This window comes from Gardnerella sp. DNF01204, assembly GCF_049244145.1.
In the GTDB taxonomy this organism is placed as follows: Bacteria; Actinomycetota; Actinomycetes; order Actinomycetales; family Bifidobacteriaceae; genus Bifidobacterium; species Bifidobacterium vaginale.
Window position 1 is genome coordinate 1,441,789 of sequence record NZ_CP058379.1, and the last position, 57,671, is coordinate 1,499,459.

The 57,671-nt window shown below is 43.8% G+C and carries 59 protein-coding genes and 6 tRNA genes (1 of these 65 running past the window's edge); 5 read left to right on the forward strand and 60 right to left on the reverse strand.

The features are described 5' to 3' along the window. The 34 genes from infA to HXT46_RS05820 all read right to left on the reverse strand — a co-directional run. On the reverse strand, positions 1-187 hold the 5' portion of the coding sequence (infA, locus tag HXT46_RS05655) for a translation initiation factor IF-1 (RefSeq protein WP_004105485.1). It extends 32 nt beyond the left edge of the window; the window shows 187 of its 219 coding nt (coding positions 1-187); its start codon is at positions 185-187; the stop codon falls past the left edge of the window. A 148-nt stretch (positions 188-335) separates the two neighbouring features. Then, entirely contained in the window at positions 336-896 is a 561-nt protein-coding gene (locus tag HXT46_RS05660; protein WP_004114385.1) for an adenylate kinase, read from the reverse strand. Positions 897-959: 63 nt separating this feature from the next. After that, positions 960-2,300: a preprotein translocase subunit SecY gene (gene secY, locus HXT46_RS05665; RefSeq protein ID WP_004116039.1), complete on the reverse strand. Its 1,341-nt coding sequence runs from the start codon at positions 2,298-2,300 to the stop codon at positions 960-962. A gap of 202 nt (positions 2,301-2,502) precedes the next feature. Next, positions 2,503-2,958, reverse strand: coding sequence for a 50S ribosomal protein L15 (gene rplO / locus HXT46_RS05670; protein WP_004114381.1), 456 nt, complete (start codon positions 2,956-2,958; stop codon positions 2,503-2,505). 2 nt (positions 2,959-2,960) lie between these two features. Next, complete coding sequence (gene rpmD, locus HXT46_RS05675) at positions 2,961-3,143, reverse strand: 50S ribosomal protein L30 (RefSeq protein ID WP_004114379.1); 183 nt, start codon at positions 3,141-3,143, stop codon at positions 2,961-2,963. Next, positions 3,143-3,871, reverse strand: coding sequence for a 30S ribosomal protein S5 (gene rpsE / locus HXT46_RS05680; RefSeq protein WP_004114377.1), 729 nt, complete (start codon positions 3,869-3,871; stop codon positions 3,143-3,145). The genes rpmD and rpsE overlap by 1 nt, the downstream gene beginning before the upstream one ends. Beyond that, positions 3,868-4,239 (reverse strand): 50S ribosomal protein L18, encoded by a 372-nt coding sequence (rplR, locus tag HXT46_RS05685; RefSeq protein ID WP_004114376.1) that lies wholly within the window; start codon positions 4,237-4,239, stop codon positions 3,868-3,870. Before rplR ends, rpsE begins: the two co-directional genes overlap by 4 nt. 1 nt (position 4,240) lies before the next feature. Next, positions 4,241-4,780, reverse strand: coding sequence for a 50S ribosomal protein L6 (gene rplF, locus HXT46_RS05690; protein WP_004114374.1), 540 nt, complete (start codon positions 4,778-4,780; stop codon positions 4,241-4,243). A 16-nt stretch (positions 4,781-4,796) separates the two neighbouring features. Further along, positions 4,797-5,195 carry a 30S ribosomal protein S8 gene (gene rpsH / locus HXT46_RS05695; RefSeq protein ID WP_004114372.1) on the reverse strand — a complete coding sequence of 133 codons (399 nt, stop codon included), beginning with the start codon at positions 5,193-5,195 and terminating at the stop codon, positions 4,797-4,799. An 82-nt stretch (positions 5,196-5,277) separates the two neighbouring features. After that, complete coding sequence (locus HXT46_RS05700) at positions 5,278-5,463, reverse strand: type Z 30S ribosomal protein S14 (protein WP_004114370.1); 186 nt, start codon at positions 5,461-5,463, stop codon at positions 5,278-5,280. 1 nt (position 5,464) lies between these two features. Continuing rightward, entirely contained in the window at positions 5,465-6,037 is a 573-nt protein-coding gene (rplE, locus tag HXT46_RS05705; protein ID WP_004114368.1) for a 50S ribosomal protein L5, read from the reverse strand. Next, positions 6,034-6,369 carry a 50S ribosomal protein L24 gene (rplX, locus tag HXT46_RS05710; protein WP_004114367.1) on the reverse strand — a complete coding sequence of 112 codons (336 nt, stop codon included), beginning with the start codon at positions 6,367-6,369 and terminating at the stop codon, positions 6,034-6,036. Before rplX ends, rplE begins: the two co-directional genes overlap by 4 nt. 1 nt (position 6,370) lies before the next feature. After that, positions 6,371-6,739, reverse strand: coding sequence for a 50S ribosomal protein L14 (gene rplN / locus HXT46_RS05715; RefSeq protein ID WP_004114366.1), 369 nt, complete (start codon positions 6,737-6,739; stop codon positions 6,371-6,373). 90 nt (positions 6,740-6,829) lie between these two features. Next, positions 6,830-7,096, reverse strand: a complete 267-nt coding sequence (rpsQ, locus tag HXT46_RS05720) for a 30S ribosomal protein S17 (protein WP_004114365.1) — start codon at positions 7,094-7,096, stop codon at positions 6,830-6,832. Between the two features lie 2 nt (positions 7,097-7,098). Further along, positions 7,099-7,350 (reverse strand): 50S ribosomal protein L29, encoded by a 252-nt coding sequence (gene rpmC, locus HXT46_RS05725; protein WP_004105502.1) that lies wholly within the window; start codon positions 7,348-7,350, stop codon positions 7,099-7,101. Then, a complete protein-coding gene (gene rplP, locus HXT46_RS05730; RefSeq protein WP_004114362.1) occupies positions 7,350-7,769 on the reverse strand; it encodes a 50S ribosomal protein L16 in 420 nt (139 codons plus the stop codon). The genes rpmC and rplP overlap by 1 nt, the downstream gene beginning before the upstream one ends. Before the next feature lie 4 nt (positions 7,770-7,773). Continuing rightward, complete coding sequence (gene rpsC / locus HXT46_RS05735) at positions 7,774-8,589, reverse strand: 30S ribosomal protein S3 (protein ID WP_004114360.1); 816 nt, start codon at positions 8,587-8,589, stop codon at positions 7,774-7,776. A gap of 2 nt (positions 8,590-8,591) precedes the next feature. Continuing rightward, positions 8,592-8,951 carry a 50S ribosomal protein L22 gene (gene rplV / locus HXT46_RS05740; RefSeq protein ID WP_004114358.1) on the reverse strand — a complete coding sequence of 120 codons (360 nt, stop codon included), beginning with the start codon at positions 8,949-8,951 and terminating at the stop codon, positions 8,592-8,594. Between the two features lie 16 nt (positions 8,952-8,967). Then, positions 8,968-9,246, reverse strand: a complete 279-nt coding sequence (gene rpsS, locus HXT46_RS05745) for a 30S ribosomal protein S19 (RefSeq protein ID WP_004114357.1) — start codon at positions 9,244-9,246, stop codon at positions 8,968-8,970. 15 nt (positions 9,247-9,261) lie between these two features. Then, positions 9,262-10,092 carry a 50S ribosomal protein L2 gene (gene rplB / locus HXT46_RS05750; RefSeq protein WP_004114355.1) on the reverse strand — a complete coding sequence of 277 codons (831 nt, stop codon included), beginning with the start codon at positions 10,090-10,092 and terminating at the stop codon, positions 9,262-9,264. Positions 10,093-10,126: 34 nt separating this feature from the next. Then, entirely contained in the window at positions 10,127-10,423 is a 297-nt protein-coding gene (gene rplW / locus HXT46_RS05755) for a 50S ribosomal protein L23 (RefSeq protein ID WP_004114354.1), read from the reverse strand. A gap of 5 nt (positions 10,424-10,428) precedes the next feature. Further along, positions 10,429-11,094 (reverse strand): 50S ribosomal protein L4, encoded by a 666-nt coding sequence (gene rplD, locus HXT46_RS05760; protein ID WP_004114353.1) that lies wholly within the window; start codon positions 11,092-11,094, stop codon positions 10,429-10,431. Positions 11,095-11,099: 5 nt separating this feature from the next. After that, complete coding sequence (gene rplC, locus HXT46_RS05765) at positions 11,100-11,750, reverse strand: 50S ribosomal protein L3 (RefSeq protein ID WP_004116043.1); 651 nt, start codon at positions 11,748-11,750, stop codon at positions 11,100-11,102. Positions 11,751-11,765: 15 nt separating this feature from the next. Further along, positions 11,766-12,074, reverse strand: coding sequence for a 30S ribosomal protein S10 (gene rpsJ / locus HXT46_RS05770; protein WP_003808013.1), 309 nt, complete (start codon positions 12,072-12,074; stop codon positions 11,766-11,768). 364 nt (positions 12,075-12,438) lie between these two features. Further along, the gene (gene adhE, locus HXT46_RS05775) at positions 12,439-15,144 is read right to left on the reverse strand and encodes a bifunctional acetaldehyde-CoA/alcohol dehydrogenase (protein WP_004573722.1); all 2,706 of its coding nucleotides are present in this window, start codon (positions 15,142-15,144) and stop codon (positions 12,439-12,441) included. Between the two features lie 372 nt (positions 15,145-15,516). Next, complete coding sequence (gene rpsI, locus HXT46_RS05780) at positions 15,517-16,005, reverse strand: 30S ribosomal protein S9 (RefSeq protein ID WP_004114350.1); 489 nt, start codon at positions 16,003-16,005, stop codon at positions 15,517-15,519. Between the two features lie 20 nt (positions 16,006-16,025). Then, positions 16,026-16,475, reverse strand: a complete 450-nt coding sequence (rplM, locus tag HXT46_RS05785; RefSeq protein ID WP_004114349.1) for a 50S ribosomal protein L13 — start codon at positions 16,473-16,475, stop codon at positions 16,026-16,028. Between the two features lie 266 nt (positions 16,476-16,741). Further along, a complete protein-coding gene (malQ, locus tag HXT46_RS05790) occupies positions 16,742-18,910 on the reverse strand; it encodes a 4-alpha-glucanotransferase (RefSeq protein WP_004116056.1) in 2,169 nt (722 codons plus the stop codon). Positions 18,911-19,019: 109 nt separating this feature from the next. Beyond that, on the reverse strand, positions 19,020-19,688 hold the full coding sequence (locus tag HXT46_RS05795) for a hypothetical protein (RefSeq protein ID WP_004138770.1): 669 nt from the start codon (positions 19,686-19,688) through the stop codon (positions 19,020-19,022). Between the two features lie 94 nt (positions 19,689-19,782). After that, positions 19,783-20,424: an IMPACT family protein gene (locus tag HXT46_RS05800; protein WP_020759949.1), complete on the reverse strand. Its 642-nt coding sequence runs from the start codon at positions 20,422-20,424 to the stop codon at positions 19,783-19,785. Positions 20,425-20,502: 78 nt separating this feature from the next. Next, a complete protein-coding gene (locus HXT46_RS05805; RefSeq protein WP_004114342.1) occupies positions 20,503-20,796 on the reverse strand; it encodes a metal-sensitive transcriptional regulator in 294 nt (97 codons plus the stop codon). Positions 20,797-20,976: 180 nt separating this feature from the next. Then, positions 20,977-24,342 (reverse strand): hypothetical protein, encoded by a 3,366-nt coding sequence (locus tag HXT46_RS05810; RefSeq protein WP_421785897.1) that lies wholly within the window; start codon positions 24,340-24,342, stop codon positions 20,977-20,979. A 320-nt stretch (positions 24,343-24,662) separates the two neighbouring features. Next, positions 24,663-24,749, reverse strand: a tRNA-Ser gene (locus tag HXT46_RS05815). Positions 24,750-24,868: 119 nt separating this feature from the next. Continuing rightward, positions 24,869-25,807 (reverse strand): EamA family transporter, encoded by a 939-nt coding sequence (locus HXT46_RS05820; protein WP_004114330.1) that lies wholly within the window; start codon positions 25,805-25,807, stop codon positions 24,869-24,871. Between the two features lie 112 nt (positions 25,808-25,919). Between HXT46_RS05820 and dinB the strand changes: the two genes are divergently transcribed. Then, positions 25,920-27,254: a DNA polymerase IV gene (dinB, locus tag HXT46_RS05825; protein ID WP_004573715.1), complete on the forward strand. Its 1,335-nt coding sequence runs from the start codon at positions 25,920-25,922 to the stop codon at positions 27,252-27,254. Here dinB and fdxA read toward each other — a convergent pair. The 10 genes from fdxA to HXT46_RS05875 all read right to left on the reverse strand — a co-directional run bounded on the left by fdxA (position 27,251) and on the right by HXT46_RS05875 (position 34,302). Beyond that, positions 27,251-27,571 carry a ferredoxin gene (fdxA, locus tag HXT46_RS05830; protein ID WP_004114327.1) on the reverse strand — a complete coding sequence of 107 codons (321 nt, stop codon included), beginning with the start codon at positions 27,569-27,571 and terminating at the stop codon, positions 27,251-27,253. The two genes, dinB and fdxA, sit on opposite strands and share 4 nt — an antisense overlap. Before the next feature lie 180 nt (positions 27,572-27,751). Next, positions 27,752-29,362, reverse strand: a complete 1,611-nt coding sequence (locus HXT46_RS05835; RefSeq protein ID WP_004116076.1) for an APC family permease — start codon at positions 29,360-29,362, stop codon at positions 27,752-27,754. 213 nt (positions 29,363-29,575) lie between these two features. Beyond that, positions 29,576-30,859 carry an FAD-binding protein gene (locus tag HXT46_RS05840; RefSeq protein ID WP_101886617.1) on the reverse strand — a complete coding sequence of 428 codons (1,284 nt, stop codon included), beginning with the start codon at positions 30,857-30,859 and terminating at the stop codon, positions 29,576-29,578. Positions 30,860-30,947: 88 nt separating this feature from the next. Next, complete coding sequence (gene rpmG / locus HXT46_RS05845) at positions 30,948-31,118, reverse strand: 50S ribosomal protein L33 (RefSeq protein ID WP_004114322.1); 171 nt, start codon at positions 31,116-31,118, stop codon at positions 30,948-30,950. A 50-nt stretch (positions 31,119-31,168) separates the two neighbouring features. After that, a tRNA-Met gene (locus HXT46_RS05850) sits at positions 31,169-31,242 on the reverse strand. Between the two features lie 4 nt (positions 31,243-31,246). After that, positions 31,247-31,318, reverse strand: a tRNA-Thr gene (locus HXT46_RS05855). Between the two features lies 1 nt (position 31,319). Beyond that, positions 31,320-31,401, reverse strand: a tRNA-Tyr gene (locus HXT46_RS05860). A gap of 128 nt (positions 31,402-31,529) precedes the next feature. Next, a complete protein-coding gene (gene hisC, locus HXT46_RS05865; RefSeq protein ID WP_004114321.1) occupies positions 31,530-32,624 on the reverse strand; it encodes a histidinol-phosphate transaminase in 1,095 nt (364 codons plus the stop codon). Between the two features lie 148 nt (positions 32,625-32,772). Next, positions 32,773-33,066 (reverse strand): co-chaperone GroES, encoded by a 294-nt coding sequence (gene groES, locus HXT46_RS05870; protein ID WP_004114319.1) that lies wholly within the window; start codon positions 33,064-33,066, stop codon positions 32,773-32,775. Between the two features lie 192 nt (positions 33,067-33,258). Then, positions 33,259-34,302 (reverse strand): hypothetical protein, encoded by a 1,044-nt coding sequence (locus HXT46_RS05875; protein WP_004114317.1) that lies wholly within the window; start codon positions 34,300-34,302, stop codon positions 33,259-33,261. A gap of 240 nt (positions 34,303-34,542) precedes the next feature. Here HXT46_RS05875 and HXT46_RS05880 point away from each other — a divergent pair, with 240 nt between their 5' ends. Further along, positions 34,543-34,719 carry an FmdB family zinc ribbon protein gene (locus HXT46_RS05880; protein WP_004114314.1) on the forward strand — a complete coding sequence of 59 codons (177 nt, stop codon included), beginning with the start codon at positions 34,543-34,545 and terminating at the stop codon, positions 34,717-34,719. A gap of 171 nt (positions 34,720-34,890) precedes the next feature. Then, positions 34,891-35,562 (forward strand): hypothetical protein, encoded by a 672-nt coding sequence (locus HXT46_RS05885; RefSeq protein WP_009994632.1) that lies wholly within the window; start codon positions 34,891-34,893, stop codon positions 35,560-35,562. 7 nt (positions 35,563-35,569) lie between these two features. Here the strand turns inward: HXT46_RS05885 and HXT46_RS05890 are convergent, their stop codons facing one another. The 9 genes from HXT46_RS05890 to HXT46_RS05930 all read right to left on the reverse strand — a co-directional run bounded on the left by HXT46_RS05890 (position 35,570) and on the right by HXT46_RS05930 (position 45,610). Then, on the reverse strand, positions 35,570-35,773 hold the full coding sequence (locus HXT46_RS05890; RefSeq protein ID WP_004114310.1) for a hypothetical protein: 204 nt from the start codon (positions 35,771-35,773) through the stop codon (positions 35,570-35,572). A gap of 24 nt (positions 35,774-35,797) precedes the next feature. After that, positions 35,798-39,619, reverse strand: a complete 3,822-nt coding sequence (locus HXT46_RS05895; RefSeq protein WP_421785902.1) for a helicase — start codon at positions 39,617-39,619, stop codon at positions 35,798-35,800. Positions 39,620-39,637: 18 nt separating this feature from the next. Then, a complete protein-coding gene (locus tag HXT46_RS05900; protein ID WP_004138728.1) occupies positions 39,638-41,080 on the reverse strand; it encodes an FHA domain-containing protein in 1,443 nt (480 codons plus the stop codon). Positions 41,081-41,445: 365 nt separating this feature from the next. Next, positions 41,446-41,517 (reverse strand) — tRNA-Gln (locus tag HXT46_RS05905). 40 nt (positions 41,518-41,557) lie between these two features. Further along, a tRNA-Glu gene (locus HXT46_RS05910) sits at positions 41,558-41,630 on the reverse strand. Positions 41,631-41,816: 186 nt separating this feature from the next. Continuing rightward, positions 41,817-43,379: a glutamate--tRNA ligase gene (gltX, locus tag HXT46_RS05915; RefSeq protein ID WP_421785904.1), complete on the reverse strand. Its 1,563-nt coding sequence runs from the start codon at positions 43,377-43,379 to the stop codon at positions 41,817-41,819. 27 nt (positions 43,380-43,406) lie between these two features. Then, positions 43,407-44,354 (reverse strand): hypothetical protein, encoded by a 948-nt coding sequence (locus tag HXT46_RS05920; RefSeq protein WP_048730720.1) that lies wholly within the window; start codon positions 44,352-44,354, stop codon positions 43,407-43,409. A gap of 90 nt (positions 44,355-44,444) precedes the next feature. Further along, entirely contained in the window at positions 44,445-45,077 is a 633-nt protein-coding gene (locus HXT46_RS05925; protein WP_009994640.1) for a histidine phosphatase family protein, read from the reverse strand. Between the two features lie 23 nt (positions 45,078-45,100). Beyond that, complete coding sequence (locus tag HXT46_RS05930; RefSeq protein WP_004114300.1) at positions 45,101-45,610, reverse strand: GtrA family protein; 510 nt, start codon at positions 45,608-45,610, stop codon at positions 45,101-45,103. A 136-nt stretch (positions 45,611-45,746) separates the two neighbouring features. On the opposite strand from HXT46_RS05930, the gene HXT46_RS05935 reads away from it, so the two are divergent. Beyond that, positions 45,747-46,094 (forward strand): phenylpyruvate tautomerase MIF-related protein, encoded by a 348-nt coding sequence (locus HXT46_RS05935; RefSeq protein WP_004114298.1) that lies wholly within the window; start codon positions 45,747-45,749, stop codon positions 46,092-46,094. Between the two features lie 121 nt (positions 46,095-46,215). Here the strand turns inward: HXT46_RS05935 and brnQ are convergent, their stop codons facing one another. The 6 genes from brnQ to HXT46_RS05965 all read right to left on the reverse strand — a co-directional run bounded on the left by brnQ (position 46,216) and on the right by HXT46_RS05965 (position 56,112). Next, positions 46,216-47,772, reverse strand: a complete 1,557-nt coding sequence (brnQ, locus tag HXT46_RS05940) for a branched-chain amino acid transport system II carrier protein (protein WP_020760228.1) — start codon at positions 47,770-47,772, stop codon at positions 46,216-46,218. 215 nt (positions 47,773-47,987) lie between these two features. Further along, complete coding sequence (argS, locus tag HXT46_RS05945; RefSeq protein WP_421785908.1) at positions 47,988-49,784, reverse strand: arginine--tRNA ligase; 1,797 nt, start codon at positions 49,782-49,784, stop codon at positions 47,988-47,990. Between the two features lie 167 nt (positions 49,785-49,951). Continuing rightward, entirely contained in the window at positions 49,952-52,720 is a 2,769-nt protein-coding gene (gene valS / locus HXT46_RS05950; RefSeq protein WP_421785910.1) for a valine--tRNA ligase, read from the reverse strand. Between the two features lie 132 nt (positions 52,721-52,852). Next, positions 52,853-54,400 carry an ABC transporter substrate-binding protein gene (locus tag HXT46_RS05955; protein WP_421785912.1) on the reverse strand — a complete coding sequence of 516 codons (1,548 nt, stop codon included), beginning with the start codon at positions 54,398-54,400 and terminating at the stop codon, positions 52,853-52,855. 205 nt (positions 54,401-54,605) lie between these two features. After that, entirely contained in the window at positions 54,606-55,307 is a 702-nt protein-coding gene (gene nth / locus HXT46_RS05960; RefSeq protein ID WP_004116115.1) for an endonuclease III, read from the reverse strand. Between the two features lie 31 nt (positions 55,308-55,338). Continuing rightward, positions 55,339-56,112 carry a response regulator transcription factor gene (locus tag HXT46_RS05965; protein WP_004114288.1) on the reverse strand — a complete coding sequence of 258 codons (774 nt, stop codon included), beginning with the start codon at positions 56,110-56,112 and terminating at the stop codon, positions 55,339-55,341. A 189-nt stretch (positions 56,113-56,301) separates the two neighbouring features. On the opposite strand from HXT46_RS05965, the gene HXT46_RS05970 reads away from it, so the two are divergent. Continuing rightward, a complete protein-coding gene (locus HXT46_RS05970; protein ID WP_004116120.1) occupies positions 56,302-57,027 on the forward strand; it encodes a beta-carotene 15,15'-monooxygenase in 726 nt (241 codons plus the stop codon). A gap of 99 nt (positions 57,028-57,126) precedes the next feature. Here the strand turns inward: HXT46_RS05970 and HXT46_RS05975 are convergent, their stop codons facing one another. After that, positions 57,127-57,621 (reverse strand): inorganic diphosphatase, encoded by a 495-nt coding sequence (locus HXT46_RS05975; protein ID WP_004105658.1) that lies wholly within the window; start codon positions 57,619-57,621, stop codon positions 57,127-57,129. Between the last annotated feature and the right edge of the window lie 50 nt (positions 57,622-57,671).

Genomic DNA, 57,671 nt, shown 5'->3' on the forward strand with positions numbered 1-57,671 from the left:
TCAAATCATAAGGGCTCATCTCCAGCACAACACGATCTTGAGGAAGAATACGAATATAATTCTTACGCATCTTTCCAGAAATCGTAGCCAGTACAATGTGCTCGTTCTCAAGCTGAACGCGAAACATCGCGTTTGGCAGTGCTTCAACTACCGTGCCTTCGACTTCAATCACACCGTCTTTTGCCATGAGCCTCGTTCCGTTCCTTGGACGTACTACTTTACGTATCCGAAGACACGCCAATCTTCTATGATACAGTAAATGCGCCCAATACAACACTCGGCGTGTCGCAAAAGGCGCATTATAAATACGAGAAAATCTAAATTTTAAATAAATCTCATACCAAAGACTCAACTATGCGATTGTTGATTTCAGCAATATCGCCAACACCATCAACCTCAACAAGCTGACCACGGCTTTCATAAATATCAAGAAGAGGAGCAGTTTCCTTCTCGTAAGTTTCCAAACGAGTAGCAATTACCTCAGGAGTATCATCTGAACGACCCTGCTCAATTGCGCGCTTCTTCATACGCTCAAGCAAAACCTCACGCTCCGCTTCAAGAGCAACAACGTGATCCAAAGGAGTACCAAGCTCCTCAAGCATAAGATCCAAAGCCTTAACCTGAGACGCATTACGTGGATATCCATCAAGAATCCAGCCATTCTTAGCATCATCCTGAGCAAGACGATCCTTAACAATGCTATTTGTCAATTCATCTGGAACAAGCTCACCCTTATCAAGATAACCCTGAACCTTCTTACCAAGCTCCGTTTGATTCTTCAAGTTGTAACGGAAAATATCGCCAGTAGAAATAGCAGGAATCCCATAATGCTCTGCAAGCAAAGCAGCCTGAGTGCCCTTACCAACGCCCTGTGGTCCCATAATTAGCAATCGCATATTAATCTCCTTGTTTCTTTATGCTCCATCGCAAATCTTAACAACAAAACCTATCTAGTAATACTATTTAGCAACTTGCTTACTATCGTTATGATCAAACAAGAATCCAGCATATTGGAACTGCTCGGTCTGAGCCTTGGCTTGACGCAAAGTATCCAAACCAACACCTGCGATAATAAGAATCGTAGTACCACCAAATGGAAGCTTCATATTAAGGTGCAAAGACATAATCAAAACTGTTGGAATCAACGCTACGAATAGCAAATAGACAGCACCAACAGTGTTTAATCTATTCATGACATAGCTAAGATAGCGACTTGTAGCACTACCAGCACGAATACCTGGAATAAAACCGCCGTATTCCTTCATGTTATCTGCAGTTTCATCTGGATTAAAAGTAATCTCAGTGTAGAAGAAGCAGAAGAACACAATCATAACTGTGTACAAGGCTATGTACCACACAGAAGTAGAGTTTGCTAAATTGGCATTAATCCAACGCACCCAATCCTTACGACTATCACCGAACTGAGCAAGAAGAGTTGGAATAGCAAGAATCGAGGATGCAAAAATTGGTGGGATAACACCACTCATATTGACCTTAAGAGGTAAGTATGTGGAAGAACCGCCATACATCTTACGACCAATCATTCGGCGCGTATACTGTACAGGAATTCTACGCTGAGCAAGCTCCACGAAATCAACAAAAATAAGAATTACAAGCAGAACGCCACCGACAATAGAGAACTTGGTCCAATCGCCATTAGTACCATTGGTTCCCCAACCAATTTCCCACAGCTTTGGAAGGAAGCCAGAGCAGATAGACATGAAGATTAACACTGACATGCCCTGACCAATACCCTTATCCGTAATAAGTTCTGCCATCCACATGATCAAACCAGTGCCACCAGTCATAATCAAAACCATAACCAGTAAGCTCCACATAGAGCCATCTGGAATAACCTGACCACACTGATAATTAAATAGTGCACCAGAACGTGCAGTAACCAAAATGGTTGTGGACTGTAAAATTGCCAAGCCAATAGTCAAATAACGAGTGTACTGAGTAAGCTTTGTTTCTCCAGACTGACCTTCCTTGTGAAGAGCCTCAAAACGAGGAATCACAACCCTAAGCAGCTGAATAACAATAGACGCCGTAATATAAGGCATAACGCCCAATGCAAAAATAGACAGCTGCAAAAGCGAACCACCAGAGAACAGGTTCACCAAACCAATAAAGTTTTCACTAGAAGAGGCAAGCTTAGCTGTGCAAGCACGTATAACTTTGTAATCAACGCCAGGAATTGGAATAAAGGAACCAATTCTGTAGATGATAATCATTGCGAAGACGAAGAGGATCTTATTCCTCAACTCCTTCGTCCTGAAGGCCTGGATTAACGTTTTCACCTGGGTCTTCCTCCCTTTTTTGCGCTACGATCTAGGCGCAACAGTAAAAAAACAAACTCTGAGGCAATAGTTTATATCACGGTGCATACCGATACAGTCATTCCGTGAGTTTAGGCAATAAAAAATAATCCCTCCAGCCAAAACTAGAGGGATTATTAAACAGTCAAATCACTGCGTTAATTAGCATTATCAGCTGAGTACATTACTCTTCGCTAACAGAGCCACCAGCAGCTTCAATCTTGGCCTTAGCAGATGCAGAAGCTTTAACTCCCTTAAGAGTCAAAGCAACCTTAAGATCGCCATCACCCAAAACCTTAACTGGGTAACCATCACGCACAGCGCCCTTAACTACCAAATCAGCAACAGTAACTTCGCCACCATTTGGGAAGAGCTCTTCGAGGGCTGCAACATTAACAACCTGGAACTCTTTCTTGAATGGGCTCTTAAAGCCACGAAGCTTAGGCAAACGCATGTAAAGTGGAAGCTGGCCGCCTTCAAAGCCTGGACGAACTTGGTAACGCTTCTTCGTACCCTTATCGCCACGACCCGAAGTCTTACCCTTAGAGCCTTCACCACGACCCACGCGAATGCGATCCTTCTTAGCTCCTGGAGCTGGACGCAACGTGTGCATGTGCAACATTGGTTCTTCATTAGCCATAATCAGTCAACCTCCTCAACGCTCAGCAAGTGGCGAACGGCCATAACCAAGCCACGATTGACTGGATTGTCCTCGCGAACAACGCTCTGGCCAATCTTGTGAAGACCGAGAGTTTGAACGTTCGCGCGCTGACGCTCGGTGGAATGAACCAAACCGTGCACCAGAGTGATCTTCAAGTTAGCCATCACTCACCATCCTTTGCTTGGGCAGCCTTAGCAGCCTGAGCTTCTTCACGAGCCTTGCGAGCTTCGGCAATGCCTGCAGCGCGCTCACGAAGCAATGCGTCTGGTGCAACTTCCTCGAGGGAAAGTCCACGACGAGCGCAAATCTCCTCTGGCTCTTCAAGCTTCTTCAAAGCATCCACAGTAGCGCGAACCACGTTAACAGCGGTTGCAGAGCCCATGGACTTGGTGAGGATATCGGTAATGCCAGCGCACTCCATAACAGCACGCACAGCGCCACCAGCAATTACACCAGTACCTGGAGCAGCTGGACGAAGCAAAACTGTGCCAGCAGCATCGTGACCCAACACAGGGTGGGTTACGGTACCACGAATACGTGGAACAGTGAACATATGCTTCTTAGCATCAAGCTGACCCTTAGCGATAGCTGCTGGAACTTCGCGAGACTTACCGTAGCCAACACCAACAGTGCCCTTACCGTCGCCAACAACAACAAGTGCTGCAAAGCTAAAGGTACGACCACCCTTGTGAGTCTTGGAAACACGGTTAATAGTAACTACGCGATCCAGAAGCTCTTCGCCGCGGTTTTCTTCACGACGGTTACGACGCTCTCCGCGCTTACCTTCGCCCTTAGAGCGACGGGAACGGCGATCGTCAGTACGCTCCTCGGCGGATGCCTGAGTGTTCTGAGTTTCTTCAGCCACTTGGGTTTCCTTTTCGTTATCGCTCACAGTGCTAGACCTCCCTGACGGGCGCCTTCAGCTACTGCTGCGACGCGACCATGATACTTATTACCGCCACGATCGAAGATTACAGCGGTAATACCCGCTTCCTTCGCCTTGGCAGCGATTAACTCGCCAACCTTGGTAGCAGCTTCAGTCTTCGTACCAGTAAAACCAGCGAAGTCAGAAGTCAAGGTGGAAGCGCTTACAAGGGTAAGACCCTTAGTGTCATCCACAATCTGAGCAACCATGTGACGGTTAGAACGAGAAACTACCAAACGTGGGCGCTCTGGAGTGCCAGAAATGCGCTTACGAAGACGGGCGTGACGACGCAAACGCGCGACTTTGGTACCCTTACCGAAAATCTTAACGCTCATATCACTTACCAGCCTTTCCAGCCTTGCGCAAAATACGCTCATCGCTGTACTTAATGCCCTTACCCTTATAAGGTTCTGGAGCACGCAGCTTGCGAATGTTAGCGGCAGCCTGACCAACGGCCTGCTTGTCAGTACCCTTGACGATTACCTGATTTGCGTTTGGCAATTCAAACTCAATACCCTCAGGTGGCTGAACGGTAATAGTGTGAGAATATCCGAGTGAGAACTCAATGCCCTTACCCTTCATCACAGCACGATAACCAGTTCCAACAATGTCCAAAGTCTTGGTGTAGCCTTCATGCACACCCTTAACCATGGACGCTACGATTGCACGAGCCAAACCGTGCTTTGCACGAGTTGGACGCAAATCATCAGCTGGGGTTAAAACGATCTTGCCATCAGCAACTTCAGCGGTAATACCTTCTGGAATTACATAGGAATCAGAACCCTTAGCGCCCTTAGCACTAAAGGACTGACCTTCAATCTTTACTTCCACGCCTGCAGGAATGTCGACGGGGAGCTTACCAATATGCGATGCCATTTTCAGCTCTCCTTTCTCACCATACGTAGGCGACGATTTCGCCGCCAATGCCTCTGTCGAGGCATTCCTTCTGAGTCAACAATCCCGAGCTGGTCGAGATAATAGCGATACCGAGACCACCAAGAGGCATAGGCAAAGAATCAGACTTTGCGTAACGACGCAAGCCTGGCTTAGAAATGCGCTTGATGCCCTGGATGGAACGCTGACCATTGGAGCCATACTTTAATGTGACTTCCAAAGTCTGTCCAACCTTGGCTTCCTTAGCAGCAAAGTCTTTAATATAGCCTTCACGCTTCAGAATCTCGGCGATATTCGCCTTGAACTTGGAGTACGGCATTTCCACGGTATCGTGCTTTGCCGCGCTCGCATTACGCAGACGTGTCAACATGTCTGCGATAGGATCTGTCATTGTCATGTTGGGCTAACGCCCTTTCTCGCCGTGGTTTCCACCGCCTGTTTTAGTTATTCTTAAAGCAGTGGACCTTCAGCGTCGATATTTACCAACTGGACTTCGTAACACCCGGCAACTCACCGCGATGTGCCTTTTCACGAAGGCATACACGGCACAGACCGAACTTGCGATACACGGAGTGAGGACGACCACAAACCTGGCAACGCGTATAAGCGCGCACCTTGAACTTCGGCTTAGCGGCCGCCTTGTTTTTCAGAGCGGTTTTTGCCATATCAGTTCTCCTTGAATGGGAAACCGAGGTGCTTAAGTAGCGACTTCGCTTCCACATCGTCCTTGGTGGTGGTCACCACGGTGATGTCCATACCACGCTGATGATCAATCGAATCAGGATCAATCTCGTGGAACATTGACTGCTCCGTAAGACCAAAGTTATAGTTACCCTGACCGTCGAACTGGTTGCCATTAATACCACGGAAATCGCGGATACGTGGCAAAGCCAGAGTGAGCAAACGATCCAAGAATTCCCACATACGATCACCACGAAGAGTTACGTAAGCGCCAATAGCCTGACCTTCGCGCAAATGGAACTGCGCAACAGATTTCTTAGCTTTAGTAACCTTTGGCTTCTGACCAGTGATCAAAGTGAGATCCTTAATCGCACCTTCGATAAGCTTGGAATCGCGAGCTGCAGCGCCAACGCCCATAGAGACGACGACCTTCTGCAAACGAGCCACCTGCATAGGATTAGTGTGGCCAAATTCCTTTTCCAAAGCTGGAACGATTTGATCATTGTATTGCTGCTTTAAGCGCGGAGTTGCCGGCGCCTCAACTGTAGTATCGGTCATGCCAGCTCCTTTCCGGACTTCTTAGCTACACGCACGCGCACGGTCTTTACTTTGCCGTCGCGAGCTTCTTGCTTAACAATCACGCCCACGCGGGTTGGTTGCTTGGTCTCTGGGTCAATCACCATAACGTTAGAACGGTGAATTGGAGCCTCAACAGAGACGATGCCTGCCTGCTGACCCTGCTGGGTAGCACGCACATGCTTCTTAACAACCTGAACACCCTCGACGATCAAACGGTCTTCGGCGAGTACACGAAGTACTTTGCCTTCCTTACCGCGATCCTTGCCGCGGATAACCTTTACCTGGTCGCCGGACTTAATCTTGGCTACCATCTCAGATCACCTCCGGGGCGAGGGACACAATCTTCATGAAGCGCTTATCGCGCAATTCACGACCGACTGGTCCAAAGATACGAGTGCCCTTTGGTTCACGGCCGGAGCCGAGAATAACAGCGGCGTTCTCGTCGAACTTAATATAGGAACCATCAACACGACGATGTTCCTTGACCGTACGGACGACGACAGCTTTAACTACGTCGCCTTTCTTGACCGACCCGCCAGGAATAGCATCCTTAACGGAGGCGACGATGATGTCGCCGATGCCGGCATAGCGTCGCTTCGATCCACCGAGCACGCGGATGGCAAGCAATTCCTTAGCACCCGTGTTGTCGGCGACATGAAGCCGCGTTTCCTGCTGAATCATTGATTCTCCTTAGTCGAGCTGGTTCTCCCCGCTCACCCGTACCTACTAGACAACAGGCACAGGTGAAGCGCGGAGCCTTGCTGAACTTGTTTACTTGGCGCGCTCGATAATCGAGTCGAGACGCCAACGCTTGGTCTTGCTCAAAGGCCGAGTTTCCATGATACTCACGAGATCGCCAATATGCGCCTCATTGTGTTCATCATGTGCCTTGACCTTGCGTGTGGAGCGGACGACTTTACCGTAAAGTGGGTGTGTCGAACGCTGCTCCAGCTCCACGGCAATTGTCTTGTCCATGGCCTCGGACACGACGTAGCCGCGACGAACCTTGCGGAAGTTGCGCTCTTGGTTCTCAGCCATGCTTACTTCTCCTTGACCTCAGTGGCGCCAGGCTCTTGGCTGATGCCGAGTTCACGCTCACGCAGGATAGTATACATCCTGGCTATGTCGTGCTTGACCGCCTTGAGGCGAGCGCTGTTTTCGAGTTGACCAGTTGCTGCCTGGAAGCGCAAGTTAAAAAGCTCTTCCTTGGACTTCTTTAAGAAGCCTTCGATTTCAGCATTAGTCTTCTCGTTTAAATTCTTGATGGTGTAGTCTGCAGTTCCGACTGGCATCAGATGTCACCGCCTTCACGCGCAATAACACGGCATTTCATTGGGAGCTTGTCGATAGCGCGGCGCAAAGCCTCGCGAGCGACGTCCTCAGAAACACCACCGATCTCGAACATTACACGACCTGGATGGATGTTAGCAATCCAGAATTCTGGAGCGCCTTTACCGGAACCCATTCGTGCACCAAGCGGGTGCTTGGTTAATGGACGATCAGGGAAAACCGTAATCCACACGCGACCACCACGCTTAATATAGCGGGTCATTGCGATACGGGCTGCCTCGATCTGACGGTTAGTGATGTACGCCGGAGCCAGCGCCTGAATACCGAAATCGCCGAAAGCGATAGCGGTTCCACCCTTAGACATGCCGCTACGGGTAGGACGGTGCTGCTTGCGATATTTAGTCCTTTTTGGGATAAGCATCTGCTCACTCCTTCGTTTCCGTTGCGGCAGGAGCTTCAGCAGCTGCAGCTTCAGCTGGCTTCTCAGCCTGTGCTTCGGCAGCCTTCTGCTGGTTGGCAGAGCGTGCGCCACGACGTGGACGACGATCGCCACGGCGACCTTCACGCTTACCCTGCTGGGCCTGCTGCTCTTCGAACTCACGCTCGGTCATATCACCCTTATAAATCCATACCTTTACGCCGATACGGCCGTAGGTAGTCTTAGCTTCAAAGAAGCCGTAATCAATAAGGGCACGCAGGGTCTGCAGTGGAACGCGACCCTCACGATAGAACTCAGAACGGCTCATTTCGGCGCCACCAAGACGACCAGAGAGCTTAATACGGATACCCTTTGCACCTGCGCGCATTGCATCCTGCTGTGCTTTACGCATAGCGCGACGGAATGTAACGCGATTGGTTAACTGTTCCGCAATTCCCTGAGCAACCAATTGAGCGTCAAGTGCAGCATTCTTCACTTCGAAAATGTTGAGCTGTACTTGCTTACCAGTGAGCTTCTCAAGCTTTGCACGAACACGCTCGGCTTCTGCGCCACGACGACCGATAATAATACCTGGACGAGCGGTGTGAATATCAACACGAACGCGGTCACGAGTACGCTCGATAACGATGCGGGACACGCCTGCACGTTCGAGGTCATGGCTCATTTCCTTGCGAATCTTGTCATCCTCAAGGACGAAGTCACGGTAACGCTCGCCGGCTTTAGTAGAATCAGAGAACCACCTAGAGCGATGATTCTCGGTAATGCCCAGGCGATAGCCGAAAGGATTGATCTTCTGACCCATCTTTAGCGATCCCCTTCCTTAAGCGAGACGATAACAGTGATATGGCTTGTGCGCTTGTTAATGCGCGCAGCGCGACCTTGTGCACGAGCGCGGAAACGCTTAAGCGTTACACCCTCATCCACATAGGTTTCCTTGATGACCAAGTCTTGCTCACGGAATGGTTCTCCAGCCTTTTCAGCCTTAACGCGAGCGTTAGCGATCGCGCTTTCAAGAACCTTACGCACTGGTAAAGATGCGTCCTGAGGAGCAAACTTCAAAATGGTAATAGCTTCGCTTGCACGCTTGCCTCGGATGAGGTCGACCATGCGGCGAGCCTTGCGCGGCGTCACACGTACGTGACGAGCGATTGCTTTAGCTTCCATGTGTCCTAACTCTCCTTTAGCGGCGTGCTTTCTTGTCGTCCTTCACATGACCCTTGAAGGTCTTGGTTGGGGCGAATTCACCGAGCTTATGACCAACCATTGCTTCGGTAACGAATACCGGCACATGCTTGCGGCCATCGTGTACGGCAAAGGTGTGTCCAATGAAATCAGGAGTGATCATCGAACGACGCGACCACGTCTTGATGACGTTATGCGTGCCCTTGTCGTTTTGTTCGTCGACTTTCTTCTGTAAGTGGGCGTCGACGAAAGGGCCCTTCTTGATGCTACGAGTCATCTGTTCGACACTCCCTTACTTGCGGTTCTTACCATTCGGACGACGACGAACAATCATCTTGTTCGAAGCCTTCTTCGGACGGCGGGTACGAACCTCGCCCTTGCCCCATGGAGAAACAGGTGGTTTACCACCACGGGTACGACCACCATGAGGGTGATCAACAGGGTTCATAGATTCGCCTCGGGTGATTGGCCTGCGACCAAGCCAACGAGCACGACCTGCCTTACCAAGCTCGATATTAGCGTGGTCAGAGTTGCCAACCTCGCCGATTGTAGCGCGGCAACGAGCGTCCACGTTACGAATTTCGCCGGATGGCATACGCAACTGAGCGTAAGCGCCATCCTTAGCTACGAGCTGAACGGCAGCACCTGCGGAGCGTGCAATCTTTGCGCCACCAAGTGGACGAAGCTCGATTGCGTGCACCACGGTACCAGTTGGGATGTTCTTAAGAGGCAAGTTGTTGCCTGGCTTAATATCAGCCTGGGCGCCAGTCTCAATAACATCTCCCTGGGAAATGCCTTCAGGAGCGATAATGTAGCGCTTCTCACCATCTGCATAATGCAACAATGCGATGCGAGCGGAACGATTAGGGTCATACTCAATATGAGCAACCTTTGCTGGCACGCCATCCTTGTCCCAACGCTTAAAATCGATGAGACGATACTGACGCTTATGTCCGCCGCCGCGATGGCGGGAAGTCATGCGACCGTAAGAGTTACGACCGCCAGTTTTGCTGAGTTTGCGTACCAACGACTTTTCAGGAGTGGAACGCGTAATCTCGGAGAAGTCCGAAACGGATGCGTTACGACGTCCTGCAGTCGTAGGCTTATAAACGCGGATAGCCATAATGTAGTATTCCTTTACTTTTCTCGGCTAGCCTTCAGTTACCAAAGATATCGATTGTCTGGCCCTGTGCCACGGTGACAATAGCACGCTTCTGATTCACACGACGACCGAAGCCGGTGCGAGAGCGCTTAAGCTTGCCAGCGCGATTCAAGGTGTTAACATTCGTTACCTTGACTTTGAAGATTTCTTCGATAGCCTGCTTGATCTGAACCTTGTTAGCATTTGGAGCTACCACGAAGGTGTACTGACCACGATCGGAAGCTGCATAGCTTTTTTCAGAAACAACTGGCTTTAAAATGATGTCATGTGCTGGGTTATGGACTGCGACCATTTAAATCAGGCCTCCTTAACTTCAGGCTCGGTCTTAGCTGCAACGAAGGCTTCGAAACCTTCCTTGGAGAAGACTACGTACTGAGCGGTGATGACATCGTAGGTGTTGAGCTGATCAGCGAAGATCACATGCACCGTTGGAATGTTACGAACAGACATCCACTCATTGATGTTTTCACGAGAAAGAACAACAGTGGTGAACTGATCCTTAGTTACTGGTGTAAGTGCTGCAACTGCTGCTTTGGTGGATGGAACATCCTTAATACCAAAGTCCACAACTGCAATGCGACCAGCATTTGCACGATCCGAAAGAGCATAACGAAGAGCAGCTGCCTTCATCTTCTTTGGAGTACGCTGATCATACTTGCGAGGAACTGGACCATGTACAACGCCACCATGCACCCACTGTGGAGCACGAATGGAGCCTTGACGAGCACGTCCGGTGCCCTTCTGCTTCCATGGCTTCTTACCGCCGCCAGATACATTAGCGCGATTCTTAACCGCGTGAGTACCCTGTCGAGCAGCAGCAAGCTGAGCAATAACGACCTGATGAACCAATGGACCGTGAGCCAAAACGTCTTCGTTGGAGATGCCGAAAATCTCAGCAGGAGCTTCAACAGTTCCGTTTGCATTGCCCTTGGTGTCAGTTACGTTCAGAGTTACGTTTGCCATTTAAATCAGGCTCCCTTCACTGCCGAACGGACGAGAACGATAGCACCTTTAGGTCCTGGAATAGCACCCTTAATAGCTAAAATACCGTTCTCAACATCCGAAGAAACGATTGTGAGGTTGAGCGCAGTAGAAGTCACATGACCCATGCGACCAGCCATACGCTTGCCCTTCAAAATGCGGCTTGGAGTTGCACATGCGCCCACAGAACCTGGACGACGTTCATTCTTGTGCGAGCCGTGAGTACGACGGTAAGACTTGAAGCCCCAACGCTTGATTGTGCCAGCAAAGCCTTTACCCTTTGTAGTACCCGTTACGTCGACTTCGGCACCTTCAGCAAATACTTCAGCGGTCAATTCTTGACCTGGCTTGTAATCTGCTGCATTTTCAGTGCGCACCTCAGCGAGGTGACGACGAGGAGTCACGCCAGCCTTTGCAAAGTGACCAGCCAATGGCTTGGTAACCTTGGTAGGATCAATCTGGCCATAACCGAGCTGTACGGCGCAATAACCGTCAGTTTCTTCGGTCTTAACAGCGGTAACTACGTTAGTAGCAACCTCAACCAGAGTTACGGGGACAAAAAGGCCGTTTTCATCCCAAACCTGGCTCATGCCCAGCTTACGGCCGAGCAAAGCAGTGCGATTCTTATTTTGCGACATTATTTACCCCCCTTCCTACAGCTTAATCTCGATATTTACATCCGCAGGCAGGTCAATGTGCATCAAAGAATCCACAGCCTTTGGCGTTGGATCAACGATGTCAATGAGGCGCTTATGAGTGCGCATCTCGAAATGCTCGCGAGAATCCTTATATTTGTGAGGAGAACGGATAACAACAAACACGTTCTTCTCGGTCGGCAGAGGAACCGGACCCACTACTGTGGCGCCCGCGTTCGTCACCGTCTCGACGATTTTCTTCGCCGATTGGTCGATGACCTCATGGTCATAGGACTTAAGCCTGATGCGGATTTTCTGTCCCGCCATTGCCGTCCGCCCTTTCTAGCGATTCGTTTACTGTTTACCAACCTGTATTAAAGGGCACCGGGAGAATAGACACTAAAGGTCATTCCACATCAGTGCGCAGCCTACAAAAATCAACAAAAATTGCGATTTCTGTTTCTGCGCTCGCTTTTTTGAATTACAATATGCGAGCCTTAAAAACAGGCAACTAAGTAATTAAACCATCAACCTTGGATTAACAAAAATCGGGCGTGTCGGCTATTTTCCAACGAAAAATGGCAGAAACTACAGCTAGTGCAGCCTCTGCCATTTGCAACTAAATATACAATAATTATTCAATAATCATCTAAATAATCATTCGAAAATCACTTAAATAATTATTCAATAATCACTTAGATTCGCGCTCCAAACGCATACGATGTCCTTCTTCTTGGGAAACACCATAATACGCTGCAATCGCAATATCTTTCATATCTTCGATTTGAGGAATACGAGGATTTGCAGGAGCGCACTGATCTTCGTAAGCACGCATGCCAATCTGATCCAACAAAGACCAATAGTATTCTTCATCCACACCGCATGCCTTAAACGAAGCATCCATACTAAGAAGATTATCTCGATAATTTTCAACAGCGCGCGCCAAATTCTCAACGCCCTCTTGAGGAGTTTTACCAGGATCTATGCCAAGATTCTTTGCAATCTGCTGGTATCGCTCCGGAGCGATGTAGCGATTGTACTTTGGCCAGCTTGTAGGCTCTTGTGGAATTTGACCATTGTAGCGAATCACATAAGGCAGCAAAATTGCATTCGTGTGGCCGTGCGCAACATGGCACAAAGCTCCGATTGTATGCGCCATTGCGTGGCACATACCAAGGAACGCCGAACCAAACGCCATTCCAGCCATAGTAGCCGCATTATGCATTTTTTCTTGAGCTTGAATCTTGCGTTCGGAATTATTGGAATTCACAGAATCGTTAAGATTATCCCAAATCAACTTTGCTGCATGCAATGCCATTGCGTCCGTAAAGTCGTTAGCATAAACAGAAGCAAAAGCTTCCATAGAGTGCGTCAAAGCGTCAAAACCAGAATCGCAAGCCAAGCGACGAGGCTGTGTGCGTGCCAAAACTGGATCCACGATTGCCACTGAAGGCGTAATTGCGTAGTCAGTAATCGGGTACTTGTAGCCAGTCTTATGATCTGTAATAACTGCAAACGGAGTAACTTCCGATCCTGTTCCAGAAGACGTTGGTACACAAATCAAGCAAGCCTTTTTACCAAGAGGCGGAATCTTAAATGCGCGCTTTCTAATATCGAAGAACTTTTCGCGCAAATCAGCGAAGGAAATTTCTGGATGCTCGTAAAGAAGCCACATAATTTTTGCAGCATCCATAGGAGATCCGCCGCCAACAGCAATAATCGTATCTGGTTGGAACTCTTCGCGCATCATTTCCGCGCCGCGCTCAACAGTTTCAACGCTTGGCTCTGGCTCAACGTAGTCAATAATCCTAAACGTTACGCGATTGTCTCTAGCGCGAAGCTGATCAATTACCTTGTCTATAATGCCAAGCTGCTCCATAACTTTATCGCACACAATAACTGCGCGCTCAATGCCATACATGTCTCGCAAATAGCGAACAGCATTCGGCTCAAAATACGTTTTGGCCGGAATCTTGAACCATTGCATATTGTTATTCCTTCGCGCTATGCGCTTTATATTAATAAGATTTACTGCTTGAACGTTTCCAGAAACAGAGTTTCCACCATAAGAACCACAGCCCAAAGTGAGAGAAGGTGCGATTGCGTTGTAGATGTCACCAACACCACCCAAAGATCCTGGGGAGTTCCAAATGATTCGGCAAGCGTGCATGCGGCTGCCATATTCGCGAGCAAGCTGCTGATTATTAGTGTGAATCACAGCAGTGTGACCAGCTCCGTGAACAAGCATCTTCTCGCACATTTCAAAGCCTTGTTCCTTATTTTCAGCGCGAAGCAAAGCATGAACAGGAGCCAACTTTTCCATTGTTAGAGGCTCCATCTCGCCAACTTCTTTACATTCTGCAATCAAAATCACAGCATCTTCTGGAATCTCAAACCCAGCTTCATGCGCAATATATTGAGGAGATTTTCCTGGAACAACTGAATTAAGCTTAGGAGTTTGACCTGAATACGAAGTGCAACCAAACATATACTGTTCAAGTTTCGCTTTTTCATCAGCATTAACGAAATATGCTTTTCTGCGCTTCAATTCCTTTAACAATGGCTCATACACGTCTTTATGCGCAATAATCGCCTGCTCTGTTGCGCAAATCATACCGTAATCAAAATGCTTTGAAAGCACCAAATCGTTTGCAGCGCGCACAACATCTACATCCGCATCAACATATGCTGGAGCGTTTCCTGCACCAACGCCAAGTGCTGGCTTGCCCGAAGAATAAGCAGCCTTAACCATTCCAGGACCGCCTGTTGCAAGAATTGTTGCAACATCTGGGTGCTTCATTAAAGCTCCCGTAGCTTCGATTGATGGATGTTCAATCCACTGAATGCAATTTTCAGGCGCGCCTGCTTCTATCGCTGCATCGCGCACAACTCTTGCCGCTTCTGCGGAGCATTTTTGAGCGAATGGATGGAAGCCAAAAATAATTGGGCAACGAGTTTTAAGAGCAATTAGCGATTTAAAAATGGCTGTAGATGTTGGGTTTGTGACTGGAGTCACGCCTGCTACTATGCCAACTGGCTCAGCGATTTCATCGATTCCAAGAACATCATCTTCGCGAATAATGCCTACTGTGCGCTGGCCTGCAAGATAATGGGTAATGTGTTCGCATGCAAAAATGTTTTTTGTGGCTTTATCTTCAACTAATCCTCTGCCTGTTTCTTCAACAGCCATTTTTGCTAAGACTAAATGCTTGTTTAACGCTGCAATAGACGCTTTTGCTACTATTCTGTCTACTTGCTCCTGATTTAATTTTTCAAACTCTTCTAAAGCAACCTTTGCTTTTTTAGCTAATTCATCTACTTCTCGTTTGGCTGCTAATGCGGCTTGCTCTTTTTCATCAAGCACTGTTTCTTGCGCCTTTTCTTGCGCCTGCGCCATTTGGTCCTCCTCGATCATTCATATATTTTTATATTTACATTTCATATGCAGACATTTACATGAAGAATCTTCTTTATAAACACATCTTAAATGTCTAACAATGTGATACAGTTCACAATCTACTTGATTTACTGTACTATTTTGGATTTGCAGCGAGTTGCGCTATTTATGAGCGAGGTTTATCCTCTAATGTTCGTTATTTGTTATTATTTGTGACTATTTATGTGCGATTATCCTCTAAATTTTCTAGAATGTTAGATTTAATGATTACTTATAAACGATTAATAACATTTAGAACATTCAACCACATGAGATACAAAAATGGCTTCCAGCAAAAGCCAGAAGCCATTGAAAATATAAATTCTTCGCAGCTTAACGCTTTGAGAACTGAGGTGCACGACGTGCCTTGTGCAAACCAGCCTTCTTGCGCTCCACAACGCGAGCGTCGCGAGTCAAGAAGCCAGCCTTCTTCAAGGAAGCACGGTTTGCATCACGGTCAATAGCATTCAAAGCACGAGCAACACCCAAACGGATTGCACCTGCCTGACCAGTGGTACCGCCACCATCTACCAAGACGACAACGTCGAACTTACCTTCAAGCTTCAAAAGCACAAATGGGGAATTAACTTCACGCTGCAATAAGCGAGATGGGAAGTATTCCTCAAGAGCGCGACCATTAATAGTCCACTTGCCAGTGCCTGGAATCAAACGAACGCGAGCAACGGCTTCCTTACGACGACCAGTGCCATAGCCTGGAGCAACGGCAGAAGTACCAGTGCCTGCGCCAGCGTTTGTCTCAGTTGTATAGCTAGTCAGTTCTTCTTCATTCTCAAGAACCGCGGAGTTGTTGTTATCTACCATAATCATATTCTCCTTACGATTCACTTAGCCTGCTGAGAGACCTGAGAGATCTCGAAGACCTGTGGTTTTTGCGAAATATGAGGATGCTCAGCACCAGTGAACACACGAAGGCGATCAAGCTGAACCTTAGCAAGACGATTCTTTGGAAGCATTCCCCTCACAGCGGAAACGATGATGCGCTTTGGATTCTTCTCCAAAAGCTCAGCATAGCTATCGCGACGAAGTCCACCTGGACGACCAGAGTGAGAATACAATTCCTTGCTCAACTTATTGCCAGTTAAAGCAATCTTATCTGCATTAATGATAATGACGTGATTGCCAGAATCAGCATGAGGAGCAAATGTTGGCTTATTCTTGCCACGCAGCAAAATAGCTACCTGGGAAGCCAAACGACCAAGCACCACATCAGTGGCGTCGATAATATACCAGTCATGAGTTAAATCTGCTGGTTTCGGTGTGAAAGTCTTCACAATCGTACCTTTTCTCTATTGTGTTTCGAGCTTTATATCTTCTTGGTTTATAGGAGATATGCTGCTCATAATCCGTGGGCTCCCTGAAAGTCCTCGATGGCGAGTGGGAAAAGCGCTTTGAAGGACCCCTTAGGGAAACACAACAATCTGCAAGTATATCGCCATATGACGACTATTTGCAAATTCCTATTTTACATACAATGCGGACTGCAACGCTCGCGAATATCAATAAACGCTACAGCCCGCAATTAATCACGCATCTAGAACTACTTATTCATGATTTGCGCTAAAGACTTAACTCTAGGCAAGTCAAATAAGTTGTCTAAAAGAACAGGATTACAATTAGCATCAGCCAAAGGAATACGCCAATTTGGATATTCATCATTGGTACCAGGCTGATTTTGAGCACGATGCTCACCCGTTGCATCAACAATGGATGCAGCAAGCAGCTTGGAAGGAGCAGCTTTAAGTGCTCGATATAATGCTTCTACAATCTCTTGCTCATGCTCAGATTCATTTTCTAGAGCCTTCTTGTCTAAGAAACCTCCAGAAACAAGCATTTTCAGCATTGCATTATGCTCTTTAACAGCACCAGCGCGGAATTCTTCTACGGATCCCGAAAGAAGATTCAAACGCTCGCGAATATTAACGTGCTCGTAGTTTAAGTATCCTGCAGCAGGTGGCAAATCGTGAGTATTTACAGAAGCAAGCGTCATTTCGCGCCACTTCTTAGGCTCGCGGAATGCACCATCCCTCTGTTCAAACCACTCAACCGTGCATCCAAGAACCTTATTCTTAGCCAAAACTTCCAAAGTTTCAGCTGGCACAACACCAAGGTCTTCTCCAACTACAACACCATTTGCGCGCGTAGCTTCAATCGCAAGAATGCCAAGCATAACGTCTGCATCATAGTAAACGTAAGCTCCGTCACCTGGAGTAGATCCTTCTGGAATCCACCATAAGCGGAAAAGCCCAAGAATATGGTCAATTCGCACAGCGCCAGCAGACGCAAACATTCCGTGAACCATATCTTTGTACACTTTAAATCCAGTGCGCTCAAGCTCGAATGGATTAAGCGGAGGCTGAGACCAGTTTTGACCCTGCTGATTGAAGTAATCAGGAGGAGCACCTACGCAAGCACCATTGGCAAATCGCTCTGGATTCCACCAAACCTCGGAGCCTGCAGGATGCACGCCAACAGCCATATCCGACATAATGCCAATGCGCATACCCGCATTTTTAGCTGCAACTTGAGCATCATGCAATTGCGTAAACGCAATCCACTCAAGCCAACGATAAAACTCTAGAGTATCTGGGAATTGTTTACATAAAGCGCTAATCTCATCGGAATCTTTAGTAAGATGCTTCTCCCAGCAGTCTTCTCCCTTAGGAGCACCCCACTTATCGTAGCAAAGGCACCAAGTTGCATAAGATTCAAGACGCTCACCCATGTCCTGCTTAAATGCTTCAAATTCTTCGGAGCGTTCAGCAGAAAGTCCAGACTTAAAAATAATCCACAAAGCATGCATTTTTACTCGCCACATGGAGTCACGATCAACAATTTGAGCATCATTATTAAGAGGCTCTACTTCGTTATGAAGATCGTCAACAGTCTTACGATCCTTATCATTAAGCGAATCATATTCTGGAATTATTTCTGGGCGAATATAGGTTACATTAACCATTCCTCTTGCGACTGGCAAATAAGGAGACGGCGTTAATGGTGCAACTGGTTCACCTGCATGCAATGGGTTTACAAGCACAAAATCTGCACCTGTTTTTTTCTTTGATTGCACAAGAAGATCAGCTAAATCTGCGTAATCGCCAACACCCCAAGACTTAGAAGAACGAATGGAATAAAGCTGAGCCATCCATCCCCAAATCTGCTTTCCATCTTTTTCAAGCTTTTCTAGAGTATCAATGCTTTCTGGAGCACTAATAAGTGACGCCTCTTCTACTCGATCCGCAACGCTTATTCGTAGAGTGTGATACCCCATAGGCACGTCTGCTGGAATTGTCAACAAAGAGCTTGCCACAAAAGTGCCATTAACAGGGAACGCAACATCATCTTTACATGGAGAAATCTGCAAGTCACCTTGGTACTGTTCTCCATCTTCCAATATCAAAGTTGCTGTAGGATACTCCAAAATACCTGTGTTGATTATAACAGTGTCTTCTTTACCAACTGTATGCAACACCGTTGGAGCAACTAAACGTGTATGACGTTCCAAAAGAATCTTCTGCATTGATTCTTCAATCGCTTTATCAGTACTTGCATCTACGCACAGAGAGCGCAATACTTTTACAAGCACGTTATCAGCAATCTGATGTTCTATTCCATCCGATCCAACGAATTTGGAGCGCACTCCCATTAACTCAGCCAAACGCCTTAATGGGCTTGTTTGCTGAGTACTTTCTTCATTTTTATTGTTCATAGTTTCCATCGTAGTATATATGTGAGTTTTTTATGCAAACGTATGCAATTATTGTTTAATTTAATTTTACACTCAAGACTTATCTAAATTTTTTTATTTATTTAAAACTTTATTTATTTAAAACTTCTAATGCGGCAGAGGAAACATCTGGGTCTTTGTCTTTTGACAAAGCTATCAATGTTGACTGCGACACACCAGGATTAAGCGCCACTGCTCTTCTTACCATTGCGGAAAGTACTGGCGAATCCTTACTTTCTTCACCTACACCAAGTGAGGCTAAGTAATCTAATGTTTGTGCCCCAACGCCTTCGGTTTGAGCACCCTCGAGACGCATTTTCCATGATGTCTGCGGATTGCACAATGCAGCATCTCTAACTTCTCCGCAAGAATCTTTAGTAAGTCTTCCTACTAGCCAATTTTTAGCATTACGATTTTTAGCAACAGCTAAACGAACGTTATCAGATTTATCCTGTGAAAGTTTAACCAAAATATTAGGGAATGGCATCACTGTTGCTAGATGAATACGATCTTCTTCTGGAGTATTTATGTTGCCTGCTACAGCTTCTAGTAATGCCGTAGCCCTAGAAAATTCTGCTTGATCTGCTCTATCTGGGAGTTCTTTTACAGCAAATTCGTGAAGCTCTTTAGAATTACTGGAGTGGCGTAAACGCTCATAAATAGATGTCAAAGGCTCATAAATTTCATGAGAATCGTCATGAGAATTACTATGCGAATCATCATTGTGTTCAAGATTATTTTGATCTTGTATATCACTCATAATCTACTCACCAACCTTTTAGCTACCAATATCCAATATAATGTATCAGTTTTACGACACAAATTCTAAAACCGACAAGGTGAGAAAAACTTTATCAGGAAATCCTACTGTAAACACCACATGATTTAGGAATTATTATAGCTGAAAATGTATTTTTTACTGATTCTAAAAATCTGTCTGACTCTTCAAAAGGAACACAAACCTTTAAATCTACAGAAATTCCGTATTCTTCATCCATAATTTCTGCGTTATGTTTTAACAATAAGCTTTTAAACATTCTTAGCTGAGTATATTCGACTTTGCAAGAAAAACAATTACATTCTATGATATCTGCCATTTTGCTCGACTGTATAGCGCCAGCTGCTGCATGTGAATAAGCGCGCATCAATCCACCAGAGCCAAGCAAAATCCCACCAAAATAACGCGTAACTGTTACAACTGTATCTGTAAGATTAGAAGCCCTTACAACATCTAGAATAGGTTTCCCAGCAGTACCTGAAGGCTCTCCGTCGTCACTCATGCGCTCACACAGTCTGCCATTATTGTCTCCGCACACAGCAGCATAAGCCACGTGCCGCGCCTTAGGATGTTTTAGCCTAATAGACTCTACAAAATCTATTGCTTCTTCAAGAGTTGTTATATGGCAAGCATCTGAAATAAATTCAGACTTCTTTTCCACGAAGGCAAAGTGCGCAGGATTTTCGCATAAATCAGTTACGGTTCGCATATTATTCATACTTAATATTCAAATCGTTTTCAATTCAAACAGTTTAAACGCTATCGATAAATCATACGAAACCGTTAGAATCACAAATCACGATTTATCGTATCTCATTAAATGATCTACAACATCAACAAGTTCAGCAACTTTCTTGTCGGTAACTTTTTGATCTGAAGCATTTTGCGCCGCCTCTAAAGCTTTTGAGATTTCCTGATGAGCAACTATAAGAGCAACAGCTCTAAGAGCTGCAGTAGAAGCAGAAAGCTGCATAAGAATATTTGTATAATCTTCTCCCTTTTCGATCATATTCTCAACAGCATGAACCTGTCCACATACCCTATGTAGACGAACCAACATTTTTTCTTTATCTATGTTGTAGTCGCTCATATAAAACCTCGTAGTATAAACAGTACTTCTTACATATTGTCTATATCAAAATTGTGCGTTGTATAGTATGCATGCATAAACTACGCCACGTCAATAAACTATATCTATAGAAAACGATATCTATAGAATAAATTATGCATATTATACAACGCAACAATTTTATTTGTATTTAATATTTTGTTAATATACAACGCGATATATATTTTTTCCCAAAACTATAGCACCAGCAATAAGTAATACTGCCATAGAAAGCATCAAAACACTCTCAATTTTTATACCAGCATTAAATAAAGATGTGGCACTTACAACACCTGCACGAGCATGCCTGCGCTTATTCCTTTTTGTATTTGTATACTCTGATTGGCTTTCTGCAAGAAACTCAGATCCTAAACCAGATGCTCCTTTTTTAAATTTATCATCATTCTGTTCATCAGTATTTAGGTTGGAAACCGCTGCAGAAGCTGCTTTCTTTGTTGTGCGACCATCTTTTTTATCACTATTCGTATTGCCTTTATGCACAGTTACACTACTACCAGAATCTTTCTTAGATGACTTATCTGCTTTATCACTGTGAACATTTTTGCTACTCAAATTCTCATTATCGGCATTTTCCGTATTCTCTGCATTCACAGATTTATCTGATTTACCAGCACTACCAGCGTTTCTTGCATTATCTGATTTACCAGCATTATCTGTGTTACCAGCATTCCCAGCATTATCTGATTTACCTGATTTACCTGCGTTTGTTTTATCTACTACGCCAGCATTATTTTCTTTATCACTTTTATCGACTTTGTTACTTTCATTATTCTTTTGCGAAGAACCGTTTACATTTGTATTATCACTATTAACAGCAGAATGAGAATCAGAACCACTCTGAGAACTATCTGCATTAATATTGCTATTTTGTTTACCTTCAACATCACCAGTTTGCTTATGTTGTTTTTGCGAACCAGCATTTTGACCACCTTGATTCTGCGCAGTTTGGGTACTATTGCCTTGACTTTGTGTATTTTGATTAGTATTTGGCTGCGTATTTGACTGAGTATCTTGTTTATTATTTTGTTGCGCACCTTGATCATGAGAGTTTTGCTTGTTGACGATATTGTCTACAACAGCGCCTCCAGCAGACGTTTTTGGATCTATCTCATTCTTAGTGACTTCACCAGATTCTTCTACTTTATTATCATTGTTGTTTACTTTATTATCATTGTTATTCGTAGATACGTTATCACTTTTATTACCACCATTCGGCTTCGCATCACCACTTGGCTTTACATCACCACTCGGCTTATCACCACCATTCGGCTTCGCATCACCACTTGGCTTTACATCACCACTCGGTTTATCACCACCATTCAGCTTAACGTCACCGTTCGGCTTCTCATCACCATTTGGCTTATTACCATTTGGTTTCACGTCATCATTTGGTTTTACATCTCCGACACTCGGCTTAGACCCACCATTCGGCTTATCACCATTCGGCTTTGCGCCACCACTCGGCTTTACATCACCAGCATTACCTGCAGAATTATTATTTACTGTTTTATGCTCTTCTTTTTCTTGAGTAAATATGCTTCTACTGTCTTCATCGTTAAACGCTGTTTTAAACGCTTCTGCTCTAGAAGAACCAGGGAAATCATATACAAACACATACATTCCACTTTCGCCCGAATTGCCAGACTTCAAATTAACAATATCGGCAACTTTCTTTCCAAGCTCTGACTCTTCTTTTTCATTACCCTTTTCACTATTGCCAACAGCACCACTATTACCAGCGCCATCCGCAGAATCTTCCTTTAGCATCACTTTTCCGTTAGCAATCGTATAAACGCCATTTCTAAGCGGAACTGACCATTCGCCAATTTTCTTGTGATTATCGTCTTCCTCAGGCTCTTTATCTGATTTTGGATTTAACTTACTCATAGACTCTTTATCAACAGTGCCATTTTCATACCCAATCCACCACAAGCGAACTTTCATATTTTCATCGCCATCAAATCCATACTCTTTATTGCCTTTAAACATTCCGTAATCTTTTGGCGCGCCACTAACAACAATCGTATCTGATACTTCATTTGAATCTTTATTTTTAGCATTTTTAACATGTTTTATGTTTACTTTTGCCATATGAGTTAAAGTAGATTGTGCTTTACCAAAACCTTCAATAAAATCACTAGAAACAAAATCTTTAACGTCATTATCTTGCTCATTTTTAGCAATAGTCCAAACCCATGTACCAAATAGTCCAGCATCTTGTTCACCAACTTTATATTCTGTTGCTTTTTCAAGATTTTCTGGTTTCATATCTCCATTTGTTACATGAACAACTGTTTTAGCTTCTTCACCTGATTTAGTAAAGTAAACGTCACTTGCACCTACTTGTCTAATGCTAGAATCAGCGCGCAACTCTTTTATGTAGTCATCTACGCTACTACCCACTGCACGTTCTTTTAGAATATTTTCATACGATCCTACAAAGTAGTATCCGCGCGCACGAATCTTCTTATTTTCAATCCAAGGCTTATTCTCTTCGTTATTAACGCTACTTTTTACATTACCTTCTACAGAATCGCCTAGTTTTAACTTTTTAACTTCAGATTTTGATGTAACAGCTGGGTAAAAATCTCTATGCGCATCAATAGAAATTGAACTATCAATATTATATTTCACAGGAGATTGCGACAACCTAAGCAAGTAGCAACCGCTTTTTGTATCTCTTCTCTCCAAGTTTGGAAGATAATATTCGCCATTAATATCAACTTTGCCTTCTCCAGACGCAACCCAAACAAATTCATCTGAATAATCTTTGTCTGTACGTATAAAACCTTTGCGTTCTGCTTTTAATTCATTATTGTTGTAATAATAGTTATCTTTGAACATAATATTTCTATTCGATGCAGTTATTTTAAAATCAACACCGTCATCACCGTTATATGCTGTTCTTAGAACTCCTTCTGCTTTTACTTTTATTTCACCAGAATTGCCTGAAGTCCCATACAAATTTTCAAATGAAACTTTTGTAGGAATTTTGCTAGCAGCTTCATTCCAAAGTTCATCAGCTTTAGCAGCTATTTCACTAAAATCTTTAGTACTGGTGAACGAATGCTGTTTCGCATTATTCCATTTGTCTTTATCTTCAAAATGTTCATGAATAGCATAAGCAATTGCGACTCTGTCTCTATAGTCACCGCGCCAATACTTTCCATTAACGCTCAGTTTTATCATCATTGCAGCAATCGCAACATCACGATTATTTACTACAGGACCCCAAGAAGTATCTGCAAACGCGTTTCCAGACTCATAAAGATCAACGCAATATGTAATGTCGTCATTAACTGAATACAATCTATGGTCACCTTCAGCTCCGCAACCATAGTAATTGCTTATATACGTAGGAATATCGTCAAACGCATATGCTCCGCTAATTACACCATTTCCAACAACAATTGCAATAGTCGCCAGCAACGCTGTCAGTAAAGAGAACATTCGCGTGCGCTTATTGCGTAAAAAGATTGGAATCTTTTTACATACATGTTTTCCCATATCAACTCCTTAAACGTTGTTTTCTCTTACGTGACAAACGTTTTGCTAGCCACGATGAACGAAAAATCGCTCATGCTCTAACTATGATTTAGGGATTTAATTATGTAAATAAAAATTTATCAATGTGGTTAAAGCCTATTTTAAAGGCGACTTATCCACAGAGTTATCCACAATTCTTGCGGTTGCTGGCGACTATCCAATGAGGAACAGTGGTTATAGCCCAAAATATCTCAAGGAAAAAAAATTGTAATTACGGGAATCTACCCAAAACGCAAAAAGCTCTAAATCACTGAAAAATCAACGATTTAGAGCTAAAACCGCGGAGTCAGAGAGATTCGAACTCTCGAGCCGCTTACACGACTAACACCTTAGCAGGGTGCCCCTATCGGCCACTCAGGCATGACTCCACTTTGTAGCTATTCAAGATAGCAACAGATTCAGACTATATCACCTCTTGAGGACGTGCACAATGCTTCAGCGACACACCAAACACACAAAAGTGGATTGAATAGCCAAACAGCAAAATTTATGCAGGATTATGGTCTCCTGAAAATGTAATCGCAACAGCCAACATAACTAGAGCCATTCCACAAACATCAATCCAAGTTGGCACTTCTCCAAATCCCATTCCAACAACTGCAGCAATAGCAGGATATAAAGCCTGCATAACAGAATATCTTGCCGAAGACACGCGCTTTAAAAGAACTTGATCCAACAGCGTAGGAATAAAAGATGCGCATATCGCAATAACAACCATCAAAGCTAAAAGCTTTATAGAACCGCCAGACTGTGCAGCCCAAGTAGCTCCTGGCTTAGGGTATATAACATGAGAAATCGCAGGAACTGCAAGTACGCTAGACTGCAACAACCATCCAATTAAAATAGCTACACTAACTCTGTCTATAGCATTAGAACCTCTAGCCAACATTCGCCCAGAGACAATATACATTCCCCACATGGATCCGCCAATAAGAATTGCAACTAATCCAACAAGAAAATGCGGACTTTCATTAGAACCCATAGAAGCGCTTGCAAGAAGCACGATTCCACACGCGGCAATAACTATACCAATGCGCTCACGCCACGTTTTACCTGTTATAACAGCAACCATAAGCGGTCCTACAAACTCGATAGTAACTGCGACCCCCACAGCCATACAGCTAATAGCTAAATAGAACATGGTGTTCATAAGAACAACGGAAATTCCTACTGCAACAACAATTAACCATTCTTTTAACGTTTTAGGCAAAGAATTGTGCGCGCGTTTTTTGTGCGAAAAAGGTCTTCTCCAAGCAAGTAAAAACAAAGTCATAAATCCAACGCGATACCACACAGAATACAACGGATCGAGCTGACTAAACGCGACTTTCGCTATTGATGTTGCTAAATAAACCATCGCCGCTTCTACAACAACAATCAGCAAAACAGGCATGCGATTTAGCGCGTTCACTATGATTTGTTTCATACAGCATACCCTACACGGCAGTAGTTATATTTGCATATTTTGACTATATTTTTCGTAAAATTTATTGCGACACACTATAGATAAAATCGAACGTTTGTTCTACCATAAATCCATGAGCACAGCACCTCGAGTTACAGCAGCTAAACGCGACTGGGGGCATGACACATCTGGCTGCACAATACTTCATATCGATATGGATGCGTTTTACGCATCACTCGAGGCGGCGCGTAATCCTAGGTTACTCGGTAAACCTGTGATTATTGGTACAGGCTCGCGCTCCGTAGTTTCGGCAGCCAGCTACGAGGCACGTAAGTATGGCGTGAATTCAGCTATGCCTACAGCGCGAGCACGAAGCTTGTGCCCTAATGGCATTTTCTTGCCGGTAGATATGCCATACTACGTTTCCATTTCATCTAGGATTTTTAAGGAGGTTTTTTCAAAAATCACAGATAGGGTTGAACGAGTCTCTGTAGACGAATGTTATATGGATGTTAACTCCGCACTTTTACGCTGGCATTCGCCTATTGTTATAGGCGAATGGATACGAAGCGAAGTCGCGCGTAAGTTTCATATCACCTGCTCAGTGGGAATAGCATCCAATAAATTAATAGCAAAAATGGCATCAACAAATGCAAAGCCAAATGGAATGCTGGTTGTCCCCCAGAACCGCAACGCTGACTTTGTGTCAATAATGCCATTACGAGCAATACCAGGAATTGGACCAGCTCTGGCAAAAAAGCTAGCAGCATGGGGAATAAATAGTATAGAAACACTAAGAAATATAGATGAAAAGACTCTGGAACGAATTGCTGGCTCTAAGATTGTTGCACAAATGCTTTATAACACTTCGCGCGGAATCGACAATCGGCAAGTCATGCCCCATGTTCCAGAAAAATCCATTGGTACAGAACAAACTCTCAATTCTGACACCACAGATATTGCAGCAGTGAAAAACCTGATCAGGCACTGCTGCAATGACGTGGCGCAAGAACTACGCAAACGCAATATGGCAACCAAAACTGTCACGTTAAAGCTACGATTCAGCGATTTGCACTATGTTACTAGATCTAAAACGTTAAGAAACGCAACGGATTCTTCCCATGAATTATATAAGCACGTTGACTCATTGTTAATGGATGCAGACCCTATAGTACACAATCATAAATTAGGCGGAAATAATATTTGCTTATTAAGCCCAGTTAGGCTGGCAGGAGTAAGCGCTAGTAATCTTGTGAAATGCAGCAAAACTTTCATTCAGCCAACTATTAATGACATTCTTGAAGAAAGCAAAAGAGAAACCGTAATAAACAACGATACATACAAAAATTCAACATCAATTAGAGAAAACGCAGTAAAAAATACTTATGCACGAATAAGTCACGCAGAACATGTTTTAGATGCTGTAAGAGAAAAATATGGAAACAATGCGGCGCAACTAGGTATTTAAGCATCTCTTTTAGGAAGAGCAGCTACACGATCTTCATCCCAGCCAGATGGACCAGCTTCTTGCGCTCCACCTAAATCACCAAGTTTGTTAAAGTACTCTACTGCAGCGTCTTTATACCATTCCCACTCTTCTGGAACATCGTCCTCGTAGAAAATGGCTTCTACAGGACAAGCTGGTTCACAAGCACCACAATCAACACATTCATTAGGGTTTATATAAAGCGTACGATCGCCTTCATAAATGCAATCAACAGGGCACTCGTCAACACAAGCTTTATCCTTAACGTCAACACAAGGTTCTGCAATAACATAAGGCATAACAAACGCCCCCCTTCTGCATTCTTTTGCTCTAATGAAACAATTTAACTTTTCTATTATAGTGCAAACACGGCGCGCAAAACTAATTGAGTCGACACGCGTAAAACCGCATGCCGACTCAACGTGATTAGAATCAATAAATCTAAAAATAAGATAATATCTTAATTCAAGATTTTATAATCAATTATTACCTGTCTCTTGAGCAGCTTCTGCACGAGCCTGGTCTTCAGATTCTCCCTGAGCCATCTTTTCAGCTGCAACAGCATCTTGAGCAAACAATGACTCTACAGGAACACCAAGCTTCTTAGCCTTGCGTAACTGCCTTCCAAGCAAAGAATTGCGGTAGGAATAGCCGAAGTATACTGCAAAGCCAATCGCAAGCCAAATCGCAAAACGAATCCATGTAAGCACGGAAAGGTTTAGCATAAGCCAGAACGTAGAAAGCGCAGCAAAAATAGGCAAAACTGGATTCCATGGAACCATAAAGGATCGGTGCAAATCTGGTCTACGCATACGCATAATCGGAACACCAGCAGAAACGAGCAAGAATGCAGAAAGCGTACCGATATTCACCATATCAGAAAGAATTCCAATATCTAATGTAGAAGCGATTATAGCAACTACAATGCCAGAAACAATCTGAATACGTGCAGGAATGCCGCGTTTGCTAACCTTAGAGAAGCTACGAGGAAGAAGACCATCGCGGCTCACAGCAAACACGATACGCGTAAGACCAAGAAGAAGAACCATAACAACAGTTGTTAAGCCGATTACAATGCCAAGAGAAATAATCTTTGCTGCCCAAGTTGCGCCTACAAGCTCAAAGCTTGTAGAAAGAGAAGGAGCCTCTTGCTTAGCCAAATCCTTGTACGAAACCATGCCAGTTGTAACAACAGCAACAAGAATGTAAAGAACAGTCACAATCAAAAGACCAAGACCAATGCCCTTAGGAATGTTCTTGTGTGGGTCCTTAGTTTCTTCTGCCGTAGTTGCAACAACGTCGAATCCAATAAATGCAAAGAACACAAGTGCTGCGCCAGAAAGAATACCAGTAACACCGTAAACAGCTGGCTGCATGCCAGTAAGCCATTGCCAAAGCGGCTGGCTCATTGTGCCAGAAACGTGGATTCCCTTAACGCTAGCAACATCTGTTGCAGGTGGAACGAATGGAGTGAAGTTAGAAGCCTTAATGTAGAAGAATCCAACAACAACAACGAACAGAACAATACCAATCTTCAAGATTGTTAAAGCGCCATCAAAACGAGCAGAAAGCTTTGTTCCAACAACAAGCATAATCGTAAAGAATGCAACGATAACTACTGGAGCAAGATCGAAAGTAAAATTACCCAGCTTTACAGAAGTAGATACATTAAGACCAAACAAGTGCATTAAATCGTTAAGATAAACGCCCCAATATTTGGCTATAACGGATCCTGCCATAAGCATTTCCAGAATCATATCCCAACCAATAATCCAAGCAATAAGCTCGCCTACTGTAGTATACGTAAAGGTGTATGCAGAACCAGCAACAGGAATCATCGAAGCAAACTCCGCGTAGCACATTGCAGCCGTTCCGCAAACAATACCAGCGATGATAAAGCTAATAATAACTGCAGGACCTGCGTGGAACGCTGCAGCCTGAGCACCAACGGAGAAGATGCCAGCACCAACAGCCACAGCTACTCCCATAACGGCAAGATCCCATGCATTTAACGTACGCTTAAGATGGCGATCACCATCCATTGTTTCTGCAATAGTCTGTTCAACAGACTTTTTTCTCCATATTTGCATAATCCAACCTTCTCTAAAACTACGTCTAAAACATTCCATATAAGGGTATATATGTTATTAATAGCAAAAAATACAGTTCAACACACATTAAGTGCCATCAAACAATAATTTTTACGATATTAAAAGAGCATAGTACTGTGTTCAGCGGAAAATCACAACATAAATCGCGATTTATTATGTTAAATTATGCTAAATTTGTGTTAACAACTTACATTAACAATCTAAGTTAATGCCGATTAGAACAGGCTCTGGAACAAGTTTTACTCCAAAAGAATCATAAACACCATCTATGATTTTGCGCGCTAAATCAACAATATCTTTGCATTTTGCGTTATTGCGATTGGTCAATGCCAAAGTATGCAAAGAAGACAACCCAGCCTCACTTTTTATACCATTGTTTTGCGTAAGCCTAAATCCTTTATGGAATCCTGCATGATCAATAAGCCATGCGGCAGAAGTCTTAACACCCTTAGATCCATCTGGCAAAGTGGCGTCAAATCGCGGAGCGTCTTCTGGAAGCAAATCTGCCTGAGATTCTGTCAAAATCGGATTCATAAAGAAACTTCCACAACTATGACGATCGGCATACTTAGAATCGCCGTCTAACAAATCTCCACAAACATAGTCTTCATTTTGAAGACTAATCGCAGACTCAACACCGCTCTCGCTTTTTGCGTAGCACATCCACTTATTTGCGTAACGCATAGCATCTTCAAGCATGCCCTTAGACGCTCTAACGCGCAAAACTTCGCGACGAATCTTAGATGTTTCCATCCTATCGCCAACTTGCACGCCAAGCGCGTGAGCAAGCTGAGAATGAGCCACAACACCCGTTTTTGAATGCTTTAAGCAAAAAGTAACAGATAAAACAACATATCTAGGCGTTGGGAAGAAGCAATCGGCAGCAACACCAGGCGCCTTATACATGCTTTTTTTAAGAACAGACGTGCGGTATCCAAACTTAAGATCCGCAAGATTCATATAAAAAGTTGTTTTATCTTTACGATCCCAAACTTCTACACATTCAACGCTTTGCGCCACTTCCGCACCATATGCGCCAATGTTTTGCACAACAGATGCCCCAACAGTTCCAGGAATACCAGATAGCGCTTCTACGCCTTCTAAGCCAAGCTGAATCGTATGCGATACAAAATCATCCCAATTGCATCCTGCTTCTGCACTAACGTGAACTAAACAATCTCCACTATCCTTATCAACGCCATCTTCGCTAGGAGCCGCCTCATCTAAAACACAAATTTCACGCCGAGCATCGCGCACAACAACTCCGTTAAACAACTCGTCGCTAACGAGCATATTAGATCCACCACCAATAACACACAATGGCAATCCCGCACAATCGGCATCTTCTACAGCTTCAATAACAGCCACCCTGCTATTAGGCTCTACAAAACGAGCAATACTACCCCCAACCCCAATTGTTGTAAGGTCTGCGAAAGTTGGATTATCAGATTTCGATAAGGATGATTGCATACTCATATGCCTAATCCTAACAGCACTAAATAACAAAAAACCCCGCAAAACGCGGGGTAAATAAAGCTACAAAACTTCGCCGAAGCTCACTCGCTTAGCGAGTCTCGCGATGGAGAGTATGCTTGCCGCAACGTGGGCAGAACTTGCTCAACTCGAGACGATCAGGCGTATTACGACGATTCTTCGTCGTGATGTAATTACGCTCCTTGCACTCCGTGCATGCAAGCGTAATGCCTGGACGGATGTCTGCGCTCTTACTTGCCATTTCGTTCACCTCTAGAATGTTGTGTGTTGACCAACTCCTGCTGGCCATTGTAGCGAGGAAGAGACTCGAACTCTTGACCTTACGATTATGAGTCGTACGCTCTAGCCAGCTGAGCTACCCCGCCAGAGAGCCTCGAGTGAGAATCGGACTCACGACCTCTTCCTTACCAAGGAAGTGCTCTACCACTGAGCTATCGAGGCGTGGCGGGTAGTGGATTTGAACCACTGAAGCACGAAGCAACTGATTTACAGTCAGTCCCATTTGGCCGCTCTGGTAACCCGCCAATGTTTCCGAACGGAGAAGAATATCTCCAAACGGCAACTTTGTTATTTTGCCACGAACGCGAGACTAATGCAAGATTAAGACACGCCGAAAGGCAAAAACCGCATCTAAATGCAGTCAAAAATATGATTATTTAAGCGAAAAACCATCTTTCTTTAAAGACTCGCATATTTTAAGAACACGGTCATTTGCTTCTGTTTCCGCAATTGTTATGCGAATACCTTCTCCAGCAAAAGCTCGCACAGAAAGACCTGCATCAACAAAACGCTGATTAGCTCGCTCTGTGTCTTCACCAAACGGCATCCAGAAGAAGTTTGCGTACGGCTCGACAATATTCCACCCTTGTTCACGCAAACCGCTTACAACGCGATTACGCTCCTTAACAAGTGCATCTACGCGGTTGCGCATCTCTACAAGCGCTTGAGGTTCCAAAGAGGCAATGGCAGCCACTTGTGCAATTTGGCTTACTCCAAATGGAACAGCCACTTTTCTCATGCCGTCTACAACATCTGCAGCGCCAATAGCGTATCCAATGCGCAAGCCAGCTAAACCGTATGCCTTAGAGAATGTTTGAGCAACAACAACGTTTGGATATTCGCGGTAAAGTTGCATGCCATCTGCCGTGCCTTTTGCGTTGTTAAATTGCACATACGCTTCGTCAATAAGCACCAAGACGTCGCTTGGTACAGCATCCAAAACCTTTCTAGCATCCTCATCAGAAAGTTGCGCGGATGTGGGATTGTTTGGATTGTTCAAAATAACAAGACGCGTGCGCTCATTAATTGCATCAATCATTGCGTCCACATCGTGCGACCCATCTGCGCGATTAGGAATTTTAACGCTTGTAGCGCCAGCACCCGTAACAATAATTGGATATGCCTCAAAGCTTCTCCAAGGGTATATAACTTCGTCTCCAGGACCCGCAACTAAGTCTACGAGCTGCGTAATAACCTCCGTAGAGCCGCAGCCAAGCACAACTTCATCGGGAGTAACGCTAAACTTTTTAGCTAACTCTTCTACAACTTCTGTTCCACGCATATTTGGGTAACGATTAATAACACCAAGCGCGCGGTTAGAAATAGCGTCTTTTACGCTTTCTAACGGCTCAAATGGGTTTTCGTTGCTCGAAATCTTATATGCGCGAATGCCGTCTAATGCGGGCGCTGGTTTGCCTTGCTTGTAATTTGGCAAACTATCTAGAATACTGCGGTGTTTGTAATCCATGATTTTATAATAGTCGCGTCTTAAACAAATTAAGCAAAAACGCTGAAAACAGCGGCGAACCGTTATTTTCAGCGTTAAATAGATTCAAATATTATTTGATTAATTACAAGCGATTAGCAAAGCAATCAACCAAACAATTAATCAAAAATCAGCCAAGGATTGCAAGAACGTCACGAGACGAAACAATTAAATAATCTTCGCCTTCGTAATGAACTTCTGTGCCGCCATACTTGGAGTAAAGAACCTTGTCTCCAACTTTAACGTCCATAGGAATGCGCTCACCCTTGTCGTCGCGACGACCTGGTCCAACAGCCAATACTTCGCCCTGTTGTGGCTTTTCCTTAGCGTTATCTGGAATATACAAGCCAGAAGCAGTTTGAGTTTCTGCCTGAGCTTGCTTAACAATAATCTTATCTTCCAACGGTGTGAGCTTAATCGACACTGTCGCCACCTCTTTCTTAAGAGAAATGTAACTATTCGCACAAATAATATTGACGAGGCTGACGATCACGTCAAAACTATCGCGCACTGTGATTTATAATAGCGCGTTTTTAGCACTCTACCAACTAGAGTGCTAAAATTTTGGAAAATTTTTTAAAAATATGTGTATTTTAATCTACTTTTAAACTTATTTTCATGCAGTGCGACGAGCTAAAACATCTCGCAAATCAGCTTTTCCTAATGAATCTTCAGTAATAACTGGTGGTTCCACATTATTATCGGAAGCTTCTTTAGTAGAAAGCGGTTTTTTAGCTGAAATTGCCTTAGCAACCTGCTTAGTGGACTTTATTTCCAAGCTTAACGGACCATTATTCTTGTCATTTGAAGAAGATTCTGTAGAATCAGACCCAAACGAGAAAGATATTAAATCTTGATGAGATTCAGACGAATCAGACGCGCCAGAAGAATAAGATACATCAGGCAAAGACGATGACTGATTACCAGCAGATACATAACCATTAGCATTCTGCGAATTGACGCGTTCTAAAGCCATACTAATTTCACGCTGCTGCATAACAGAAGTTTCTGTATTGTCTTGAGTATTCGACGAATATTGTGTAACAGAACCTGATGAATAATTTTGATACTCTTCTTCATGAGCTACAACAGAATTGACAATCGCATCAAAAACTGGTTCCACAATAGATTCACTAGATTCGCCATAACCTTTTTTACCATAGTTTTGCGGCACTCCAGCAGATTTGTTATAAGCAGCAACGCGCGCTTCCCAATCTCGCGCATGCTTTGCCGCAATAGAGCCAAAGTAAAGAACTGTTGACACCATAGCGAATGGTATAAGAGCGAACCAAGCAGAATATAATCCAGACAAACCAGCTACAAGAACCACAAGTGTCAAGAAAACAAGCGAAAAAACCAAAATACGGCGACGACGAACCGCAGCGCGACGAAGAGCACGAATACGAGCCACATGTTGCGGAGTAAAATTATCTCTTAACACCTTTGACTTATTGCTCTTATTTTTAGTGTTCTTATTTTTATTCGATCGCTTCTCTGACGGTTGCATTCCAACCCCTTTCGCCATCGCACCACTACACTCATGGAACAGCGAGGCACTACGCTCATCCACAATATGCAGCGAAGGTGAATACCTATCTTCGCTGTGCTCCAACATTGACTTCATGCTGTTAACAGTGCGCTTAGGCAACCAACCAAACATTAAGGCTATGATGATAATTAATACAATTAACGCACTCACCGATTCATAACCCATACGTATAAATATAAAGTGCGTTACGGATGTGAAGAGCCAAAACCAATTCGGCGTGTCGCAATTATAGGAATTATTACATTAAATTTTTACAAATTACTGCATCTTTTTGCATATATTTTAAGTCATCTTTCATGCGGTGCGGGAATGAGCTAGGATATGTGATGGAAATAAAGATCGGAGGAACCGTTGCCTACTTATCATTACCGTTGCAAGCAATGTGGATATGATTTTTCGGAATATCAATCGTTTGAAGATGACCCAATTACAGTGTGTCCAAAATGCGGAAAACCAGAACTTCGTAAGGTGTTTTCTGCGCCACCAATCAATTTTAAAGGTAGCGGATTTTATCGCACTGATAAATAATTTTTCAAGCAGGTACAAACAATTTGTGGAAATGTGCATAAACAATTTCGCTTATTAGCAAATTTGTGGAAAAGTGCATAAAAATCGTCTGATTTACAATAGAAAATAACCTTTAACCACATTGACAAAAATATCTTGTAGAAGCATCACCTTTTATTAGATGATGCTTCTATGAGCATGATATCAATATTAAAAAACACATCTAGCACGCATGATACGCACGAGAATCAAGTGCCAGCCATGCTTTTAAAACGCAGGCAGAAAGCACTTTTGTTAAATGCACTTACCATATTTTTTATTAGCGTTGCAACACTTATTGCAATAAATATGATTACGAGCTGTCAAGAAACGCAAATCATACCTGTAGCAATTAGAGATATATCTAAAGGCACTCTTATTAAACAAGATGATTTGTCTTATGTTAACGTGCCCAAAAACAGTGTTTTTAATCATGTTATTAACAAAGATTTGATCAAAAATGCTATTATCGCAACCTGCAATATCAAATATGGTATGCCTATCTTTACTAGTCAGATTACGCAACAAGCAAAAATTCCACCAGGATTCACAACGATTTCAATAAAACTGGCAAGCAACAACCAAGATTTAAACATTGGAGAAAATATTTCGATAGCATTTAGCAAAGTTTCAAGAGGAGATCACAACGAGAATGACATTGTTCAAGAAAATAAAAACATTTCTTTTATCCACGACGTAATAGTAGTCAAAACAGGCAATTCATCTCAAAACGCGTTACTAGCCATGCCTGCAGAGTCTGCATTACAGATAATAAATACACAATCTATTATTCCAAACCTTGCGGTTATTGCAATACGAGGATAAAACAGCTTTACCTACCACGTTCACTAAAAACTGCCCAATGAGGAGGAAGCTCGCCAAGAATACGATTATCGTCATCTTTAGAGCGCTGGTCTAAAGTCTGAAAATCCGAAGGCTCCAGCTTAACGCCATCAGCATCAAAAAGCTCAGAGCCTTTACGAACTACTCGATTATGTGTTCTAGAACATCTGCGATTGGGATTATAGTCACTCACTTATAGTCACTCACCTATCACGGCTCACTGATCTTCACCATAAAGCTCGCCTATTCTAGAAACAACCCGCTCAACCTCTTTTTCAGGATTTACGAATGCTCCAACGCTCCAAACATTCATAACAGACCAGCCAAGATACTCCAAATCTTGCGCAAACATGCGATGACGTTCACGCGTTGATTCTATATTCATGAATCTCATATCATCCGTTAAAACAGCAAGAGCAAAAGGCTTATCTGGCAAACCAACAACAAGAGGAATACTGTGTTCCTTATCAAATCCGTAATTCACCGCTACGCACAATCCGCGAGCGCGAATACGATCCGCCAAATCAGTAAACAAAACATTATTAAAACTGTCTACTGAAGAATCAAAAGCCTCCGCACGCGCATCTGCAGCTTCTGCCTTATTTTCTGCCTTATCTTGATCATATTCAGGTTTTGCTTCATCAAAATCAGTTGGATTTACTGGACTATCATCCAACTGCTCAGCCCAAATAAGCAATTCTTTAAGCAGCTTAGGACCATCCTGATGCAAACGTTCATCTTCCATATCACTAGATTTAAACGCGCAAACAATATCTAAATTTCTACGAGCTAATGCTAACGAATCAAGAAGTATGCCCTTACCGCCTTCTTCTTCCAAAACACCAAATTGTTGCAAAAGCCTACCGTGAGAAGTTTTTGCATAGCATAAGGAAAGAATAACATCCGTAGCGGCAGCACCAACAGACTCACTAGCATCTACAAGACGAACATGGCGAAGGAATCTATTCATATTTTCATCTTTAATAGCAAGAGCCTTAAGCTCCGCTCCTAAACGATTCCTAAACACACTCGTAAGAGTTACAACTGCAAGAACATAGCTGGAAGGAACTACCGTGAAAGTCGTAGCACGCTGTTTTATCAAGGAAACAACTTCGTCAATTTCCCTCTGACTACTCTCAATCAAACCAGTAGACATAACAGGAACACCAGAAGCCTCAACTTGGTGAAGCTTAACTTTACCTTGCATTCTATCTACAGGAACATCGTGACGAAGCGAACCATACCCATGATTTTCAAGGAAATTGGCAAGACGAAGAGAACGCCTAGTAGCACGAGATTTAACATGTACAGAAGGCAAAACACTAATCAAATCGTTAACACTCTGCGAACTTACCGTATTCTTATGAGCAATAACTACAACTTGGCGTGCACGAGCGAGAATGCTAAGAAGCTCAATATTGCTCAAATGCTCAACAGAATCAAGGATCACAATGTCTACAATCGGCTTAAATTCAGTCATCATAGTCAAAGTAGAAGGCATAGCAACCATAATTGGCTTAGCAGCAAGAAGAAGATCTGCATGAGAATTCATCAATTTGGTAAAAGTCACGCCAGAACTATTACTTGCCAGAGTTGTGTGAAGCTGATTAGCTTCCTGAGACCTAGAGAAAAGTAGTTCACACAAACGTTTTAAAGTCTCTTGTTGAACCATAGGCCCCACAGAGCGCACATGCTCAGTATCTACCTGAACAAAACGGTCAGAAGCATCTTGCATAGCCGAACCATCTTGGTTAGAAATAATCGCGGAAGAATTAACGATATCTTCAAAAACCGTAGTCCACCAAGCCAAGTGAAGCTCACCATCTAACGCAGAACCAGTAACATTACGCCTACGCAAATCGCAAACAAGGTCTTCTAAACCAACACCGCGTAAATCGCGCTCAATCACACACCTACCAGGTAAAGTATCTAAGGAAGCACGATTGTCATGTAAAGCCTGTAAACGCTCATCAAGTTTAGTAAACTCAACATTTTCAAGATCAGCACCCAAACGCGTGGTGGAAAGAACAGCATCAAGAGCTACAAGATTACGATCCAAAAGCTCCTGAGTACTAACAATCTCATCTAACTTAGGCGGTAACACAGGCCACCCTCCATGAGGAACAAAAGTACGCCACTGAGCAGCTTGCTGAGCAACAATCTTCAAAGCCTCATGAAGATCATCTACTTTAGCTCCTACACGCAAAAGACTACGAGCTTCTTTAATATGACGTCTACGCTCCCAGAAGCCCATTACTGTACCTTCACGTTTGCGAACAGCTTTAGGCTTACTTGCTTCAATCATCGCGCTAAGATCACGTTCAAAAATATCTGCTTGGAAAACATCTAAAACTCGGCGAAGATTCTTTAACACCGTAACCTGTCTACCCCATTCGCGTGCGGTAGCAGGAACAGGAAAACCGCAGTTTTGAACAGTTGATTTAACATGTTCGCGTGCTGCAGGAAGAAGCTTTAGTAGAACATCTACAACGCGCTGATATACAGCAACAGCCTCATTCTCATTGAACAAAGACGCGCCAAACCACGGGGTATCTTCAGGCTTTATCGTAAATTCTCCAAGCTCATCTGCTTGATGTAATTTTTGCGCCCATTCATCTAAATGACCAGAAAGCGATCTTGCAGCAGCAACATCTAGTCTTACATGAGTACAAGGATGAGTAGGCAACATTGCAATAGCAGCAAGATTTTGCATTGTATGATACGCTGACACACCCCAACGCTCATCTACTCCGTGCAAGTCTCCCAAATAACGATTTAAGCGAGTTTTAACACCAACTAACTCGTCACAAACCTGCTCAAAACGGCTAGAAGCAACGCTTTGACGCGCCCCAACTGCAGCTATGAGCTGAGAATCCACATGTTTCGCAAGGTGAGAATCCGAAACGTCTAGCGCAAGCGAAGAAATCTCATTCGCACTAAGAGCATGACGGAATCGACGCTGTTGTTCCATAACATTTGGAACATATAAAATGGACTTTCCAGCAAGAACACAGCGTGAAGAAATCGCAGCCGCGATAGAAGCAGAATCAGATCCAGCATCCACGTCTAAAGCCAGAGAAACGCCATTAGCAGCTAAACCAGATGCATAACGTACAACATTATCTACATCACCGACTTCATATTCACCATGAGGGTCTACATCTAGAGGAGAATACTCTTGCCTATCATTTGCCGCCAACTCTTGAAGCGCACGCTCATCGCCAGCAACCGCATCAATCATAGTGTTTCCAGCATTCCCAACTTTAAGCGCCTGCAAAATCTGAGCGCTTTCAGCCAAAAATCTGGATCCCGAATCAGTAAAACATCCAAGAACAATATCTCGTTCAATATCAAAATCTGGGAACACGCTGCGAGCAGATGCACAAATTGCATCAAAAACAGCTGACGTTTCTGGTGTTCCGCTTTCATAGTTTGCGCCGTCAAAAAGCGCATCTTCACTAAGATTCACGCCTCTCTCTTGCAATCTAAGAACAAGAGCATGGTTTAAGCGCACATTGCCAGAAAAGTAGATTGTTGCGTATGTTTCATCCTTGCCAGAGTCTCGAATAACTCTCACTGGGTATGTTAAAACTGGCACATGATTACCGCTCCACGATGCCACTCCAACAACAAGCGAAAGCTCCGAAACACCATTTTCGTGCGCCTTATTATCTCTATCTTCAAAAACCCTGTCTAGTCTGCGCCCTGCCGCGCGCAACATTCCAGAATCGCGGAATAACGCCTGAAGAGTTACTTTTCCACTCGCAAAAAGTTGCGCTATCCCAGATGGGTGAGCATGCGTTAATTCTAATTGTGCGGAAAGTTTCGTTATGTCTTCAAGCGGCGAAGGCGCAAGCTGTGACTTGTATTGTTCGCGCCAAGAGTTTATTCGCCTTAACTTTTCATCTCGCGAAGCTGTAGCCTGCGCACTTTCATGCTTTATTTGCGCATTCTGCTCGTAAGCTTCTTGATAATTTTGTTCACTCGCATTATGCGCTTGATTTACTTGGCTTATAAAATCATTCTGTTCGCCGCTCATACTACTAAACTCCCCTGTTTATAAACCTACTGCGTTGCGGTAAGCGTTATACCCGCTATTTTGCGCTAAAGCTTCATCTACGTCTGCATTGCCTTGAGCTGAAAGCCAAGCGTATAAATCGTCATAAAGACCTGTATTCATGGCTAAAAATGGAAGTAATTCTTGATATTTTGCTATCTCAAACTGCTTAGAGAAATCAGTGGTTTTCTGAGCTTCTTCCGAAGTGAATCCACCTGCTTGTACAATTTCTTTATGCGCGTTGAATTCTCCATTTGACACTTTTTCAAACACAGACCCTGGTTCAAAAGCTGGAGTGTATTGCGAATCTTCTTGAATATTGACTGAATTGGATTGAATGAATTGTTCATGATTTAGTTGAATTTGAGGCTCATCTTGCAATGAATCGTCGGTTGCTGGCGACTCATCTTCTGCCCCATCTTGTAATTCATTCTCATCTTGATAATTGATTTGAATTTCTGCTATCTCTTTTTGTTCAGTATTCTGATCTTGCGTTGTGTGATCCTCGTTTTCAACATCTACATTTTGCGAGTCCGGAATTTTAGAATCGTCTTGAACATTGTGAGAATCAAAAGAATCATTTGCAACAACACTGTTGTCAGAAATAGCAGCGTTACCTGCAACAGCACTGTTATCCACAATATTATCTGGATTTACAGTTTCATCACTATTAGTTTTGTCACTACTAGCTTGTGATGCATTAGCTTGTGCTGCATCATCAAAAAGATTACGAGGTTCTGCAGCAGACTCAAAATCTTCACGCACAACAGGAAGAACAACCTGATTAGCAATCACGGGATCGCTTTGTTTTACAGGATTTACTGAAATATCAGCCTTGCTTGCACTATAAACATCATCAGCTTTACCGGCAGCATTTAATTTGGACTGATTATCCCACACTAAATTAGGGTGTGAAACAGATTGTGCACGGAAAACGCCTGTTGGCTCTCCAGCACGAATATCAAGAATATCATCGACCGACAAATCCGAAGCATCTGGCTCTTTAATGGAACCGTCAGCAGCATAAGAGAACAAGTCGCGTACAGGCTCCGCACTATTTTCAGCCAAAGGAACTGGCTCTTCTATACGCACAAAGTCAATTGGCACATCTCCAAATTGCATGCGAACAATGCTATCTGGCATATGAAAATCAACATCTGGATCTAGTCGCAGCAAATCTCCGCTTTCGTTTACAAGATAAGTTCCGTTTGTAGAATGCAAATCTCGAATAGTCGCCACGCCACTTGTGTCTACTATAAGAAGCGCATGCCTTTTAGACATTGAGCGCTTATTGTCTACAATGTCTACACGCATAAAACCGTCTTCGCGCAAAGGTCGTATAGGCTTTCTGCCGATCTCCACAGACTGACCCGCTCCAACGCGCGCCTGCTCGACACCACCTACTGTAATCATCCAACGCTGCAAGGTTTGTCGACTTCCCACGGAACCTGCTCCCTTCAAAAAACACACTACATACTATTGTGTCATGCTTTGTGTATATTGCGCGAATCGACAACTCCGAGCTGCATAATGCGCGAGATCACCTCGATTCGCTGAGTCTATTAGAGCAGAAGCAATAGCTTGCGTTATATTCGTAGCTCACATGATGCGTTTGTAACGTTTTTACCGCAAAAAACGTTACAAACATCTCATCAATGATACAAAATGTAACGAAAATCAGTAAAAAAACGTTACAAATGCCTCACACGCGATACAAATATAAGAAACAAGAAAAGTACGAGCAACGTAAGCTATATCTTTTATCTTTGAAATACAAAAAAGCCCTCGTAAAATACGAGGGTTATTCGCTGGGGTACCTGGACTCGAACCAAGAATGGATGAACCAGAATCACCTGTGTTGCCAATTACACCATACCCCAATTGGCAGGCTTCGCGGCTCTTGGAACCGTTCCGTCTTTGTACCCCCGACCGGATTTGAACCGGTGTTGGCGCCGTGAGAGGGCGTAGTCCTAGGCCGCTAGACGACGGGGGCTTCATTTATCTGCTACGCCTCTAGACGCAACAAATGTCGACTTTACAACATAACAGCTCAATACGCAACCGCGGCGTGTCGAAAATACGCTAAAACTCCTAAAAAACACAAAAAGCGGAAATGCAGAATTCCACTACATTCCCGCTTTATACAAAATCTACTTAAGATTTAAAAGCTATTTACGATTTACAAATGCTCACGCAATCCAGCCAAACGCGCCAAAGTCACGTCTTTACCAACAATTTCCATGGACTCAAACAATGGCGGAGAAACGCGACGGCCAGAAAGGGCCACTCGCACAGGGCCAAATGCCAAGCGCGGCTTGTAGCCAGCTTCCTCTACAAGCTTCTTGTTCAAAAGCTCGTGCAAAGAATCCGTATGCCAATCAGAAGCATCAACACTTTGCAAAGCAGCGAGCGCAGCATCAAGCACATCACCAGCAGATTCCTTAAGCTGCTTACGCGCATCGTCATCTGGCTCAATATAGCCATCTTCGCTCAACAAACTGCCAACCATTCCAGCAACTTCACCAAGCAAACGCACTCGAGGCTGAACAAGAGGAGCAGCAGCGGTGAGCACTTCACGCTCACGGTCAGTTAAGGCATCCCAATTGTCCGCGCTAACTACGCCATCCTTATGCAAATAAGGCACAGAGCGATTTAAGAAGTCTTGCGAATCAAGCATGCGAATATGCTCAGCGTTAATGGAAATTGCTTTATCCAAGTCAAAGTGTGCAGGGTTTGCCTTAACGTCTCGCACATCAAACTTTTCAATCATCTCGTCCATAGTGAACACGTCGCGATCAGGCGCAATAGACCATCCAAGCAAAGCCAAGTAGTTCAGCAAGCCTTCTGGAATAAAGCCGTTATCTCTATGCAAGAACAAGTTGGACTCAGGGTCTCTCTTAGAAAGCTTCTTCTTGCCTTCGCCCATAACGTAAGGCATGTGGCCGTAAAGCGGAGTTTCCTTCGCAATACCCATTTCCATAAGATAACGGTAAAGCACAATCTGACGAGGTGTGGAGCTAAGAATATCCTCACCGCGCAAAACAACGTTCACATCCATTAACGCGTCATCAACAGGGTTCGTAAGCGTGTAAAGCGGATCACCATTCGGGCGCACAATCACATAATCTGGAACAGATCCAGCTTTAAAGGTGATTTCGCCACGAATTAAATCGTTAAAAGTAATATCTTCATTTGGCATCTTCAAGCGAAGTGCAGGCTTGCGACCCTCCTCGCGGAAAGCTTGCTTCTGCTCCTCAGTAAGGTTGCGATCGTAACCATCGTAACCAAACTCAGCTGGGCGCCCTGCAGAAATATTGCGCTCTTTAATCTCTTCTGGAGTAGAGAAGGACTCGTAAGCGTATCCTGCATCAAAAAGCTTTTTCGCCACATCCTTATAAATTTCCATACGCTGAGACTGGCGGTAAGGGCCATTTTCTCCACCAACATCAATACCTTCGTCCCAATCAATATTGAGCCAACGAAGAGCCTCAATAATCTGCTGGTAGCTTTCCTCGCTATCTCGCTCATTATCTGTATCTTCAATGCGGAAAAGCAATTTGCCGCGAGTATGGCGAGCTTCCGCCCAGTTAAACAGCGCTGTACGAACCATGCCAACGTGAGGCGTGCCGGTTGGCGAAGGGCAAAAACGCACACGAACATTCTTTGGAAGTTCAGGCTTTGTGGATTTTGTTGCATTATTAGCAACTTCTTGAGTTTCCTCTGTATCAGTCATAGGTTCCATTGTGCCGCGCGTTACGGACGTGCCTATCTAGTCAAGCGCTTGCGTTGATTCCTTATTACCTTCCACATGCGCAAACTTTGCAGCAAGAGCCTCGCGAGACTTTCTATCGTCTTCTTCTTTTGCAAGCTTCTTAGCCTCTTCTGGATCCCAAAGTACGTCTTCCTTATGCTTTAACCATTCGCGCTCAAGCAATGGGGCTGCAATTTCAAGTAGCGTGCTCATACTATTTTCGCTATTTTCGCCAGTTTCGCCATCATCGCCACTTTTTACGCAATCAACAATCGCACGCCACTGATTATCCTTAAACATCATTCGCGGAACTCCCGCGCACTCACACACTTCGTTAATATATAGGAATATAGGCAAAGTTTCGTAAATGTTGCTTGTTTTTTCAATAAGACTTTTAAGAATAGACAGTATTGCTGTAATTTTTTGCGATTCTACAGAATTAAGTCCGCAAAAATCACACTCTTGTTTTGCGCATCTAAACGCATCTTGCAAGCTATCAACACTCCAATTACCTGCAACGCTTAAAGAATCCGCAGCACCGTTGATTGCGTTAACATCATTAGAAAGATTTGATTCAAGCTTGTTAAAAATAGCGCTAACATCATTCGTGTTATTTTCTAGCTCTTCTTGCGCTTCGCTGTAGTCTGGTTCGTAGCATAAATCCATATCATCGTAAGCGTTTGCAGCAGCCAAAAGAGCGTCAACTATCTCTTGAGGGCGTCCTGGAATTTCGTCTGCACCTTCATACACAAACTCTGCATCTGGAACAGTAACGTCTAAATCTGTAATAATTCGAGCAATAGTGCGAATTGCCCTAACCTCAAGATTTTCAGCATATTTTGCGTCATTATCTAAATGGCGAGCTTCGCTTAAAGGCCACAATTTAGTTAAATCCGCGGCCGACTTTGCAGCAGACTCAAGCAGACTCAAAGCCTGTGAATCCAGCTTTTCTACAGAATCACCCATAATAACGCTCCTTCGCATTAGCTGTAAAAAACAGTTTCTACGCATCTTTTATGCATATTTTAAAGTCTATTGCTTATTATTCCACACGTTCTATTGCACACGCGCCGCAGGATCCACATATGTGATGGAAAGCACATTCATATTTGCGCAATCGTACGTAATCGAAGTAATCGATGCTAAGGCCGTTTTACGCAAAAGCATATTGTGCTCAGCGTGACCTGTTTCTAGCAAATGACGGTAAGACCATATTGGCGATTCGTGCGTTACAGCTACGATTTGCTCTCCTGGGTGATTTTTCACTTGTTCGCACGCAAAATCGCCAACGCGCGCAGCAATACTCTTGTAGGATTCTCCCCAACTTGGCTTCCACAAATTAGATACAAGTTTCCAATTGTTGTTTTTCCACAAAGCGCCTTCGCCGTAGCCGATTCTTTTCCCTCGAAAATTGTTTTCTGCTTCGATTAGACGATTGTCTAAAATAATCGGGCCAATTTGCAAAGCGCTTGCGATTTGTTGCGCTGTTTCTTGCGTGCGCTCCAAAGGAGACGAGTAAATCGCACTAATTCCGCGCATTTGTGGAACAGTCGCAATGTATTTTGCTGTAGCGCAAGCCATTTTTAAGCCGCGATTAGATAAGTGAAATCCTGGGAGCCTCTCGTAAAGCACGTGATTTGGATTTTCCACTTCCCCGTGGCGCACAAAATGAATAGTCGTAGCTGGCATATTTTCTAAACCTACTTCCAAACCTACTTCCACCCTTTTGGAGTGTGACTTAACGACCATTCACCTAACTTGTGAGCAAAAGTATTGTCTTTAGCGGCATCATAATCAGGTTTTTGCGACTTTGTGTCGTCTAAAAGCCATTTTCTAATAACAAAATTCCACACAGCTACAACAACTGTTGCAATAAGCTTGCCAATGTTTGTGCGAAGCATGTAAATCGCAGTACCACGCAAAGTTTGTGCCATTCCAAGCGTGCTAAGCCAAATAATCGCATCGTTAATAAGCAAACCAATAACTGCAGAAATAATAAAAATCAGCAATTCCATCCAACGAGCCATGTCTTCGCGGTGCTTAAACACGTACTTCATGCTGGCAATATAGTTAAAAATAAGTGAGATTATAAAAGATATTGTTCCAGCAACAACGTTATTAAGATGCACAAGAAGAAGCAGGTTTAGCAATACTACGTCAATAATCAGCGCAATAATGCCTACGATTCCAAACTTAACAACCTGTTCAATAAGTTTTTTCATACATTCAATTAAACACGCGGAGGCTAACAATTCACTATAATTATTGCGTAACGCAGGTTTATTATTGCGTAACATAAGTTGCGCAGCACAAGTTTATAAACTTAAAAAATTCATAAAACTTAGCAAAGGAGCGATTATGCCAGTTATTCACACTCATGTTTCTGTAAGCACTACACCTGCTCAGCGCGATGCCTTAAAAGCAGCATACGGCAAAGCGATTAGCGCAGTTCCAGGCAAAAGTGAGCATTGGCTTATGTGCCCGTTTGAAGACAATATGCCAATTTATTTTGCAGGAGACAATTCTAAGCCTGCAGCTTATGTTGAAGTGAACGTGTTTGGTTCTAGCGTACCTGGGTCTGCTTGGGAAAAGTTGACAGAGCAGATTATGGCAGCTTTGAATCGCGAGCTTGGAGTGCCACAAGACCGCACTTACATTCGTTACACTGCAACAACTGACTGGGGTTGGAACGGCGGCAACTTCTAGTCGCAAGTCGCAAGCCTAAAATCTCAACTCGCAAAAATCGCCATATCGCAGCTCATATGAGCATTAATATGGCGATTATTTATTATTACAACTATCTATACAAATAGTTGTGAATTAGTCACTAGGATTGATTGCCAAAATTAGGCTCGTCAACAGTAGACTTAGCAGATACAGCGAACGCATCCGACTCGTCAAAATCAGCATCGCTTGAAGAATAGCCATCGCTATTAGCAACGCTGCCTTCAAGATCTGGGCCAGCAGCTACGCGAGCCACTTCTTCCATACCTTTGTTGTCACATAAAACCATACGAACATAGCCAACAACAAATCCAACAGCAGCAGGGCAAACCCAAGCCATTCCAAATTCCGAGAACGGCAACCAGTTTTGAGCAACCAACAACATATCGTTCATATGCAATGCGTTGCGCAAAGCGGATGGCAAACTATTTAAAAAGTCAAATACAGCTGCAACACCAGTAAAACCAAGTGTCCAAGCGTACACAACTTTGGAATTTCCAAAAAGTCGACCACACAAAGCCAAAAGAATCAGCACGATTGACAGCGGATACAAGAACATTAATACTGGAACCGCATATTCGATGATTGCGCTCAAACCAAAGTTTGCAAGGCCAAACGAAACAAGCGTAATCAATACAGACCAAACACGATAGCTAGGACCTTTAGGGAATAGCTTAGAGAAAGTTTCCGAACAGCTTACGATTAAGCCAACTGCCGTCTTTAAGCATGCAAGAGTTACAGTTGCAGCAAGCACGAATAAGCCAACGTTTCCAAGATGATAGCGTGCAACTTGCGCCAAAGTCACGCCACCATTTTCCGCAGGTGGGAACAGCGCGCGGCTACGCACACCAACAACAACAATCGCAACGTAAATCAACGCCATAAGCAAGCAGCTAAAGAATCCAGAGCGGGCAGTATTAACTGCCACATCTTTAGGATCTTTTACACCAAACTGACGAATGGTGCTAACAACAACAATTCCAAATGCCAAGCTAGCTAAAGCATCCATTGTGTTGTAGCCATCTAAGAATCCTGTAAAGAATGACTTATTAACATAATTTCCTATAGGAGCAGCATCCGAAGAAGCACCGCTTATAGGAGAAAATAGTGCAGTAAATACCAAAACAGCTAGGAACACAAGGAAGATTGGCGTAAGAACTTTACCAACCCACGTAAGTATGCCGCTTGGTTTCATAGCAAAGAAGAATGCGAGCGCAAAGAACACTACAGAGAACAAGAACAAGTATAGTTGTCCGTTTCCGTCTTGCGGAATAATTCGCTCCAATCCAACAGTGTATGAAGTTGTTGCACAGCGCGGAATTGCGAAGAACGGGCCGATTGTTAAATAAAGAACGCATGTAAAGAACATGCCGTATTTTTTGCTAGCTTTGCTAGAAAGCTCAAAAAGACCGTTTGCGCGACTCATTGCAAGAGCCGTAACGCCCAACAATGGCAAACCAACGCCAGTAACAATAAAACCGATTGCTGCAGGCGCAGAATTGTTTCCTGCGTTAGCACCAAGGAATACTGGGAAAATAAGGTTTCCAGCGCCAAAGAACATGCCGAACAACATGACCGCCACGTATGCGGATTCAATAATTGTCAAGTTCCTTTTTTTCGGGGCACTGTCTGTGCTGACACTTTGTGTTGTGACGCTCATGCTACACCTCCTATATGGTGAAAAATTGTTTAAGCATATTATTTAACGCATTGAATAACAAAACTGAAACCGAAAAATAATATTAGGGGGTATACTAATCAATCGCATGTACTTAATCGACAAAAATTTGCAATTTCGCGCGTGTCTACTAGTCAAAAATAAAAGGACGCTAGCGTAAAAACTAACGTCCTAAATAAAAAAGCAAATGCACTAAATCACATCTTGTCTGGAGCAGAAACTCCAAGCAAATCAAGTCCAGATGCAATAACTGTGCGAACAGCCTCGTTAAGCTTTAAGCGAGCTGCAGCGCGTGCTGGCTCTGGGCACTTTGCAATGCGCTGAGCTTCGCGCTCTGCTTCTGGCAAACGATTTTCTGGGTCGCTCAACTCCATTGGCACTACGCGCTCAAGGTTGTACCACTTGTGGTAGCTTGCTGCCAAATCTTCAAGATAATGCGCAACTCTGTGTGGAGCACGCAAATCGCCAGCTTGTGCAAGAGCTGCAGGCCATTGCGCCAAAGCAGCCAGCACTTCGCCGTCAGCCTCGGTATTAAGCAAGCTTAAATCGGCTCCATCTGCACTGATTCCAGCATCCGCAGCGTTACGAGCCACATTGCAGCTGCGTGCGTGAGCGTATTGCACGTAATACACAGGATTATCGTTGCTGTGGGAAGCAAGCAAATCCAAATCAATATCAACGCTTGTGTTGTAGTCGGTGCGCGCAAGCGAGTAGCGAGAAGCATCAACGCCAATTGCATCAACTAAATCGTCAATCGTAATAACGTTTCCAGCACGCTTACTCATGCGCACAGGCTTACCATCTTTCATAACGTTTACCATCTGACCAATAAGAATCTGCATGTTTTCGCCTGGCTCATCCCCAAAAGCCGCGCACATTGCCATCATTCTGCCAATATAGCCGTGATGATCCGCGCCAAGCATGTAGATTGCTACGTCCGCAGGATTCTGTTCGCGATGACGCTTGTTGCGATAGTACGCAATATCTGCAGCAAAATAGGCGTAATTGCCGTCAGACTTAATAATTACGCGATCCTTGTCGTCGCCATGCTTAGTAGATTCAAACCAAGTTGCGCCATCTTTTTCAAAAATGTCTCCACGCTCACGCAAATCTGCAATAGCGCGCTCAACTTCGCCATCCTCGTACAAGCTGTTTTCGTGGAACCACACGTCGAAGCCAACGCGAAAATCGCGCATTGACTTACGAATTTCAGCAAACATCATTGGCACTGCGCGCTTGCGGAACTCTTCACGCTGCTCAGAGTCGCCCTCGCCAAGCGGCAAACCTTCCTCGTCTTTACCAAGATCAATTCGAGGTAAGGAAAGAACATCAACGCCGTCTGCTTGCGCTTCTTTTATAACAGCATCCGCGATTTCGTTAATATACGCGCCTTTGTATCCGTCTGCAGGCGTTTCTTCGCCGTGAGCTGCAGCAACTAAAGACTTTGCAAAACGGTTAATTTGCTCGCCATGATCGTTGAAATAGTATTCGCGCACAACTTTTGCGCCGTTCGCTTCCAAAACTCGAGCCATGGAATCGCCAACTGCCGCCCAGCGAGTGCCACCAATATGAATTGGGCCAGTTGGGTTTGCGGAAACAAACTCAAGATTCAAAGTTTTGCCGCTCAAATGCGTATTCTTGCCAAAATCAGCACCCTGCTTTAAGACCTCGTCTACGACTGCCGCTGCAGAAGCAGAATCAAGTGTTATGTTAATAAAGCCAGGACCTGCAACTTCTACAGACGCAATACCTTCTGCTTCTTGCAAACGCTCGGCAAAAAGTTCAGCTAAATCGTGAGGCTTCATACCAGCTTTTTTAGCGAGCTGCATAGCAACGTTCGTAGCCCAATCGCCGTGTGCGCGATCTTTTGGTCGCATCACCGCAAGTTTTTCGGCAGCAGGAATCAAATCTTCTGTTAGATTGCCAGCTTTACCACTTGCTACTAAATCTTTCGCGATTTTTTCAATTAATTCACTTAAGCTTTCTGGATTCATGGTTTACAGTCTAGCGTTACCGCGCGATGCTTAGTATTTACAATACACAAAAAGCGCTGGAGTCAAAGATTAACTTACAGCGCTTTTGTTTTGCAATTAATCGCGAAGCAGCTTACGATTAGTTACTTCGCGATTAATCATTTTCGATTACTTGCGATTACTGGCGATTACTTCTTTTTTGCAGGAGCTTCACCGAGTTCGCTTTGAGCAACAGAAACGTTTACATTAGTTGCATCAGAATCTGCATCTGCAGACGAAGAATCCGCCGCCGAATCGCCAGCATCCGCAGCCTTAACAGCGTTAAGCTTTACTTCTCCAGTAACGCGTCCCGCTTCCGCAACGTCTCCCAAAGTCTCCTCAACAGCCTTATAAGCATTTTCTGCTACGTTCAAAGTCACTTGCAAAATAGGAGTCTTCATAGAAACCTTTGCTTCAGACTTAATCTTTCGCAAAGTAGCCAAAGCCTCGCCCGCGTAAGCTAAAGTGTCTGCAGAAACACCGTTTGCAGCAGCCTCATACGCCTTAGCGCATGGCCAGCTAGCACGATGCACAGAACCTTCGCCGTCATGCATCCAGCTCCACACTTCTTCCGTAGCGTAAGGCAAGTAAGGAGCAAGCAAGCGAGCCAACGCGTCGAGTGCAAGGCCAAGAGTTGTGCGAGCAGACTTTACAGCAGCTTCGCTTGGAGTGCGTCCAGTGGACTCTGCAGTACCATAAGCACGATTCTTTGCAAGCTCAATGTAATCGTCACAGAACTCCCAGAAGAAGGTTTCTATTGCTTCCAAAGCCTTGGAATGCTCGTAAGATTCAAGCGCATCAGTTGCGGTACGAATAACGGATGCGAGCTTTGCCATAACAGAGCGATCCAAAACTTCCGTAACGTCTGCAAAATCCCAATCCGCACTAGCAGACTCAAGAACCTGATGTTCCTCATCTTCACGGCCAATTGCGAGCGCAAACTTCGTAGCGTTCAAAAGCTTAATCGCAAGACGTCGGCCAATCTTCATCTGGCCTTCGTCGTAAGTTGCATCCAAGCCAAGCTTTGCAGAAGTTGCCCAGTAGCGCACAGCATCCGCACCAAACTCTTCGATTGGCTTATTTGGCACAACCACGTTGCCTTTAGATTTAGACATCTTCTTATGGTCAGGATCAAGAATCCAGCCAGAAAGCGCAGCATGCTTCCAAGGCAAGCATCCGTTTTCAAGATGCGCACGATCAACCGTACTAAACAGCCAAGTACGAATAATATCCTGGCCTTGTGGACGCAAATCCATTGGGAAAGTAGCCTTAAACAGAGCTTGATTTTCCTCACCTGGCTCTTCCCAACGAGTCACAATTTGTGGTGTTAAGGAAGATGTAGCCCAAGTGTCCATAATATCCTGCTCAGCAGTAAAGCCATTTGGCTGGTCTCGCTGAGATTCATCGAAGCCTTCTGGAACGTCAATAGTTGGGTCGATTGGCAAACGATCTTCGCTAGGCGTCAAAGGATGCTCGTAATCCACTTCACCATTTTCATTTACTGGGTACCAAAGTGGGAATGGCACGCCGAAGAAGCGCTGGCGAGAAATAAGCCAGTCACCATTCAAGCCGTGAACCCAATTCTCGTAGCGCACGCGCATAAAGTCTGGGTGGAAGTTAAGTTCCTTACCGCGCTCAATAAGCTCAGCATTCAGCTTCTCATCTGTGCCGCCGTTCTTTAAGTACCATTGGCGAGAAGTGACGATTTCCAAAGGCTTATCGCCCTTTTCGTAGAAGTTCGTCATACGCTTTGTTGGCTTTGGTTCGCCTTCCATATCTCCAGCTGCTTGCAAAGCTTCAACAACTTCCTTGCGAGCGGAGAACGTGGTTTTGCCGGCAATTTTCTCGAACATTTCACGGCCAGACTCGTCCGTAATCCAATCAGGAGTCGTCATTACAATGCGGCCGTTACGCTGAATAATTGGTCGAGTTGGCAAACTCAAGTCGCGCCACCACTCAACGTCAGTTACGTCACCGAAAGTGCAGCACATTGCAATGCCAGCGCCCTTGTCCATTTGAGCTGCAGGATGCGCCAAAATCGGGACCTTCACCTTAAACAGCGGTGAGTAAACTTCCTGACCAAAGTACTTCTTGTAACGCTCGTCGTCTGGATGCGCGATCAAAGAAGTGCATGCAGCAAGCAATTCTGGGCGCGTAGTTTCAATATAAATTGGCGTACCATCTTCAAAGCGGAACGCAATCTTATGGTAGAAGCCAGGATATTCGCGCGCTTCAAGCTCAGCCTGCGCAACTGCAGTCTGGAATGTAACATCCCACAAGCCTGGAGCGTCTTTCTGATAAGCCTCTCCACGAGCAAGATTGCGCAAGAATGCTTTTTGTGCAACTCGGCGAGGCTGCTCGCCAATAGTGTGATAAGTTTGCGACCAATCAACAGAAAGACCAAGCCTACGCCACAAAGCTTCAAAAAGCTTCTCATCTTGAGAAGTTAGGCGCTCACAAAGCTCAATAAAGTTCTGTCTGCTTACAGGAACCTGATCCTTAGCTTCAATCTTCTTGCCTTCAGTGCCTTCAAAAGGCGGCTTAAAATCAGGGTCATACTTCAACGAAGTATCCACTCGCACACCGTAATAATTCTGCACGCGGCGTTCTGTTGGCAAGCCGTTATCATCCCAACCCATTGGGTAGAAAACGTCAAAACCTTGCATACGCTTATATCGCGCAATCACATCAGTATGCGTGTAAGAGAATACGTGACCAACATGCAAATGACCACTAACTGTTGGAGGTGGAGTATCGATAGAATATACTGCCTTACGATCGCGAGAATTATGGAATGCGTAAGTCTTAGCTTCGTCCCAATTACTACGCCACTTGTCTTCAAGACCATCAACGCCAACTTTGTTAGGAAGCGGCGTTAAATGTGCGTGTTTTACTGTGTTATTATCCTGTTCACTCATGAACTGAATATTAGAAACTCAGCGCGACAACGTCAATATTTTTACAAATATTTGTAAAAATTATTCAAATCAACGGTTGCTGGCGACTAATCCCAAACCACACGCACTTATATTCCTGAAATAATCTTGGATTTATTTTACGTTTACATCGTGCAATGGTAAAAGTTGATCAGTCATGTTTGTAGGATATCCACTAACATTAGATTTAGCTACCACAATGCTCTTTCGCGCATACATCCAGTTCGAAACAGCGTAATTATTCAACTCTTTAGCATACTGTTTGACATTTGACTCATATCCTTCTGCATTGGTTGATTTCATTGCCTGTGCAAAATATTTCTGCGACTCATGATCTTGGAACAAATAAGTAGACTTTGTATCTGCATACGCTCCAGAATCCAAAGTGTGATTCATCCATGTGAGTGCTAAGTCATATTTACCATCATGAATTCGCTGTTTCATAGTGTTCTCATCTACTTCTTCGACATTCACACGGAAACCGCCGGTAGCGTTTAACTGAGAACCAAGCGCATTACCAATATTGCTCATTCCAAGAGGTACGAGGAATGTAATTTTACCAAGGTAGGCAGCAGAGAAATATGAGAATAGAGATCGAGCTTTTTGAGGATCATGTGGATAAGTGCCACTTAAATCCTCGTATCCTGGCGACAATGGGGAAATTGGTCCACGCACAATTTGACCACCAAATGGATCAGCCGATAAAACAGTGTTTATATCCATTGCGTAACTGCTTGCTCTACGAACATGCTGATCGCAGAAAATAGACGATATTCCAGTGTTATAAGCAATCATTCGTATTCTAGTGCTCTGACCTTCAACAAGTTGAGTATTTGGCATTGACGCCATACGTTTGTTTTCATTGCCATCAAGAGGAACAGCCATTTGAATATCGCCATTCTGCATGGCATTTGCTAAAGATGTATCGTCATTAAAGTATTTAAGAGTTATGCTAGCGCAGCCAGATGCTGTACCCCAATATTTGTCGTTTCTCACAAGAACAAGGTCTGAACCTTTACTATAACCGTTAACTTTAAAAGGTCCTGTTCCCATAGCGTCTGAAGCGTAGTTTAATGAAGCGCGAGTGTCATATACAATTCCAGCTCTACCTGCTAATCTTCGCAGCAGTAATGGATCTGGCATTTTTAATGAAATGTTTAGAATATCAGGTCCTGAGTTAGATACGCTTGTAATATTCGTCAACTTTTCATAGCCTGGATAGCTTTTTGTAATACCTTGTTGAAGTGATTGCAGTACGGAGCCAGAGTCCATTACGTCTCCATTTGCAAACTTCACGCCTGAACGAATCCTAAACTTATAATTCAAACCGTCGGAAGATACGCTCCAAGACTGAGCAAGACCTGGTTTTAAAGCATTATTGCCGTCTCGTTTAATAAGCGTTTCATAAACGTTTTCAATAAGAGCTTGTTGCAGTGAATCACTGTCGTCAGTCCTAATATCTAAGGATGCTGGGGCTGTACGCAAGCCTATTTTTAAAACTGAGCCTGATGACGGAACAATACTTTCTGGAACTATTGATCTTCCATCTAAAAATCGCCATCCACCCCATGCAACAACAGACATAATGGCAATTAAGACTATAAAAATAACCCACGAGGACACGCCTGTTTTAGCTTTTTTTGCATAACGTGCTTTTCTCATATGTGATCCAGATGAGTATCTTTCAAATTCAGACATAGCCAACAGTGTATATCATCGATTGAATCATACGTAGAATTTATGCAGAAAATAATCTAAAAATACCCTAAAAAGATTCTAAAAGTTAATTATATGAGATATTAGAAAAATCCGTTACGACAACCACAACGCAGCTACAACAAAACCTACAACAAAACCTACAACATAGCTACAGCGAAACAGATGGGCACAGAAATCTTAGAGGGCAGTCAGCACAATGCGGATTCCTAGCTGTACATATTTTTCTACCATGAAGAATAAGGCGGTGAGACAAATTAGTCCATTCTTCTGGCGGAAAATAAGATGTAATTTCACGCTCAACTTTTATAGGATCTGACTTAGCTATTTTCCAATCGCTTCTCCATCTAAGCCTTGACGTCACACGCATAACGTGGGTATCTACTGGAAACCCTGGGATACCAAAAGCATTGCCCAATACAACGTTTGCTGTTTTTCTTCCTACACCTGGAAGTTTTGTAAGATCATCCATATTATTTGGAACTACACCATTGAAATCGTCCATAAGTTTTTGCGAAAGCTCTATAATATGCTGCGATTTTACTCTATAAAATCCAAGTTGATGGATGATCTCTTGTACCTTATATATTGGTGCGCGCGCTAAATCTTTTGGCGTAGGATAAGTTCTAAAAAGTTGTTCCGTTACAATATTTACACGTCTATCAGTGGTTTGTGCGCTAAGAACAGTGGCTATTAGTAGTTCAAATGGATTTGTAAAATTTAATGCACACTTTGGATTCGGTATTTCTTCGCATAAAATCCTATACTCTTCACTCATCCTAGCAATTTTTTTAGATTTTCTAGAATTGGAAGATGATTCTTGACTACTATTCACGCTTTGTAATTTAACCAATATAATAAACCACTAATCCTCTACAGGAATTCTAGTCGGAAGCTGCCGACGAATCATTATTATCAGAATCTGTAGAATCTACAACTTCATCCTGAGACTCTAAAGGATCGAAACGATATCCAACATTCCTAACCGTTCCAATAACGTGCTCATATTCAACGCCTAATTTCGCGCGTAACCTACGAATGTGAACATCCACTGTACGAGTTCCACCGTAATAATCGTAACCCCAAACCTCTTGAAGTAGGTGAGCACGAGTGAATACTCGCCGAGGATGCTGAACAAAGTATTTAAGAAGCTCAAATTCTTTATACGCTAAATCAATAGGCTTTCCGTGCAAGCTAACTGTGTAACTCTGCGTATCTACGACTAAATCCCCAGAGCACATTTGACCGCTACTGTTAATTTCCACGCTACCAGAATCAGCTACATGTTCTTTAGAAGTAGATTCAGCCGACCCACCTCGTTGAGAAGCTAGTCTAAGTCTACCTTCTACTTCGGCTGGTGAAGCAGTTGTCAGCATAACATCGCTAACACCCCAAGATGCATTAACAACTGTGAATCCGCCTTCTGTAAGAATTAAGATAACAGACATTGTTAAATTAGAAGCACGAACAATAGAGCATAAAGATTTCGCCAAAGACAAATCTTCTCTAGCATCTACAAGAAGAATAGTGTTTTCTGGCATCTTAAGCATACTAGACGGTTCCATTGGGAGCACTCGCACTCTATGCGAAAGTAGAGTCAAAGATGGCAAAACTTTTGCAGGCGCGGCACAAGAGGTCATCAATGTAATATCCGTCATATTGATACCTCCAGAACGCATAGAATTGAATAACAAATTCAAAATCAAGCTGTTAAAAGAGAATTGTAATCCATACTTAAGATACTTAATAAGAATCGAAGCATGCAAGTGTACGCTTACATATAAAATAAGTTAATACGGCTAAACAATTTATTAAAATTATCTTATAAAACGCGATAGGAGCGTAATATGAGCAACGATAACATCGCACATAATGCAATGCATAATCACATTACGATTGTTGTAACTCAATTCGTTGCTATAGCTCTTTTAGCAATTGCAGCCATTCTGCCAATAGCCACAGCAAAAGCCGTTATAACCGTTTGCGTGATTATTCTTCTGGCTCTAGTTACTTTCTGGCCACTACAAGGTTCTACAGCAGATAAAGCTATTCCGCTTTTTGCCGGAATCGCATCCATGTGGTGCGCGGCATTAGCTTTAAAAGGTTGGCTTCCTAACAGCGTAATAGATAATACAGAAGTTAGTATGGATAAGTTCATTGCAGCTATTCACCCATATGAACGTTGGGCTGTTAGCTTTGCTCTAATTCTTGTTGCTGCAACTTTTGTTAGCTTTGGTCGTCAAATGCTTAGGGAAGAGAGATCTAATCTGGTAAGAAATATTTCACATTCTCTTACAGCAAGTATCGCTTGTGCAGCTCTTCCAGGATGGCTTTTTTTGCCTTCGATTATTCGTTTCACATTCTCCGTGCGTATTCTAGAACTTGGCGTACTGGTAGCAGTATTGGGTTTGCTTGCCGTGATTGTTCTAGCTGGGCTTTCTCATCTTTGGGTTAAAGATGCAAAATACAATACTGACATGCTTTTGCCACAAGTTGGTACTGCTTTGATTCCCGTAATGATGGGCGGAATGGTTGTTTACGCAACTGGTTTAGGAATGCTACTAATCGCTTAAATTTTTTAGAATAAAAAAGTGTCTAACACATAAAAATGTGTTAGACACTAGCAAACGCGTTTCTAAAACGCTCGGAAGATTCGCGACTAATCTCGAAAACTACTTTTCGCTTTCTTCAAGACGCTTGCGAGCTGCGACAATTTCCTTTTCAGCCTGCTCAACTCCAGCCCAGAAGTCACCAGGAAGAACTTCCTTACCTGGCTCCAAAGCCTTGTACTGCTCGAAGAAGTGCTTGATTTCAGCCTTGTGATACTCATTCACGTCATCAATATCCTTGATGTCGTCGAAACGAACATCTGCCGGAACGCACAAAACCTTATCGTCTCCGCCAGCTTCGTCAACCATGTGATACAAGCCAACAGCGCGGCACTCAACAACGCATCCTGGGAACACAGAGTTTGGAATCATAACAAGAGCATCGAGTGGATCGCCATCTTCGCCCAAAGTTCCATCAATGTAACCGTAATCATCTGGATAACCCATAGCTGTGAAAAGGGTACGATCCAAGAAAACGCGACCAGTTTCGTGATCAACTTCATACTTATTCTTGGATCCGCGTGGGATTTCTACCACAACATTGAATGTTTCTGCCATGTTTACTCCTTAATGCGTAAAATAATGCGTAAAACACACTGTTTATCAAT

Bases quoted from the DNA above. Each gene is read 5' to 3' on its own strand.
- HXT46_RS05660 (WP_004114385.1), bottom strand. From the start codon at position 896: ATGCGATTGCTAATTATGGGACCACAGGGCGTTGGTAAGGGCACTCAG.
- rplO (WP_004114381.1), bottom strand. From the start codon at position 2,958: ATGGCTAATGAAGAACCAATGTTGCACATGCACACGTTGCGTCCAGCT.
- rpmD (WP_004114379.1), bottom strand. From the start codon at position 3,143: ATGGCTAACTTGAAGATCACTCTGGTGCACGGTTTGGTTCATTCCACC.
- rplR (WP_004114376.1), bottom strand. From the start codon at position 4,239: ATGAGCGTTAAGATTTTCGGTAAGGGTACCAAAGTCGCGCGTTTGCGT.
- rplF (WP_004114374.1), bottom strand. From the start codon at position 4,780: ATGGCATCGCATATTGGTAAGCTCCCCGTCGACATTCCTGCAGGCGTG.
- rpsH (WP_004114372.1), bottom strand. From the start codon at position 5,195: ATGACAATGACAGATCCTATCGCAGACATGTTGACACGTCTGCGTAAT.
- HXT46_RS05700 (WP_004114370.1), bottom strand. From the start codon at position 5,463: ATGGCAAAAACCGCTCTGAAAAACAAGGCGGCCGCTAAGCCGAAGTTC.
- rplE (WP_004114368.1), bottom strand. From the start codon at position 6,037: ATGACCGATACTACAGTTGAGGCGCCGGCAACTCCGCGCTTAAAGCAG.
- rplX (WP_004114367.1), bottom strand. From the start codon at position 6,369: ATGGTAGCCAAGATTAAGTCCGGCGACCAGGTAAAGGTTATCCGCGGC.
- rplN (WP_004114366.1), bottom strand. From the start codon at position 6,739: ATGATTCAGCAGGAAACGCGGCTTCATGTCGCCGACAACACGGGTGCT.
- rpsQ (WP_004114365.1), bottom strand. From the start codon at position 7,096: ATGGCTGAGAACCAAGAGCGCAACTTCCGCAAGGTTCGTCGCGGCTAC.
- rpmC (WP_004105502.1), bottom strand. From the start codon at position 7,350: ATGCCAGTCGGAACTGCAGACTACACCATCAAGAATTTAAACGAGAAG.
- rplP (WP_004114362.1), bottom strand. From the start codon at position 7,769: ATGCTTATCCCAAAAAGGACTAAATATCGCAAGCAGCACCGTCCTACC.
- rpsC (WP_004114360.1), bottom strand. From the start codon at position 8,589: ATGGGTCAGAAGATCAATCCTTTCGGCTATCGCCTGGGCATTACCGAG.
- rplV (WP_004114358.1), bottom strand. From the start codon at position 8,951: ATGGAAGCTAAAGCAATCGCTCGTCACGTACGTGTGACGCCGCGCAAG.
- rpsS (WP_004114357.1), bottom strand. From the start codon at position 9,246: ATGACTCGTAGCATCAAGAAGGGCCCTTTCGTCGACGCCCACTTACAG.
- rplB (WP_004114355.1), bottom strand. From the start codon at position 10,092: ATGGCTATCCGCGTTTATAAGCCTACGACTGCAGGACGTCGTAACGCA.
- rplW (WP_004114354.1), bottom strand. From the start codon at position 10,423: ATGGTCGCAGTCCATAACCCAGCACATGACATCATTTTAAAGCCAGTT.
- rplD (WP_004114353.1), bottom strand. From the start codon at position 11,094: ATGGCAAACGTAACTCTGAACGTAACTGACACCAAGGGCAATGCAAAC.
- rplC (WP_004116043.1), bottom strand. From the start codon at position 11,750: ATGTCGCAAAATAAGAATCGCACTGCTTTGCTCGGCCGTAAGCTGGGC.
- rpsJ (WP_003808013.1), bottom strand. From the start codon at position 12,074: ATGGCGGGACAGAAAATCCGCATCAGGCTTAAGTCCTATGACCATGAG.
- adhE (WP_004573722.1), bottom strand. From the start codon at position 15,144: ATGGCGCAGGCGCAAGAAAAGGCGCAAGAAACAGTGCTTGATGAAAAA.
- rpsI (WP_004114350.1), bottom strand. From the start codon at position 16,005: ATGGTAGATAACAACAACTCCGCGGTTCTTGAGAATGAAGAAGAACTG.
- malQ (WP_004116056.1), bottom strand. From the start codon at position 18,910: ATGAACAATAAAAATGAAGAAAGTACTCAGCAAACAAGCCCATTAAGG.
- HXT46_RS05795 (WP_004138770.1), bottom strand. From the start codon at position 19,688: ATGAGTGATATACAAGATCAAAATAATCTTGAACACAATGATGATTCG.
- HXT46_RS05800 (WP_020759949.1), bottom strand. From the start codon at position 20,424: ATGAATAATATGCGAACCGTAACTGATTTATGCGAAAATCCTGCGCAC.
- HXT46_RS05805 (WP_004114342.1), bottom strand. From the start codon at position 20,796: ATGAGCGACTACAACATAGATAAAGAAAAAATGTTGGTTCGTCTACAT.
- HXT46_RS05810 (WP_421785897.1), bottom strand. From the start codon at position 24,342: ATGGGAAAACATGTATGTAAAAAGATTCCAATCTTTTTACGCAATAAG.
- HXT46_RS05820 (WP_004114330.1), bottom strand. From the start codon at position 25,807: ATGAAACAAATCATAGTGAACGCGCTAAATCGCATGCCTGTTTTGCTG.
- dinB (WP_004573715.1), top strand. From the start codon at position 25,920: ATGAGCACAGCACCTCGAGTTACAGCAGCTAAACGCGACTGGGGGCAT.
- fdxA (WP_004114327.1), bottom strand. From the start codon at position 27,571: ATGCCTTATGTTATTGCAGAACCTTGTGTTGACGTTAAGGATAAAGCT.
- HXT46_RS05835 (WP_004116076.1), bottom strand. From the start codon at position 29,362: ATGCAAATATGGAGAAAAAAGTCTGTTGAACAGACTATTGCAGAAACA.
- HXT46_RS05840 (WP_101886617.1), bottom strand. From the start codon at position 30,859: ATGAGTATGCAATCATCCTTATCGAAATCTGATAATCCAACTTTCGCA.
- rpmG (WP_004114322.1), bottom strand. From the start codon at position 31,118: ATGGCAAGTAAGAGCGCAGACATCCGTCCAGGCATTACGCTTGCATGC.
- hisC (WP_004114321.1), bottom strand. From the start codon at position 32,624: ATGGATTACAAACACCGCAGTATTCTAGATAGTTTGCCAAATTACAAG.
- HXT46_RS05875 (WP_004114317.1), bottom strand. From the start codon at position 34,302: ATGTTTGGTTGGTTGCCTAAGCGCACTGTTAACAGCATGAAGTCAATG.
- HXT46_RS05885 (WP_009994632.1), top strand. From the start codon at position 34,891: ATGAGCATGATATCAATATTAAAAAACACATCTAGCACGCATGATACG.
- HXT46_RS05895 (WP_421785902.1), bottom strand. From the start codon at position 39,619: ATGAGCGGCGAACAGAATGATTTTATAAGCCAAGTAAATCAAGCGCAT.
- gltX (WP_421785904.1), bottom strand. From the start codon at position 43,379: ATGGAACCTATGACTGATACAGAGGAAACTCAAGAAGTTGCTAATAAT.
- HXT46_RS05920 (WP_048730720.1), bottom strand. From the start codon at position 44,354: ATGGGTGATTCTGTAGAAAAGCTGGATTCACAGGCTTTGAGTCTGCTT.
- HXT46_RS05925 (WP_009994640.1), bottom strand. From the start codon at position 45,077: ATGCCAGCTACGACTATTCATTTTGTGCGCCACGGGGAAGTGGAAAAT.
- HXT46_RS05930 (WP_004114300.1), bottom strand. From the start codon at position 45,610: ATGAAAAAACTTATTGAACAGGTTGTTAAGTTTGGAATCGTAGGCATT.
- HXT46_RS05935 (WP_004114298.1), top strand. From the start codon at position 45,747: ATGCCAGTTATTCACACTCATGTTTCTGTAAGCACTACACCTGCTCAG.
- brnQ (WP_020760228.1), bottom strand. From the start codon at position 47,772: ATGAGCGTCACAACACAAAGTGTCAGCACAGACAGTGCCCCGAAAAAA.
- argS (WP_421785908.1), bottom strand. From the start codon at position 49,784: ATGAATCCAGAAAGCTTAAGTGAATTAATTGAAAAAATCGCGAAAGAT.
- valS (WP_421785910.1), bottom strand. From the start codon at position 52,720: ATGAGTGAACAGGATAATAACACAGTAAAACACGCACATTTAACGCCG.
- HXT46_RS05955 (WP_421785912.1), bottom strand. From the start codon at position 54,400: ATGAGAAAAGCACGTTATGCAAAAAAAGCTAAAACAGGCGTGTCCTCG.
- HXT46_RS05965 (WP_004114288.1), bottom strand. From the start codon at position 56,112: ATGACGGATATTACATTGATGACCTCTTGTGCCGCGCCTGCAAAAGTT.
- HXT46_RS05970 (WP_004116120.1), top strand. From the start codon at position 56,302: ATGAGCAACGATAACATCGCACATAATGCAATGCATAATCACATTACG.
- HXT46_RS05975 (WP_004105658.1), bottom strand. From the start codon at position 57,621: ATGGCAGAAACATTCAATGTTGTGGTAGAAATCCCACGCGGATCCAAG.